Source organism: Pseudomonas sp. TUM25319, from assembly GCF_056388475.1.
Genome location: NZ_CM150751.1, coordinates 168,787 through 225,814, shown reverse-complemented (window position 1 = coordinate 225,814; position 57,028 = coordinate 168,787). Strand labels below are relative to the sequence as shown.

Genomic DNA, 57,028 nt, shown 5'->3' with positions numbered 1-57,028 from the left:
TGGATCTTGTCTTCGATCGACGGACAGTAGCGCGGACCGATGCCTTCGATCACGCCGGAGTACATGGGCGAGCGGTCAAGGTTCGAGGCGATGATCTCGTGGGTCCGGGCGTTGGTGTGGGTAATCCAGCAACTGACCTGGCGCGGGTGCATGTCTTTCGACCCCATGAACGACATCACCGGGATCGGCGTATCACCGGGTTGCTCGGTCATCACCGAGAAGTCCACCGACCGGCCATCGATACGGGGGGGCGTTCCGGTTTTCAGGCGACCCACACGCAGCGGCAATTCACGCAGGCGATGAGCCAGCGCGATCGCGGGCGGATCACCGGCGCGGCCACCCGAATAGTTCTGCAAACCGATGTGGATAAGTCCGGCGAGGAAGGTGCCAGTGGTCAACACGACGGAATCGGCGAAGAAACGCAGACCCATTTGCGTGACCACACCGCGAACCTGGTCCTGCTCGACGATCAGGTCGTCACAGGACTGCTGGAATATCCACAGGTTGGGCTGGTTTTCCAGGATTTCGCGCACGACCGCCTTATAGATGGCGCGGTCGGCCTGTGCCCGAGTCGCCCGTACTGCCGGGCCTTTGCGGTTGTTCAAAACCCGGAACTGGATGCCGCTCTTGTCGGTAGCCACTGCCATGGCACCACCGAGCGCATCGATTTCCTTGACCAGGTGGCTCTTGCCGATGCCACCGATGGCCGGGTTGCAGCTCATGTGCCCGAGGGTTTCCACGTTATGGGTCAGCAGCAGGGTTTTCACGCCCATGCGTGCTGATGCAAGCGCAGCCTCGGTACCGGCATGGCCGCCGCCGATGACGATCACTTCAAAACGGGAAGGGAAATCCACCACGCACCTCGTGCCTGTTTCGGGAATAGATAAGGGATAGCTGCCAAGTATAGGGACTTCCCCCCTCCTAAAGGAACCTTTTGCACAAAATTTAACCAGCCTGTGGATGAATGGCCGGCAATAGAAATAACGAGAGAAAGTTTTATAAAAGCTTTGTTTTTATGTTTATTCTTAGTGAGCCCTCTACCTGTGGATAAACATTTACAGCCCTTTAATACCGGTATGTACAGCGATTCATAACTCTGTGGTTCACAGGCCATGAGGGTTATGGATAAGCGGTGTAAGCCTGTGGATTAAATCGATGGTTACCCACAGCGCGATTTATCTCCAGCTCCGAAGGGTAGTTATCAACGGACCTGAAGCCGGGTTTTCCACAGGGCTTATTGTCTGCAAGACGAACGGACAGGCAGGCGAACGCCTAGGGGCAGACCAGGCATTTTTCGTCTGTGGAAGAAAAGAAGGAGGGGAAAAAGCCGACAGCCGGTGCCCGAGATCAGGCCCGGCTGTGGATAAAAGCGCTTACTTGCCGATGCAGAAGCTGGAGAAGATCCGACCCAGCAGGTCGTCGGAGCTGAATGCGCCGGTAATTTCGCCCAAGGCCTGCTGCGCCTGGCGCAGATCCTCGGCCAGCAGCTCGCCGGCTCCAGCCAGGGTCAACTGTTCACGGCCATGTTCGAGGCTGGCGCTGGCCTGCCGCAGCGCTTCCAGATGGCGGCGGCGGGCGCTGAAGCCACTTTCGGCCGTCTGTTCATAACCCATGCAGGCCTTCAGGTGTTCACGCAGCAGATCCAGGCCCATGTCCGGCGCCTTGGCACTGAGCGTGATGGTGACGTGGCCATCATCGCTTTCTTCCATCGCGATCGCCTCGCCACTCAAGTCGGCCTTGTTACGGATCAGCGTGACCTTGCCGGCTTGCGGCCGCTGATCGAGAAACTCCGGCCACAGGGCGAACGGATCGCTGGCCTCCGGAGCCGTGGCATCCACCACCAGCAGTACCCGATCAGCTTCACCGATCGCCTTGAGCGCGCGCTCCACGCCGATCTTTTCCACATGGTCATCGGTATCGCGCAAGCCTGCGGTATCGACAACGTGCAACGGCATGCCGTCGATGTGGATATGTTCACGAAGAATATCCCGGGTGGTGCCGGCGATATCCGTCACGATGGCCGCCTCGCGGCCCGCGAGCCTGTTGAGCAGGCTGGATTTGCCGGCATTCGGCCGACCGGCGATCACGACCGTCATGCCGTCGCGCAACAACGCGCCCTGCCCGGCTTCGCGCAGTACAGAAGCGAGGTCCTGGCGAACCTGGTCCAGCATGTTCAGCACGTGGCCATCAGCGAGGAAGTCGATTTCTTCCTCAGGAAAATCGATGGCCGCTTCCACGTAGATCCGCAGGCTGATCAGACGCTCGGTCAAGTTATCCACACGGCGTGAGAATTCACCCTGCAGCGAGCGCAAGGCATTGCGTGCAGCCTGGGCGGAACTGGCCTCGATCAGGTCGGCGATCGCTTCGGCCTGGGCAAGATCGAGCTTGTCATTGAGAAACGCACGCTCACTGAATTCGCCTGGACGTGCCAAGCGGCAGCCAAGTTGTACACAGCGCTGCAGAAGCATATCCAGCACCACGGGGCCACCGTGGCCCTGAAGTTCCAAAACGTCTTCCCCTGTGAATGAATTTGGCCCGGGGAAGAACAGGGCAATGCCTTCGTCGAGCACCAGGCCGTCATCGCTGCGAAACGCTCCGTAATGGGCATGCCGCGGCATCAGATCACGGCCGGTGATGGCCTGTCCGGCCTGGCGCGCCAGAGGTCCGGAGATACGCACAATGCCAACCCCGCCACGGCCCTGGGCAGTAGCGATGGCGGCGATGGTTTCGCGGCGGGAATTCATGTTCGGTAGCCTCGGAACAAAAACGTCAGATAGCAAAACGCCCCACGAGTGGGGCGTTTATCCACAGATTAGCTGGCTAATCCGTCAGGCAGCAGCCTTCTTGGAGGCGGCTTCGATGCTGCGAGTGATGTACCACTGCTGTGCGATCGACAGGCAGTTGTTCACAACCCAGTACAGCACCAGACCTGCCGGGAACCACAGGAAGAAGAAGGTGAAGATGATCGGCATCAGCTTCATGACCTTGGCTTGCATCGGATCCGGTGGCGTCGGGTTCAGCTGCTGCTGGATGAACATGGTCGCGCCCATGATGATCGGCAGGATGAAGAACGGATCCTTGATCGACAGGTCGGTGATCCAGAACATCCACGGCGCCTGGCGCATTTCAACGCTTTCCAGCAGTACCCAGTACAGCGAAAGGAAGACAGGCATCTGCACCAGGATCGGCAGGCAGCCACCCAGCGGGTTGATCTTCTCTTTCTTGTACAGCTCCATCATCGCCTGGGACATTTTCTGGCGATCGTCGCCGAACTGTTCCTTGAGCGAGGCCAGTTTCGGCGCAACGGCACGCATGCGGGCCATCGACTTGTAGCTGGCGGCGGACAGCGGGAAGAACAGGCCCTTGATCAGCATGGTCAGGACAATGATCGACCAGCCCCAGTTGCCGAGCAGGCTGTGGATATGTTGCAGCAGCCAGAAGATCGGCTGGGCGATGAACCACAGGATGCCGTAGTCGACGGTCAGCTCCAGGCCTGGGGACAACTCTTTCAGCTTGTTCTGGATCTTCGGACCGGCATACAGGGTACTGCTGGTCTGGCCTTGGGCACCGGCAGCAACGTTCAGCGCAGGACCGTTGTAACCAATGATGTAATTACCTTGGCTGTCCTTGCGGGTCTGAACGAAGTTGTTCTCGGATTTTTCAGGAATCCAGGCCGTCACGAAGTAGTGCTGCAGCCAGGCAACCCAACCGCCGTTCACATTTTCTTTCAAATTCCCCTTGTCCATGTCCTTCATGGACACTTTCTTGTAGGGCTCTGAACTTGTCCACAGGGCGGCACCCAGATAGGTGGCAGTGCCGGTGGCGGTGGACGACGACGGATCGGAGCTGGCATCACGCTTCAGTTGGCCGAACATGTTGCCGGTCCAGGCCTGGCCACTCTGGTTGTCGATCAGGTAGCTGACCACCAGGTCGTACTCGCCGCGTTTCAGGGTGAAACGCTTGATGTAGTTGACGCCGGCGTCGCTGAACTTCAGGTCGACGACCAGTTGATCCTGACCATCGGCCAGTTGATAACTTTTCTGCTCGGCGGCATACAGCGGACGGCCCGCAGGGCGGGAGTCAGGACCGTTCGCCCCAATCAGACCGCTCTGGGCCAGATAGACACGCTCGCTACCATTGTCGAACAACTGGAATGGAATTTCCGGGTGATCCTGGCGACGAGGATACTTCGGCAGGGTCAGCTGGACGATGTCACCACCGGTTGGATCGATAGCCAGATCGAGAACATCGGTCTTGACCCGGATCAGGTCCTTGCTGACAACGACCGGTGCCAGTTCAGCCGGATTGCCTTCGGCATTGACGCTAGGAACATCCGCGCTGCTGGTGTTGCCAGTGTTCGTGGTGTCCGGCAAGGACGCAGCGGTATTGCTGGCGGCAACATTCTGAGTCGGCAGGGCAGCCTGGCCATAGTCCTGGTTCCACTTGAGGACCATGACATAGGACACGATTGCCAGGGCGGCGATCAGGATCGTGCGTTTAATATCCATGATTACTCGGCTATCGAAGAAGTACGGGAAGAAGGAACTGGCGGAACCGGGTCGAAACCACCGTCGTTCCAGGGATGACAGCGACCTAGCCGACGAACGGTAAGCCACCCGCCACGCAGGAGACCATGATTTTCAATGGCTTCATACGCATAGCAGGAGCAACTTGGGTAGAAACGGCAATGACTGGCCATCAATGGGCTGATGGCGTAACGGTAAAACTGGATCGGGACGAGTGCCAGTTTACGCATCGGGACGGTCCACCCCTACAGATTCGGTCTTGACCTCTGGAGCGGGCCGACTACGCGCAAGGCGCTTCCAGAGCTTGCCAAAGTGCTGGTGCAATTCCGGGTTTTCTATCTCGCCAAGGCCTTTGCGCGCGACGATGACTATGTCCCAGCCGGCCAGGATTTCCTGGTGGCGGCGAAACGAATCGCGCATCAAACGCTTCAGACGATTGCGCTGAACGGAAAGCTTGACGCTTTTCTTGCCGATCACCAGTCCCAGGCGGGGGTGATCCAGTCCGTTCTCGCGGGCAAGGAGCAAGAGACTCTTGCCGGGCACCTTGCCTGATGGAGAGTCGAAGACCGCTTTGAAATGTCGGGGAGTAAGCAGACGCTTTTCCCGACTGAAGTCCTGACTCACCACCTGTGCCGAAAAATCAAACTGCCAGGCGCTTACGGCCTTTGGCACGACGGCGGGACAGTACGGCACGGCCGTTCTTGGTGGCCATACGAGCACGGAAACCGTGAGTGCGAGCGCGCTTGATGGTGCTTGGTTGGAAAGTACGTTTCATGGCGTGTTACCTGGTTCGTGACAACGGGCCGGAATGGCCCCCGTTTTAAGAGACCGGCGATTCTAGAGAAAGCAAGGCCATAGGTCAATTTCCAACCAGCGTTTCCTTATAGGGAGCAACAGGGCGCTTCTCTCCCTTCTTTACCCCGGAGACGGTCCTGGCAACGTGATCGTGGTTAAACATAGAAAAAAAGAGGAGAGGTATTTAAAGCTTTTCTGAAGAACTTATGAATCTTAGCTCGACGTTTTCTGTGGATAGATCTCTACAGGCCTTGTTTTTAGCCATGTACAGAGAATCGTAACCCTGTCGGAAAACGGTGCTTTGATTGTGCCGGGCCTTCGGAAAAGCAGTGGATAAAAAGCCATGTTATCAACAGGCGAGTTATCAACAGGCTTGAGCCCAGGGTTGTGCATAGCCCTCAAGGGCAGTTATGCACAGGGCTTATTCACATGGGCTAAGCAGCATTCTGGCCAGTAAATGACTGATTTATCACTGCTCTGGAGGCAGACGCATGTGGATAAGTGTGCTGCCGCCCGGTACAATGGCCGCTTGTTTTTGCCTCGCCGGCCTTCAACGGCTTTCATATTCAGGGGATATCCGTGTCAGTGGAACTTTGGCAGCAGTGCGTGGAGCTTCTGCGCGATGAGCTGCCTACCCAGCAATTCAATACCTGGATCCGTCCGCTACAAGTCGAAGCCGAAGGCGACGAGTTGCGCGTCTATGCGCCCAACCGTTTCGTGCTCGACTGGGTCAACGAGAAATACCTGAGCCGCTTGCTCGAGCTGTTGGGGGAGCACGGCAACGGCGCCGTGCCCGCCCTTTCTCTATTAATAGGTAGCCGGCGCAGTTCCGCGCCTCGTGCAGCGCCGAATGCGCCTTTGGCTGCCGCAGTGGCGGCGTCCCAGGCGCAGGCCGCTGCCCAGGCGGCACAAGCCAAGGCGGCAGTGGTCAGCGAGCCAGTCAGTCAGGCGGCGCCGGTGGCACCACCTGCCGAACCTCAGGTGGAAGAATCGCCTTCGCGCGAAAGCTTCGATGCCATGGGTGGCGATACGCCGGCTGTAGCACCGGTTGCTGCCAATGGCCGCACCGAGCAGCGCACGGTCCAGGTCGAAGGCGCGCTGAAGCACACCAGCTACCTCAATCGCACCTTTACCTTCGAGAACTTCGTCGAAGGTAAATCCAACCAGTTGGCACGTGCTGCGGCCTGGCAGGTCGCCGACAATCCCAAGCATGGCTACAACCCCCTCTTCCTTTATGGAGGCGTTGGCCTGGGTAAGACTCACTTGATGCACGCTGTGGGTAACCACCTGCTCAAGAAGAACCCCAACGCCAAGGTGGTGTACCTGCACTCCGAGCGTTTCGTGGCGGACATGGTCAAGGCGCTGCAGTTGAACGCGATCAACGAGTTCAAGCGTTTCTACCGTTCGGTGGACGCGCTGCTGATCGACGACATCCAGTTCTTCGCTCGCAAGGAACGCTCGCAGGAAGAGTTTTTCCACACCTTCAACGCCTTGCTTGAAGGTGGCCAGCAGGTGATTCTCACCAGCGACCGCTATCCAAAGGAAATTGAAGGCCTGGAAGAACGCCTGAAATCGCGTTTCGGTTGGGGCCTGACCGTTGCGGTCGAGCCGCCGGAGCTGGAAACCCGCGTCGCGATCCTCATGAAGAAAGCCGATCAGGCCAAGGTCGACCTGCCCCATGACGCGGCCTTCTTCATCGCCCAGCGCATTCGCTCCAACGTGCGCGAGCTCGAAGGCGCGCTCAAGCGGGTCATCGCTCACTCGCACTTCATGGGACGCGATATCACCATCGAGCTGATCCGCGAATCCCTCAAGGACCTGCTGGCGCTTCAGGACAAGCTGGTGAGTGTGGATAACATCCAGCGCACCGTCGCCGAGTACTACAAGATCAAGATTTCCGATCTGCTGTCCAAGCGACGTTCCCGCTCGGTGGCTCGTCCTCGTCAGGTTGCCATGGCACTGTCGAAGGAACTCACCAACCACAGCCTGCCGGAAATCGGCGACGTTTTTGGCGGTCGCGATCACACAACCGTGTTGCACGCCTGCCGCAAGATCAACGAACTCAAGGAATCCGACGCGGATATCCGCGAGGACTACAAGAACCTGCTGCGGACCCTGACGACCTGATGTCAGCGCAGCTTTTCAAGGCAAGGGACTAGACCATGCATTTCACCATTCAACGCGAAGCCCTGTTGAAACCCCTGCAACTGGTCGCAGGCGTCGTCGAGCGCCGCCAGACCTTGCCAGTACTGTCCAACGTACTGCTGGTGGTTCAGGGTCAACAGCTTTCGCTGACCGGTACCGATCTGGAAGTCGAACTGGTTGGCCGCGTCCAACTGGAAGAGCCGGCCGAACCGGGCGAGATCACCGTTCCTGCGCGCAAGCTGATGGATATCTGCAAAAGCCTGCCTAACGACGCCCTGATCGACATCAAGGTGGACGAGCAGAAACTGCTGGTGAAGGCCGGTCGCAGCCGCTTTACCCTGTCGACTCTGCCAGCCAATGACTTCCCGACTGTGGAAGAAGGCCCGGGCTCGCTGACCTGCACCCTGGAGCAAAGCCGCCTGCGCCGCCTGATCGAGCGCACCAGCTTTGCCATGGCGCAGCAAGACGTTCGTTATTACCTCAACGGCATGCTGCTGGAAGTATCCACAGGCACCCTGCGTGCCGTGGCCACCGACGGTCACCGTCTGGCCATGTGCTCGATGAGCGCGGACATCGGCCAGGCTGATCGTCACCAGGTCATCGTTCCACGCAAAGGTATCCTCGAGCTGGCGCGTCTGCTCACTGAGCCGGACGGCACCGTCAGCATCGTGCTGGGTCAGCATCACATTCGTGCGACCACTGGCGAATTCACTTTCACCTCGAAGCTGGTGGATGGCAAGTTCCCGGATTACGAGCGCGTCCTGCCAAAAGGCGGCGACAAGCTGGTGCTGGGCGACCGTCAGGCATTGCGTGAAGCCTTCAGCCGTACCGCGATTCTGTCCAACGAGAAGTACCGTGGTATTCGTCTGCAACTGGCTGCCGGTCAGCTGAAGATCCAGGCAAACAACCCGGAGCAGGAAGAGGCGGAAGAGGAAATCAGCGTCGACTACAACGGTGGTTCGCTGGAAATCGGCTTTAACGTCAGCTATCTGCTGGACGTGCTGGGCGTAATGACTACGGAGCAAGTTCGTCTGATCCTGTCCGACTCCAACAGCAGTGCCCTGCTGCAGGAAGCCGGCAACGACGATTCTTCTTATGTCGTCATGCCGATGCGTCTGTGACCGACTGCCCTAGATGTCCTTAAGTCGTGTTTCGGTCACCGCGGTGCGCAACCTGCACCCGGTGACCTTCTCTCCCTCTCCGCGAATCAACATCCTCTACGGCGCCAACGGCAGCGGCAAAACCAGCGTGCTGGAAGCCATTCATCTGCTCGGCTTGGCCCGATCCTTCCGCAGTACTCGACTCAATCCGGTCATTCAATACGAAGAGGCCACTTGCACAGTATTCGGCCAGGTTGCATTGGAAGATGGTGCGTCGAGCAACCTGGGTGTTTCGAGGGAACGGCAGGGAGACTTCACTATTCGCATCGACGGGCAGAACGCCCGAAGCACTGCCCAGTTGGCGGAAATATTGCCGCTGCAACTCATCAACCCTGACAGTTTTCGCCTGCTGGAAGGTGCCCCTAAAATCCGTCGTCAGTTTCTCGATTGGGGTGTGTTCCACGTGGAACCACGTTTTATGGGAACCTGGCAGCGCTTGCAGAAGGCACTTCGGCAGCGAAACTCGTGGTTGCGACATGGTACACTTGACGCTATTTCCCAAGCGGCCTGGGACCGAGAATTGTGCTTGGCCAGTGCGGAAATCGACGAATTTCGCCGTAATTACATCAAAGCGTTGAAGCCTGTTTTCGAGCAGATCCTGAGCGAGCTGCTGCAGCTTGATGGGCTCACCCTGAGTTACTACCGCGGTTGGGACAAGGATCGAGAGCTGAGCGATGTGCTCGCCGCCTCCCTTCAGCGGGACCAGCAAATGGGGCATACCCAGGCAGGTCCACAACGTGCAGATCTGCGCCTCAGATTGGGCGCCAACAACGCTGCGGATATTTTGTCCCGCGGCCAGCAAAAGTTGGTGGTTTGTGCGCTGCGTATCGCCCAGGGGCACCTGGTCAGCCAGGCACGTCGCGGTCAATGTATTTACCTGGTGGATGACCTGCCGTCCGAGCTGGACGAGCAACACCGTCGTGCACTTTGCCGCTTGTTGGAAGACTTACGCTGCCAGGTATTTATCACCTGTGTAGATCACGAATTACTGAGGGAAGGCTGGCAGATGGATACGCCAGTTGCTCTGTTCCACGTGGAACAGGGCCGTATCACCCAGACCCACGACCATCGGGAGTGAAGGCATGAGCGAAAATCAAACGTACGACTCCTCCAGCATCAAGGTGCTGAAAGGGCTGGATGCCGTGCGCAAGCGTCCCGGTATGTACATTGGCGATACCGACGACGGTAGCGGCCTGCACCACATGGTGTTCGAGGTGGTCGACAACTCGATCGACGAAGCCCTCGCCGGTCACTGCGACGACATCACCGTCATCATTCATCCGGATGAATCCATCACTGTTCGCGACAACGGTCGCGGCATTCCGGTTGATGTGCACAAAGAAGAAGGTGTGTCCGCGGCTGAGGTCATCATGACCGTCCTGCACGCCGGTGGTAAGTTCGACGACAACTCCTACAAAGTTTCCGGCGGTCTGCACGGTGTGGGTGTTTCGGTAGTGAATGCCCTTTCTGAAGAACTGACCCTTACCGTTCGCCGTAGCGGCAAGATCTGGGAGCAGGTATACGTCCACGGTGTTCCACAAGCCCCGATGAAAATCGTTGGCGAGAGCGAAACCACGGGTACCCAGATCCACTTCAAACCTTCCGCCGAGACGTTCAAGAATATCCATTTCAGCTGGGACATCCTGGCCAAGCGGATTCGTGAATTGTCCTTCCTCAATTCCGGCGTCGGCATCATGCTGAAGGACGAGCGCACCGCCAAGGAAGAATTCTTCCGTTACGAAGGTGGTCTGCGTGCGTTCGTTGAATACCTCAACACCAATAAAACAGCGGTGAATCAGGTCTTCCACTTCAACGTCCAGCGTGAAGACGGTGTGGGCGTCGAAATCGCCCTGCAGTGGAACGACAGCTTCAACGAAAACCTGCTGTGCTTCACCAACAACATTCCTCAGCGCGACGGCGGTACTCACCTGGTGGGCTTCCGTTCCGCGCTGACGCGTAACCTGAACAACTACATCGAGCAGGAAGGTCTGGCCAAGAAAAACAAGGTCGCGACCACCGGCGACGATGCCCGTGAAGGTCTGACTGCGATTATTTCGGTGAAGGTGCCGGATCCGAAGTTCAGTTCGCAGACCAAGGACAAGCTGGTTTCTTCCGAAGTGAAGACCGCTGTCGAGCAGGAGATGGGCAAGTACTTCTCCGACTTCCTGCTGGAGAACCCGAACGAAGCCAAGGCGGTTGTCGGCAAGATGATCGATGCTGCCCGTGCCCGTGAAGCGGCACGCAAAGCGCGTGAAATGACTCGCCGCAAAGGTGCACTGGATATCGCCGGTTTGCCGGGCAAACTGGCGGACTGCCAGGAGAAGGACCCTGCCCTTTCCGAACTGTACCTGGTAGAGGGTGACTCCGCAGGTGGCTCGGCCAAGCAAGGTCGTAACCGCAAGACCCAGGCGATCCTCCCGCTGAAAGGCAAGATCCTCAACGTGGAGAAAGCCCGTTTCGACAAGATGATCTCGTCCCAGGAAGTAGGCACGCTGATCACTGCACTGGGCTGCGGTATCGGTCGGGAAGAGTACAACATCGACAAGCTGCGCTATCACAACATCATCATCATGACCGATGCTGACGTCGACGGTTCGCACATCCGCACCCTGCTGCTGACCTTCTTCTTCCGTCAGTTGCCGGAGCTGGTCGAGCGCGGCTACATCTATATCGCCCAGCCGCCGCTGTACAAGGTCAAGAAAGGCAAGCAAGAGCAGTACATCAAAGACGACGACGCCATGGAAGAATACATGACGCAGTCGGCCCTTGAAGATGCTGCGCTGTACCTTAGCGAGTCGTCTCCAGCGATTTCCGGCCCGGCGCTGGAAACGCTGGTCAATGAATTCCGTTCGGTCATGAAGACCCTCAAGCGCCTGTCGCGTCTGTACCCGCAGGAGCTGACCGAGCACTTCCTGTACCTGCCAGCGGTTTCGCTGGAACAGCTTTCCGACCACGGCAAGATGCAAGAATGGCTGGGCAAGTTCCAGGAACGCCTGAGCACCAGCGAGAAGTCCGGCCTGTTGTACAAGGCCAGTCTGCGTGAGGACCGCGAGCGCAATGTCTGGCTGCCGGAAGTGGAAATCACCTCCCATGGCCTGGCGAGCTACGTCACCTTCAACCGCGACTTCTTCGGCAGTAACGACTACCGCACCGTCACTGCACTGGGCGCTCAGCTCAGTTCGCTGCTGGAAGACGGCGCCTATGTTCAGCGTGGTGAGCGCAAGAAAGCCATCAGTGAGTTCAAGGAAGGTCTGGACTGGCTGATGACCGAAAGCACCAAGCGTCACACCATCCAGCGATACAAAGGTCTCGGCGAAATGAACCCGGACCAGCTGTGGGAAACCACCATGGACCCGAGCGTTCGTCGCATGCTCAAGGTGACCATCGAAGACGCGATCGCTGCTGATCAGATCTTCAACACCCTGATGGGCGATGCGGTGGAACCACGTCGTGAGTTCATCGAAAGCAACGCGCTGTCTGTGGCCAACCTCGATTTCTGAGTGTTTGTAGGTTCACAGAAAAGCTGCACGCTTTCACAAATAGATGACCGGCCGGGCTTCAACCATGGCCCCTGTCGGTCACCATCAAGCCCGCCTTCGCGGGCTTTTTTTTGCCTGGAATTCCTGCCGGGGCGCCCTACTCCGCTCATTGGAAAATGATGCAGATGGGGGGATTTGAGGAAGTGATTTGATGGGGCGCTGGAAGTGCTGAGAGGGTCGGCGGGCGGATCTGAGCAGCAGAGAGATTGAGAGGACTTTAAAACTAATATTTGAACACCTTAATAGTTAATTAAGCGTACGTGTTAAGTATTAATTTGAACAATTTAGTATGGAAATGGAATTTGGTGGAAGTTGCCATTTTGGATTTTTTGTAGATTTCGAAGGGATGTTGGAATAAGATCTATGACCAACTTTTCCGCTTTGCACTGAAGATTTTCAGCCAAATCAGCTGTTTGAAGCGAGAGCTTCAGACCTGATCCAAATTGCTCCAGCGATCACGAAGTGGCCGTTTAGAAATAAAGAGAGCAAGCCGATTGCTTTAGATTCTGATCAGTCATGAGAGTCATGACCAATGAGAGAAAAGGAGACCTGAAAATGTAGAAAAACGCGATCAATCCCGAGAGGACTGACCGCGCTTAGCGAAGCAGACTTGCGTCCTCAGAACCCGCAATGTCTGCTTTTTCGAAGCGACTGTCAATCCTCTCCCATTTTTTCGACCTTAGCGAGGTTACTCGACGGCACAGTGTTGCCTGTCGAAAGGCCTCACTTCGCCCGCCCTGCGCCTTGATTTTTTGGCGCAGCGTCGGCGCTCGTTTCGAGATTTTCGGAGGTGTTTCATGACAGTACGAAAGGTGGTCACGCGGCGGTCCAACCATTACCGCGGCTACTTCCCATCGCTCAAAAATAAAAAGCCTGTGCCCTGGGAGTCCCAGCTCGAAGGCGCTCTTTTTCGGCTTCTTGAGCTGTCTCCTGCGGTCATCGGCTACGTCCCGCAGCCCAGTGAGGAACGTGTTCCATCGCTCCAGGGCTACTTCAAATATTACCCAGACGTACAGGTTTTCCTCGCGGATGGGCGCGAGTGGTGGTTTGAAGTGAAGCCTCACGACCGACTGAAGATTGCCAGCGTCAGGCAGCGACTGGATGCCGCTGAGCGCTACTTCAACGCCACTGCCCGTAACTTTTCGGTGATCACTGAAAAGTTAATTGAAGCTGAACCCCTGGCTACCAATCTTAGAAGGCTGATGTATCACCGGCGCGGTCCAGAGCTTTCGCATCAGGCGTTGGAGGAGGTAATGGCGACCTTCAACGAATGGCCGCCTATGACCGTTGCAGATCTGCTCTACGTGGTTGGTGAGGGGAAAGCCTGGCGCTTGTTAGGCCTTGGGGTGGTGGGCATTGACCTTGATAGGTCAATTGACACTGACTCCCCGGTCTTCCTGCAAGGGGGGCACCGTCATGCAAACCTTTTCCCTTAGGGTGAAATTGGTCGTCATCGTTCGTGGCGTACTGATGGTGCTTGAGAAGAGGCTTATTGACCGGAAGCTGCTCTTTTTCGATGAGCTTGGTGAGCCCACGAAGCTATCCGAGAAGGAGTTCTATGAGGCCTACGAGAAGCGCGAGATCGAGATCTCCGCTGATCAGCCATACCTTGGGAGGGTTCCGTATGTGCGGAACGTCCCTCCAGATATTTCATGCTTCCCCAAAAAACATGGAGATGAGGCATTGCGTCGACGCAAGTATCTGGACGACCTAACTAAGCGCGGTAAATACAAGCTACCGGGTGACGAAGACATGATCAAGAAGCTTAGAGATATCGCCAAAAAGATTGGGGATGCGTGCGCACCCTCGGTTTCCACTATTCGACGTTGGGCAGCCAAATACATTGGCCAGAACGTAGTAAAGCTTATCCCTCAGCATGCCAAAAAGGGTCGGGCTGCCGCGATACAGGGAGAGCTCGAAGTTATTCTTGAAGGGGTGATTAATAAAACCTACCTGCAGGATACGATTCCAGCGGTCAGCGTGGTCGTTTCAGAATTCGAGGATCAGATAAAAGAGAGGAACAAAAGTCGTTTGCCTTCGGATCAGCTCAAGATCCCAAGCGGAATGACTGTCCGAAGGTACATCGCCAAGCTGGATCCGTACCTTGTGGATAAGGAGAGGCTCGGAAAACACGCAGCAGACAAGAAGCACCGTGTTGCGGCGGGTGTCCTACGTGTCCATGAGATTTTGGAACGTTGGGAAATTGATCACACCTTGTTGGACGTCCAGCTTGTGGATGAAACCTCGGGGCTGTGCATTGGGCGCCCCTATCTGACGATCGTCCTCGACCGCTTCTCTCGAATGGTGATGGGATATTTGCTCCACCTGTCGGCGCCAAATACGGAAACCGTGCTTCGTGTGATCGAACGCTCAATCCGTCCAAAAGCCGAATTGCTGAAGCGCTTTCCGAAAGTGAGAAATGAATGGTGGGCACGTGGGCTGCCGGCTCGAATAGTCCCAGACAACGCAGCGGAATTTCACGCGGGCGATCTCATCATGGGATTCAACGAGTTGGGTATCGAGATCATGTATCCCGCTTCAAGGGCCCCTCAAAGGAAAGGTGCCGTCGAACGCTTTTTCAGCACACAGAACCTGGGGCTTATCCACAACCTCCCGGGTACCACCTTCTCGAATATCCAGCAGCGTGGCGATTACGACTCGGAGAAGAATGCATGTTTCACGCTCCCTCAATTGGAGGCGGTGGTAGTGAAATGGATCGTCGATGGTTACCACCAGACTCCTCATCGGGGGCTGGACAACAGAACACCGGCTCAAGTCTGGGGGACTAGCGAGGCGAACCATGTCATCAGCCTTCCCGTCGACCTGGACTCGTTGGAGTGCATTCTGGCCAAGCGGGCCTCGGTGAAGGTTCACCATTACGGCATCGAGGTTGCCAAAGTGGGCTACCACTCTACGGAACTTGCTGAGCTCCGTATGCGTTTGGCAGACGGAGAAAAGGTAAACGTCCGCTATCGAGACGAAGCCGGGCACGTTTGGGTTCACGACCGCTTCAGAAACTTGTTCTTCAAAGTGCCCGCCAAAGATGAGCGAATGGCCGGTAAGAGCAGGGAGGTGTGGAAGGCTGCCGAGAAAGCGCTGCGAGAAAAATATAATGAGCAGCCTAGCTTCGAGGCTACGCACAGGTGCTACCAGGAAATTATGGAAGATGCAGACGAGGCCCGCCGTTCGCAGACGCTCAGAAAACGACGCGCAGCTGCCATAGCGAAAATCGACAAGGAGGGTCGAGTGACCGAAAGCACGCCTCCACCCAAGGTACTCGCTGAAGTGGAATGGACCGGTGACTCTATTCCTAACATTCCGCCAGCAGCCTTCAAGGTCTCGGTTCGTCGCCCTGCTGGGAGTTCTAAGCCATGAACGCCATCAATCTGTACGAATGCTACGAGCATGGTGAATACAGCTTTACGCTCCGCGATCGTTTTATTCACAGCCCTCAAGTCGAGCGAGCGTTGACGCGACTAGGCGATATCCACGGCGATAGTCGGCGTACCAGAGCAAGTAAAGGGTTGCTGATCCAAGGTCCAAGCGGAGTGGGCAAGAGCACATTGGTCAAGGAGTACATTCGGTCATTGGAGGAATTGGAGAGCCATGACCCACAGAAGCGGACAGTTCTGTTCGTCGAGATGCCTTCGTCTCCAACCAAAAAGAACCTGGCAGCAGCCATTTTGGCAGAGCTGAAGGATCCCTTCGCAGAGGCACGAGGACATTCGGCAGAGGTTAAATTTGCGCGAGTAGTCCTGCTGCTGAAGAACCTTGGCGTGGAGATGTTGGTCCTCGATGAGGCGCAGCACCTGGTCGATTATCGTCGTAATGGTGCGTATGAGGCAGCAGACTGGATCAAGAGTCTGATGAATGAAACCAGTATCGCGTTTGTTCTGATTGGGCTGAAGCGCACCGAAAATCTCCTGCTAGCAAACGAGCAACTGCGACGCAGGTTTTCGGCCACGGTGGCATACGATCGCTTCACCTTCTCCGCTAATACGTCTCTTCATTTCGTGATGTTGTTGCAGGCAATCGAGGGCGAACTGCCTGTTCAAACCATCAGTTTTGTAGAGCCAGCGATGATTAAACGCTTCTACCTGGCTTCCTATGGATTGATCGACTACCTCATCAAGATTGTGGACAGGGCTGTTTGGCTGGTTCAAGTCCAGGACCTTGTCGGGATTGAACTTCCTGTGCTGGCCCAGGCTTTTGAAGACGAGGTTTGGAGCTACGCCACCGAGGATCGAAACCCCTTCAGTGCGAGCTTCAATTTCCAGCCTCTGTTCGGGAAGCGGGAGCCGTTTGAGACGTTCGAAGAGAGCAGTACCTGACGGCCAAGGGCCGGGCTTATCGGCCCGGCTCTACTCCCCTGATTTTTATGTCTTCGATTTCATGGATGTGTAGGAATGTTTGGTCTTTTAATCAACCCACGACCACACCAAGACGAAAGTCTTTTGGGGTACCTGCAGCGCCTGGCGAAAGCCAACGGATTACCCAGAAAGGAACTGCTCACCGCCTTTGCACGAGCCGACGAGACCGATGTTGCGGACTGGCTGCAGATGATGGAAGGACCACTGAGCTGGCCTGCGGTATCTGCTGAGTTTCGTGATCCAAGGCCCAAGGGGGTCAAGTTATGGACGACTCATCACGCTCGTTACTGTCCGATCTGTTTGGGCGAAGCCGGTTATTGGAGAGAAAGCTGGGGCTTGACCCTGGTTACGACGTGTTCTGTCCACGGCACTGAACTCCACGGGCGGTGCCCCAACTGTCTGAAGGAAACCGATCCAAGCGCAATGAGTGCGAATAGTTGCCAAGCGTGTGGCACCTCATTGAGTGGGACCAATTTTGAGATCGCGCCGGCGAGTGATACGGCCGCCTGGCTCACCTCTGGCTTTGAAGATAGGTTTTACGCCGACTCGTTGCCAGCTGACGCGGGATTGGCGGCCCTCACCTACGAACAGTTTCACGAGTTGTCATCGCGTCTCGCTGTCAGAAGTTTGCCTACGGAAAGAACCCAGCCGCTGAAGGTTGCTGATTCGGGTTCGCTAGAGATATCGCGGCTTATGGCAAACGCGGCGGGCGTGGTTCTCATGAACTGGCCTCTCGCATTCAGAGAACTGCTGAGTGGCCTCAAGGCAGTCCATTCCGATAACGAACATTGGACGCTCAGCAGATCGTTCGGCCCGATATACCACGACATCCACCGTGATCTGGATGACTCTTGTTTTGACTTTCTTCGTCGAGAGTTCGAATCATTTCTGCAGCATGCGTGGGAAGCACCGTTAGCGAAGCGAAATCGCAATTTGAGTGAGGAGACGATTGAGAGACATCGTTGGGTGTCGTTCGATTCTGCTGCTGAAGCTTGTGGTCTCGGGGTATCAGTCATAAAACGCCTTCATCAGGAGGGACAAATCGCCTATCGGGAGAAGGTCCATGAAGATCGAGTCTTTACGGTCGTGGACCTGGATCATTTGAAGGCAATCTCGCAGCATCTCCAGGGCGTGGCTGATATGAAAGAAACCTCGACTTTGCTAAGCCTCTGTCGCAATCGGGTTAGGCAGCTGCTAGCTGGTGGTACCCTCCAGTTCTTTGGTGGAGAACCGCGCCCAGGCGAAAGGTGGCTGATTGACTGCCGCTCGATCAACGAATTGATTGATGAGAAGCTGCCTACCAGCTCTGACCAGAGCCTGGTGTCGATCAACTACTTGGCCAAGCATTCTCTGCCCAAGGGGGGTGGGTTGGTCGAGTTGGTTCAGGCAATACGTGCAGGTGAACTTCGCGCTTACGGCCCAGCTGAGAATGGCTCGGTTGCGGTAGGGGCGTGGTTACTCAAGCCGCAAGATTTTGCAGCGTGGCAACAAGCCCGAGCTGAGAACAAGAGTCCGGTCTTTCCCGGCCTGTCGGTAGTCAAGGCTGCTGCGCTGTTAGGCGTCAAAGAACAATGCGCATACGCGTTCGTTCGACTGGGTCTGCTATGGAGCACTGCTGTCGAACGAGGCCGGCGTACGCAATTGATGGTTAAGCCTCAAGCCATCGACAGATTCAGGCGTGGCTATATCTTGGGACCGGAGATTGCGGTGTATTTGGGGAAGTCGACCAGGGAGGCGTTCAAGCACCTTTGGGAGGCCAGGTTTCGCCCCGTTGCGGGGCCATCCATTCCAAACGCGGCTTGCCGGCAGTACGTTTGGGTAAGAAGCAAAAAGCTGATCGATTACCTCGCAAGTGAAGCCGCCCAGATCGACGATCCTGAAGCCATCACGTTTTTATCCACACCGATCGCTCAGCCTCGTGATTGCCGATTCAGGCATGTGGGATCAAGATAGTTAGCACGCTTTCTTTCTTGATTGCTAAAATCATCGAACCCATTTTGGAGAATCTTATGTCCCGTCTCGCTGAATTCCGCCTGCTCGAACAACAGCTCGCAGCCCAACTGGCGGAGCTGGAAGCGCTGAAAAATGACTCTGCCCTGAAGCAGGAAATGGAATTTGAAACGAAGCTGCGCAGTTTGCTCAACGAGTATGGCTACGGCCTGCGCCAAGTGGTGCTGATCCTCGATCCGCAAGCGGTGGCTTCCACTGATATGGCCCCAAAAACCTCTCGGAAACCACGCGAAGTGAAGGTCTACAAGAATCCACACAGCGGAGAGGTTGTTGAGACCAAGGGTGGTAATCAGCGTACGCTTAAGGCCTGGAAAAACGAGTATGGCGCTGAGGTAGTCGAGTCTTGGCTCGCCAATTGATTGCACTGCAGGCGGCTTCTGGCACGAGATGAATCGTGGTGCGCCCCGAATGCAAATTCCCATTCTGGGGCGTGACGAAATTTTCTGCGGGTGGTGGATTTAGAGAATTAAAACTGTCGCTAGAGGGTCCCGTCTTTCGCGGCCTGCAGCCATTTGGAGAGGAAACGCAAAACTGTCGCAATCACCCAAAACGCCGGTTCAGACTGATTCGCTAGAGAATTAAAACTGTCGCAGCCTGAAACGACGCGGCTTTCACGTGTATTCAGAGCCATCATTATCGATAGCCTGCTTACAAACATGTAATTCCTGGATCACGTGGATGACAGCTCCCAGTCGGTAAGCTTCACTCATGTCTTCATGGAGTAACAGAAATGAACACCGCTAAAAGCATTGCCGCCCTCATGCTCGTAATCGCCTCCTCATCCGCTTTAGCTGAAGGAGGATCTGATCGCTTACACGGAAAGATGATTCAGGCAAATGAGCAAGCAATGCGTGCCTACGCCGCTGCCAATGGAAAAAAACCACCTGAAGTGATCCATTATCGCTACGGAATGAAACTGGATGTGGCGAGAGTTATCAGTATGACTTCGCTCAAAGGTAGCTGCGACGTGATGCCGACACAGATGAATTACGAGGACTCAACAGGTGAGTTGAAAATCCTCGAATATCGCTCTGCTGGAATTAACTGTAGAGGTCAAAACTGACCGAAGGGACAGGGTAAGTCTTGGAGTAAGCTGACCACGACCAGCGCTGCAGCTGGTCGGCTGGCCGGCAGAAGCCCTTCCCCCGGGGCATCTTGCATTACGTGTCAGGATAACTGGCAACTACTTGATCGTCCCCACTCTTGGTGAGGCCGATGACTTGATAGGCGTGTTTCATGCCATCAACCTCCATACCTGGTGAGCCAGCGGGCATGCCAGGTACCGCGACGCCTGCCAGGTCGTTGCGCTTTATGAGCTCCTGCACCTGGGCTGCGGGGACGTGACCTTCCACAAACTTGCCATCGATAACCGCGGTGTGACACGAAGCCAGCCTCGGAGCTACTCCTAGCTCTTGCTTCACCGCCCTCATGTCCGTTTCAACGTGGTCGACGACCTTGAAGCCGTTTGCCTCCAAGTGCGCTATCCATTTCTTACAGCAACCGCAATTAGCGTCCCGGTGCACATCGATAGTCAGGGGCTCCGCAGCAAAGGCGGCTGAGGCGATTAGAAGTGACGCTGCGGTACTTAAACCGAGGAAGCGGCGCTTACTTGTCATGAGTGTGCTCCTTCCCGTCTTTGTGCACATGGGTTTTGGGAGTAGAACCTGTGTGGTGGTCCGAGTGCGCCTCGCCGGACTCGTGTTCACCGTGGTGCTCCGCTACTGATGAAGACTCCGAATGCGAACTGCCATGATCATGACTTTCCTCAGCCACGCCGTTTGCTGCGGAATCATCATGATTTCCATGACCTGATTTCGCACCACCGTGTTGGCCTTCATGGTTATGCATATCGCTTTCGCCACCGCCATGTTGGTGACCACCACTGGAAGCGACCATCATCTGGTACTGCTCAGCATTGAGTTGCGGTAGCTGGTCCAGGAACGCGACGATTCCCCAGATGTACTGGTCGTCCATGCTCTTACCCCAGGCTGGCATGCCTGTCGCTTTGATACCGTGCTTGATGGTCCAAAACGCAGCAGCAGGGTCACCGCTTACACCTATCTCGGTGAGGTTTGGTGGGGATGGGTATAGGGCTTGGCTGAGTTCAGTTTTCTCCACCCCTGGCGCGAGGTGGCAACCGATACACATGGCGTTGTAGTTGCCTGCCCCTGCTTGGATGAGAGCAGGATCTTTAAGGTTTGGCACCTCAATGTCGCTTGCTCGGACTTCAATCGAGCGATCCCGCGCCATGGCCAAAAACGCATGCACAGCGGGGAAGTGTGGGTCGTCCGCACCAACGTTCACGAGACCGAAGTAAGCAGCACCTAGCACTGCTGCGCTAGTAACAGCACCTGCCGCCACCAGCGTTGTAATTGTTTTTTTCATGTTGAGTTCTCAAAACCACATCCGAATACCGGCCACAAAACGAGCTTCGTCCACGTCCCCGCCTTCATCCCGAATGAAATCGGCGGTTTTGCCGTAGGAACGGCTCCAGGTGACACCTATGTATGGCGCGAACTGGCGAACAATCTCGTACCGTAACCGCAGCCCGACTTCGGTGTTTGCCAGGCCAGAGCCGACGCCGCGTTCCGGGTCGTTCTTGCCATAAAAGTTGGCCTCAGCGGTTGGCTGAAGAATTAAACGATTGGTTAGCAAGATGTCGTACTCGCCCTCCAGACGGGCAGCGGTTTGACCGTTCTCGCCGATAAAGGCGGTGGCTTCAGCTTCGAAGTCATACAGGGCCAGGCCCTGAATACCGAACGCAGCCCAGGTCTGCGGATCCTCCGGTTTGAAATCCTGCCGGACGCCGGCGACAACATCCCACCACGGGCTTACCGAGCGGCCATAGAGGAGCTGCAGCTCAGCATCTTCAGTCACACCATTGGTTCGTTCACCTTCCGAGCGAATCCAGAGCCTATTGATATCGCCGCCCACCCAGCCGGATGCATCCCAAGCAAGCGTGCTACCTTCATCGGCATCTTGGTATTCCAGTTGGTCTAGCAAGAAAAAGCTGTTGAACCCGCTGTCATCCATTTTGTGCCCGTCAAGCGGGGGGAAGGCAGCCTGCCGGTCGGCATCAGTCAGCACCGGGATTGGCGTACGGCTGGTCGGGGTCGGCGAATCAGCGTTCCCGTTTCCCATCGTGGAATGACCCATCGCGCCATGATCCATGCCTTCCATGGACCCGTGATCCATGCCTTTCATGCTTCCATGGTCCATCTTGCTGTGGTCCATCGAGGCGGGTTTCGCTTTGGGCTGGCCATGGCCCATTTTGCTGTGATCAACGGGTGCAGGTTGCGTGGGTTGCTTGCTCGCGCCCATCTGGCTGTGGTCCATGCCCGGCATCGCAGCCTGTGATGAGGCGTGGTCCATCTGCATGGCACCGTGGCCCATTGCCGAGTGGTCCATTCCGGAATGATCCATTTCAGCGGCGAAGCTGGGCGAAACGCCCAGCACACCTAAAGAAACGGCGAATGCCAGCAGCGATGGTCGTGCAACGCTATTGGCCATTTTTCCCTGCCTTAGCTTTGTCGCTGCCATGCGATTCCATCATTTTGCTGTGATCCATTCCTTCCATGGAACCATGATCCATGCCCTCCATAGAGCCATGATCCATGCCTTTCATGGAGCCGTGATCCATGCCTTCATGGTTCATGCCCTGGGCTTGCTTGCTCTTCGAGCCGTTCGATTGCGCCGCGTTGGACGACTTTTGAGAGTGCTGATCATGGTTGTCACTGGACCAGGAAGACGGGGCGTACACCGCGAGCAGGCCAACCATCGCGGCAGAGAGGAAAAAGGCGCTTCGTTTCATTGGTTTGCTCATCTCGTATCTCCAGTTCATTCGTCCACGCGGACTTCTCGGAACATGCCCATCTCCATGTGGTACATGAGGTGACAGTGATAGGCCCAGCGCCCGAGTGCATCTGCGGTTACGCGATAGCTTCGTTTCGAGCCAGGCGGCATATCGATCGTGTGTTTTCGCACCATGAAATTGCCGTCCTCATCCTCCAGGTCACTCCACATGCCGTGCAGATGGATGGGGTGAGTCATCATGGTGTCGTTGACCAAGGTAATACGCAGGCGCTCGCCGTACTTGAGCCGCAGCGGCTCTGCGTCAGAAAACTTGATCCCATCGAAGGACCAAGCGAACTTTTCCATATGCCCGGTAAGGTGCAGTTCGATTGTCCGGCCAGGTTCCCGGCCGTCAGGGTCGATGAAGGTGCTACGCAAATCCGAATACGTGAGAACCCGACGCCCGTTATCGCGAAGCCCGATCCCCGGATCGCTCAGCTTTGGCGTAGGGGTCATGGTCTGCATATCGACCAGAGGGTTGTTTGTTTCGGAGGCGGGATGGTTCTGCATGGCACCGCTGGCGGCCATATTGCTTTGGTCCATACCGGTCATGTTGCCGTGGTCCATGCCAGCCATCTTGCTATGGTCCATACCGGCCATGCTGCCGTGGTCCATGCCAGCCATCTTGCTATGGTCCATACCGGCCATGCTGCCGTGGTCCATGCCAGCCATCTTGCTATGGTCCATACCGGCCATGCTGCCGTGGTCCATGCCAGCCATCTTGCTATGGTCCATACCGGCCATGCTGCCGTGGTCCATGCCAGCCATCTTGCTGTGGTCCATACCGGCCATGCTGCCGTGATCCATGCCACCCATGCTGCCGTGGTCCATCCCCATATCACTCATGGAGATGAGAGGCCTTGGATCTACAGCCGGCACCGGTGCCTGCAGGCCCTCACGGACAGCCAAGGTACCCCTTGAATAGCCGGTGCGATCCATGGATTGAGCAAAGATGGTGTAAGCCTGCTCGTTTTCAGGCTCGACAATGACATCGTAGGTTTCAGCAACGGCAATCCGGAATTCATCGATCGACACTGGCTTAACGTACTGACCGTCGGCTGCGACAACCGTCATTTTCAAGCCGGGGATCCGCACGTCGAAATAGGTCATCGCCGAGCCATTGATAAAGCGAAGCCGGATTTTCTCCCCTGGCTTGAAGATTCCCGTCCAGTTCCCATTTGGCGCCTGGCCGTTCATGAGGTAGGTGTAGGTGTGCCCGCTCACGTCAGCGAGATCGGTTGGGCTCATCTTCATCTCGGCCCACATCTTTCGATCGGCCACAGCAGCAGACCAACCTTTCTCGCTCACGTCGTCGACGAAGTCGCCAACGGTGCGCTTGTGGAAGTTGTAATAGTCCGACTGTTTTTTGAGCTTGGACATAACCCGCGCCGGGTCTTCGTCGGTCCAATCACTCAGCATGACGACATAGTCACGATCGTAGGTGAAAGGCTCTGGATCCTTGGCATCAATCACCAGCGCACCGTAAACACCGACCTGCTCCTGGAAGCCCGAATGGCTGTGGTACCAGTAGGTGCCGTTCTGGTGGACCTTGAACTTGTACTCGTACATGCCGTCGGGAGCGATGCCATGGAAGCTTAGACCCGGCACGCCGTCCATATTCGCCGGCAGGATGATGCCGTGCCAGTGGATGGACGTGTCCTGCTTCAAGCGGTTGCGAACCCGTAGCGTGACCGTGTCGCCTTCGCGCCAACGGAGTATTGGTCCTGGCAGCGAACCGTTGATGGCCATCGCCGTTCGAGCTGCCCCGGTAATGTTCACCGGGAGCTCCCCGATGTACAGGTCAAAATCGGTGCCGGTCAGTACGTTAGGCTGGCCAGGGCTGGTTACGGCCCAGACCGGCGCGCGCCACATGCCCAGCCCACCCAGTAGTCCGGTAGCAGCCAGGCCTTTGACGAATGAACGTCTCGTGGTTTTGCTTTGCATGCCGTTGCGTCCAATCAGGTAGATCGCTGATATCCAGACTGCGGGATCCGCAGCCATCTGGTTTCAATTGAGCTCCCCCAAGCCTCGTAGACTTTCGCCAAAGCACAAGGATTGCGGGAGGCAATACCCCGAAAGCTGACATAGTTCAGATTCCGGGGTGATTACATTTCTGTAAGCTAAGCTCAGCAGCTCTCGTGGCCGGGGTGCTTTTGGCTTTGGGCGGTAACAGGAGCCTCTGCTTTTTTCTCCTGAGCAACCTGGTAAGCCTGCATGGAAGATGCACGTGCAGCTTCCATCCTGGCGAAGGTGCGATCCGCGCCGCCTTCAGCCAGGGCGAGGCTCGCCATGCCGAAGGTGACTACCATCACAATCGCTTTGATCATGTTCATTTGCGTTTCCTCTAAGGGTCAGTTTCGCCTGATTGGCGCCGTTCACAGTGCTCAAGCTAGCTACCCGGCACTGTCAGCAAGCTGAGCCCGACATTACTTTTCCGTCAGCTTCTGGTTGGGTGCCTTTTTTGCTGCACACTGAAGGGCATCCAAGGGGGCGCAGCAGATGAAATTACTCGTAGCCGAAGATGAGCCAAAAATCGGGGCCTACCTGCAGCAAGGGCTGACGGAGGCAGGCTTTACCGTCGATCGTGTGGTCACAGGGACCGACGCGCTGCAATACGCTTTGAGCGAGGCGTATGACCTGCTGATTCTTGATGTAATGATGCCGGGGCTAGACGGCTGGGAGGTGCTGCGGATGGTACGTGCGGCAGGGAAAGAGGTCCCAGTCTTGTTTTTGACGGCCCGTGATGGCGTGGACGATCGCGTGAAAGGGTTAGAACTCGGGGCTGACGATTACCTGGTCAAACCCTTTGCATTCTCGGAACTGCTAGCGCGTGTGCGCACTTTGCTGCGAAGAGGCAGCAGTGGCTATGCTCAGACCACTATGAAGATGGCTGACCTGGAGGTAGACCTGCTTAAGCGCCGGGCCACCCGAAATGGCAAGCGGATCGACCTCACAGCCAAGGAGTTCTCCTTACTGGAACTACTCATGCGCCGACGCGGCGAGGTACTGCCGAAGTCCCTGATCGCATCGCAGGTGTGGGATATGAACTTCGACAGCGACACTAACGTGATCGAGGTTGCTGTTCGTAGGTTGCGGGCCAAGATTGATGACGATTTCGCCCCCAAGCTCATACATACAGTTCGTGGCATGGGCTATCTGATGGATGTTCCCGAGTAATGCGCGCCCAATCGTCGCTCGTTAAACGCCTTACCCTCATGTTCATGTTCGCGGTCATCGCCGTATTGGTCGTTGCCGGCGTGAGCTTCTACATGCTCAGTCAGCACCATTTCCAGATGCTGGATGAGCAAGCCCTGGCCGAGAAACTCGAATCCACCCGGCACATCCTTTCACTTTCAGCAGCACGTGATGAACTTGAGGATCAGGAGCCTCAACTGCGTGCTTTGTTGGGGGCTCATCAGGACCTTTCTGCGGAGATTCTTGATGCTGACGGTACTGTCCTGTTCTCGGACTCCAAGGCATCCCGCATCCCTGAGCGCTTTAAGCAGGCCTCTTCTGGCGCCGTTTGGGACTGGCAAATCGACTCGCGGAACTTCCGGGGGATTACCTCTCAACTGGCTATAGCGCAGGCGCAGGCGCCGGTAACAGTCATGTTGATGCTGGATGTCACCAGCCATGCCCACTTTTTCAAGACGCTGCAATGGTGGTTCGGCATTGGCTTGGTCATCAGCGCTCTGGTTAGTGCAGGATTGGGGTGGATCGTGGCCAAGAGCGGTCTTCGGCCGGTTGGGCAGATCACCAAGGTGGCGACATCCATGTCTGCCCGGTCCCTTCGCGAGCGAATTCCATTGGAGCCCGTGCCGCTTGAATTGCAGGAGCTGATCCTCTCCTTCAACGGAATGCTTGCACGCCTGGAAGACGCGTTCGTCCGGCTATCAAACTTCTCAGCCGACATCGCACATGAGCTGCGGACTCCGGTAAGTAATCTTCTGACGCATACCGAAGTCGTTCTGACCAAAAAACGCGACCTCGATGCCTACGAAGACAACCTCTACTCCAATCTTGAAGACCTCAAGCGCATGTCGCGCATGATCGATGACATGCTGTTCCTGGCAAAAGCTGATAACGGCTTGATCATCCCCGAGCAGGTTGATATCGATCTGGTCGGGCTAGTGTCCAGACTGATTGAGTACTACCAGCTTGCAGCCGAAGACCGAAGCATTCGGCTTGCCCTTCAAGGCGAAGGTACGATCCGTGGTGACCGGCTAATGATTGACCGGGCGGTTTCCAACATTCTATCCAACGCTTTGCGCTATACCCCCGAAGGCCACGATATCGCCGTCCGGATTGTCGAGGCGGCTGATCAAGTGAACCTGTCCGTCCAGAACAATGGGGCCACGATTGATCCGGAACATATCAACAAAATCTTCGACCGGTTCTATCGCGCTGACCCTGCAAGGCGGGAAGGAAGCCCAAGCAACGCCGGCTTGGGTCTGGCCATAACGCGTTCGATCATCGAGGCTCATGGTGGGCGAATTTGGTGTACCTCCGCTGACGGCGTGACGAGTTTTCACATCGCTCTGCCGCACGCCAAACAATCCACTTCCAAGCCTCAAACGGCTTAATGCTCATTTCATGCGTGTAACCTATACTCGGCCATCATGAACCGGCTCCTACGACTGTTCACCATCCTGCTTCTAATCGCATCGCTTCCTCTCAACGGCATGGCGGGAGTCGACTCAGCCATTGAACCATGCCCCATGCAAACCATGGGGATGGAGATGATGGCGGGGATGGATCACGATTGTTGCCAGGATACTGATCCAGGATCAGCTGCCGACCACTCCAAAGCCTGCAAAGTGGGCCAGGAGTGTAGAACCGCGAGCACAGTTCAGGTCGAAATAATTAACCCCACGCTCACCTATTCTGCGCCTAGGCCAGTAGATACCTATGCGGTGAGCCTCGTAAACAGGGCGCCTCCTGACCCTTGGCGGCCACCCCGCGCCTGATTACCTCTTAAATTCACCCCATCGTCCTGTTTTGCAGCCGGATGATGGCATGCGCTTGCGCGCTGATTTTTTGAGGAATCATTTCCATGACTCCCCCACGTTACCGATTAGGGATGGCATGTCTGGCCGCTCTGATCAGCCTGTTGTCGACGTTACCGGCTCAGGCTACACCGTTGTCTCTGGAGGAAGCGCTTCAACTTGCCGAACGCAATGCCCCCATCCTCCAGGCCAGGCAAGAGCAAATGACGGCCGCTCGACACGCTGTGATCCCAGCAGGCGAGCTGCCTGATCCACGTCTCAACCTAGGAGTGCAGAACCTTCCTGTTGACGGCAGTGATCGTTGGAGCATGAACCGCGATTTCATGACGATGCAGGTTGTCGGCCTCTCCCAGGAAGTACCAAACCGGGACAAGCGGGAGGCACGAGTTGAGACGGCACGAGCGAGCGTTGAGCGAGCCGATGCAGAGGCGGTGTTCGAGCGCTTAAAAGTGCGTGCTGCCACAGCCCAAGCTTGGGTCGCGGCGTACACCGTTCAACGGAAACTGCAGCAGTTTGAGGACTTCTACAAAGAAAACCGTCTGTTGGCCGCAGCAATCCGCGCACGCCTGGCCGGCGGTACCGGCGCGACGGCCGACGCACTTGCTCCTGACCAGGAAGCTGCGCAACTCGATGAGCAAAAAGATGTTCTGCTCACACAGGCCGCTCAGGCACGGGCTGCACTCAAGCGATGGATTGGAGAGGATGCTGATCCGCAAGCTCAAGCATTTCCGCGCTGGCCAGTGAGCGCGCCGGACTATCTACACGCTATACATGCACATCCAGAATTGGCGACCTACAACGCCCTTACGCGGGAAGCACAAGCTCAAGTGCACCAAGCCTTGGCAGAAAAGAAGTCGGACTGGGGGTGGCAGGTGGATTACCAGCGGCGCGGGCCTGAATTCAGCAATATGGTGAGCCTGCAGGTAAGTTTCCAACTGCCCTTGTTCGCTGGCTCACGGCAGGACCCGATGATCGCGGCACGTCGCGCACAAGTCCGGCAACTGGAGGACGAACAGGAAGCGGCATTGCGTGAGCATAAAGCGCAGCTGGAGACAGATCTTGCGGATTACCAGCGATTGCAGCGAGCAGTGCAGCGCAGCCGTGAAACATTGTTACCGCTAGCGGAGGATCGAGTCCGCCTCGCCCTTGCTGACTATCGAGCCGGTAAATCACCCTTAAGTGAGGTTCTCACCGCTCGACGTCAGCGGGTTGAAACACGACTGCAAGACATCGATCTGCAAGGACAGTTGGCCGCGACAGCTGCACGGCTGCACTTCGCGTATGGAGAGGTGCGCGCATGAGAAATTCAACTATCAGCCTTGTGGTATTGGCCGCGTTGGCTATCGGCGGTGGCGTTGGCTATCAGCTAGCAAAGCGTGGGCAGGTGTCCACTGCCTCCCCTGAAACGCTACAGAAGGTGCTGTATTGGTATGACCCGATGTACCCCCAGCAGCACTTTCCAGCACCGGGCAAGTCGCCCTTCATGGACATGCCACTGGTGCCGAAGTACCAGGAAAGCACCGCTGCTGAGGTGAGCCCCGCAGTTCAAGTTTCACAGGGGCTCCAACAAAACCTGGGGGTCCGTCTGGCTACCGTAGCGAAAGGGCAGCTTGCTCGAACCCTCCAGGTGAGCGGCGTGCTTACCTTCGATGAGCGGGATTTTAGCGTTCTGCAGGCTCGTACCGGTGGCTACGTCGAACGCACCTATGGCCGCGCTACAGGCGACGTGGTTGCCAAGGGCGCCCCATTGGCAGATGTGTTGACGCCTGAATGGGCGGGCTTGCAGGAAGAGTACCTGGCGCTTCAGCGATCTGGGGACAATGAATTGCGCGCTGCAGCTCGGCAACGACTACTGCTGGCGGGTATGCCTGCCGATCTTATCAACCGGATTGACCGTACGGGAAGGGTCCAGAATTCGGTAACGCTCTTGGCCCCAACAGCAGGCGTCCTTCAGGCTCTGGAATTGCGGCCAGGCATGACAATGACACCGGGTGCAACGTTGGCGAAGATCAATGGTATCGCGAACGTCTGGCTTGAGGCCGCAGTACCTGAAGCGCAAGCCCAAGGCCTACAGGAAGGACAGGCAGTGCAGGCGAATCTGGCAGCGTTCCCAGGCGAACCTGTTCCCGGCAAGCTGACCGCATTGCTGGCTGATGCGGATCTGCAAAGCCGCACCTTGCGGCTTCGTATAGAACTGCCCAACCCCGGCGGCCGGTTGCGCCCAGGCATGACCGCGCAGGTTTCCCTCCATCCGTCCGGGCAACAGGATGACAGCCTACTGGTGCCAGCCGAGGCGATCATTCGGACGGGGAAACGCGATCTCGTAATGGTGTCAGAAGACGGAGGTCGATTCCGGCCGGTGGAAGTAGTGCTCGGCCAGGAAAGTGCTGGCCAGGTGGTCGTGCTGCGAGGCCTTCAGGCGGGCCAGCGCGTTGTGGCGTCCGGGCAGTTTCTGCTGGACTCCGAAGCGAGCTTGAAAGGTATCGAGGCCGTTACTGCTGGCGATGCTCCACTTGCGCAACCTGTACAGCCGGCTCTACATCAGGCCAATGGGCGCATCGTTCAAATAGAAGGTAATCAGCTGACCATCGCTCATGGACCGTTCGTGACGCTGGGCATGCCTGGTATGACGATGACTTTCCCTGTGGCAGATCCCCGCTTGATTGCCGGACTCAAGGTTGGCGAACGCATCCGGTTTGGAGTGCGCGAGCGCGATGAAGGCATGGTCATCGAGCAAATAACCCAGCAGGAGAACCAGCCATGATCGCGAACCTGATTCGTTGGTCGGTTGGCAACCGCGTCCTGGTCCTGCTGGCAACACTGTTTGCCGTAGCTTGGGGCGTTTTCTCTCTGCGCAGTTTGCCGATCGACGCGTTGCCTGACCTGTCAGATGTGCAGGTGATTATCCGCACCTCCTACCCAGGGCAGGCACCGCAGATCGTGGAAAATCAGGTGACATATCCCCTGACCACCACAATGCTTTCCGTACCCGGAGCCAAGACAGTGCGGGGCTTTTCAGCATTTGGAGACAGCTTCGTATATGTGTTGTTTGAGGACGGCACAGATCTCTATTGGGCGCGGTCCAGGGTGCTCGAATACCTAAGCCAGGTTCAGTCTCGATTACCGGCGTCCGCTAAGCCAGTGCTCGGACCCGATGCCACTGGTGTAGGCTGGATCTACCAGTATGCGCTGGTGGACCGCAGTGGTACCCATGACCTGGCACAGCTGCGCAGCCTTCAGGACTGGTTCCTGCGCTTCGAGTTGAAAACTCTTCCGGACGTTGCCGAAGTGGCGACGATAGGCGGGATGGTCAAGCAGTACCAGGTAGTGCTCGATCCGCTGCGCATGGCCAGCTTGGGAATCACTCAAGTTGAGGTTTCGGACGCCATCGCCAAGGCCAATCAGGAAACCGGTGGCGGCGTGCTCGAACAAGGCGAAGCTGAGTTCATGGTAAGGGCTTCCGGCTATCTGAAGTCACTCGATGATTTCCGAGCCATTCCCCTGCGCCTGGCTGCGAAGGGTATACCCGTAACACTGGGCGATGTAGCCACTGTACAGCTGGGCCCTGAGGCACGTCGCGGCATCGGCGAGCTTGATGGACAGGGCGAAGCGGTGGGCGGCGTAGTAATTCTGCGCAGTGGCAAGAATGCGAAAGATGCCATCGCTCACGTCAAATCCAAGCTTGAATCGCTGGAAAAAAGCCTGCCTGCCGGGGTCGAGCTGGTCACTACCTACGACCGTAGCCAGTTGATCGATCGTGCTGTGGAAAATCTGAGCCAGAAGCTGATTGAAGAGTTCATCGTGGTCGCACTGGTGTGCGCTGCATTTCTTTGGCATCTGCGCTCATCGTTGGTCGCCATCGTCTCGCTTCCGGTTGGTGTCCTCATTGCCCTGATCGTCATGCGCCACCAGGGCATCAACGCCAACATCATGTCGCTTGGGGGCATAGCCATTGCAATCGGTGCGATGGTGGACGCCGCTGTGGTGATGATTGAGAACGCGCACAAACGGGTTGAGGCTTGGCATACGTGGCACCCTGGAAAGTCGTTGCGTGGCGAAGATCATTGGAAAGTGATGACTGAGGCAGCAGTCGAGGTCGGGCCTGCGCTGTTCTTCAGCCTCATGATCATTACGCTGTCCTTCATACCGGTATTCACCTTGCAGGCTCAGGAGGGAAGGCTGTTTGCGCCCCTCGCATTCACCAAGACTTATGCAATGGCAGCAGCAGCGGGCCTTTCGGTTACCCTGGTACCCGTGCTGATGGGGTACTGGATTCGGGGTCGTTTACCGGCAGAAGAGCGCAACCCACTCAATCGAACCCTGATACGGCTCTATCGCCCAGCATTGGAGATCGTTCTACGCCGGCCAAAGCTCACGTTGGCGGGTGCACTGTTGATTTTGCTCAGCAGTGTCTGGCCCCTGAGCCAGCTCGGCGGCGAATTCTTGCCGCCACTGGATGAAGGCGATTTGCTGTACATGCCGACTGCCCTGCCAGGTCTTTCGGCGCAGAAAGCCTCTGAGCTTTTGCAACGTACGGACCGGCTGATCCGAACGGTACCGGAGGTCGCCAGTGTCTTCGGTAAAGCGGGCCGGGCTGAATCAGCGACCGACCCGGCCCCGCTGGAGATGTTCGAGACGACTGTCCGACTTAAACCGAAGGATCAGTGGCGAGCAGGGATGACCACTGAGAAGCTGATCGAAGAGCTGGACCGTACCGTGCAGGTACCTGGGCTAACCAATATCTGGATCCCACCGATTCGAAACCGTATCGACATGCTCGCAACCGGTATCAAAAGCCCGATCGGCGTAAAGGTTGCCGGCAGCAATTTGAATGAGATCGACCGGGTGACTCTGGCTATCGAGAAGGTGGCCAAAACGGTTCCAGGGGTGACTTCCGCCCTCGCCGAGCGATTAACCGGTGGACGCTACATCGATCTGGATATCGACCGCCAATTCGCAGCGCGTTACGGCCTGAACATTGCTGATGTCCAAGCGATTGTTGCCGGCGCCGTTGGGGGCGAAAACATCGGCGAAACCGTAGAAGGCCTGGCGCGATATCCCATCAGTGTTCGGTACCCACGGGAGTGGCGTGACTCTGTTGATGCCCTGCGGCAGCTACCGATTTACACCAGCCAAGGGGGGCGAATCACACTGGGAACCGTGGCACGGGTGCGTATTGCGGACGGTCCACCCATGCTCAAGAGTGAAAACGCGCGCCCCTCGGGCTGGGTGTATATCGACGTGCGGAGACGGGACCTGTCCTCCGTCGTTGCCGACCTGCGCCGGCTAGTCGATCAGCAGGTGAAGCTCGATCCTGGCATAAGCTTGAGCTATTCCGGGCAGTTCGAATACCTGGAGCGCGCCAATGCGCGCTTAGCATGGGTAGTACCGGCGACGCTGGCCATTATTTTCGTCCTTCTCTACCTCACGTTTGGCCGCCTCGGTGAAGCGCTGCTGATCATGGCTACCTTGCCATTTGCGCTAACCGGCGGCGTATGGCTGCTGTACATGATGGGCTACAACCTGTCGGTGGCCACGGGTGTCGGTTTTATCGCCTTGGCTGGGGTCGCAGCAGAGTTTGGAGTCATCATGCTGATCTACCTCAACAATGCCTGGACTGAACGAAACGGCAACGGTACGCAGGGGCAACCTGCGCTTCTGGATGCTATCCGCGAAGGGGCCGTGCAGCGCATCCGCCCCAAAGCCATGACCGTAGCAGTGATCGTCGCAGGCTTGATGCCAATCCTCTGGAGTAGCGGTACCGGCAGCGAAGTCATGAGCCGGATCGCTGTACCCATGGTCGGCGGCATGCTCACCGCGCCTTTGCTCTCACTATTTGTAATCCCTGCGGCTTACTGGCTCGTCAGGCGCCGCGGACTCGCTGTACACGATAACCCCCAAACAGGAGTAACCCGATGAAGAAGCTACTGATCAGCGCTGGCCTGGTGTTCGCCGTTGCGGCGGCGGTGCAGGCCCAAGACATGTATGGCACGGATATGAAGAATATGCCCATGGAAGGCAACGAGACCCAAGGCAGCCAGGCGGCTCCGACTGCATCGGCTGAGGGAACCATCAAAGCTTTGGAACCAGGTAAAGTTACCTTGGCGCATGGACCAGTATCAGCCCTGAAATGGCCGGCAATGACCATGGGCTTCAGCGCTACCGAGCAGCAACTCAAGGGACTCAAGGTAGGCGACAAGGTCAGCTTCGATTTCCGAATGAATGGGGGCACAGCGACGATCGTAGGCATTCGCAAGCAGTGACGGATTGACTTCTAACCCTGCCTATTAGAGCTGATAGGCAGGGTCATTTAGCCAAACTTTGGAAAAAGTGCTGCCGCAATTCCTGACCGCGCCGCCTTCAGCTCTGTGCCTCGGGACGCTAGTTGGTCTTTGCGCTCTGTAGCCGGGATGCATTCAGATCAGAGTAGTAGCTGACGTTTGAGCAGAGATCTTCGTGCATCACGATCTATATGGGTCGAAAGCGGACAGGGCATCGCAAAGTCATCCAACTGCCTGAGTTATCCGAACGCCAACAAGGATTCCACCGAGCTTGTCGACAAGAAAACCCGCGACAACTCAGAGTGTTATCCGAGCAAACAGACTTTGGATACCCTATTCCCGCTAGAAACACTGCCGCTGAAACCCTCCTGGCATGTAGCTCCTTCGTCCTACGCTTCAGCCTCTATGACCCCCACCCAACCTTTCGCGCAGGTGCGGAACGAACCTAGGCGTAACGCGGGTATAAGCTTCGTAGGCAGCGCCAAACTGCTTGTGCATTTCCCGCTCTTCGGAAACCGCCAAACGCCCGTACATCACCAGCAACACCGGGAACATTGCCAGCGTCAGCAGCGTCGGCCACTGAAGGAGAAAGCCCAGAAGAATCAGCACAAATGCCACGTACTGCGGATGTCTGATCCAGCCATAGGGCCCGACCGTTGCAAGTGAACGGCGGCGTTGCGCGTGATATAGCACGTTCCAGGCGGCAGAAAGCAAATAGAAGCCGAAACCCAGGAATAGGTAACTGGCAATGTGCAAAACACTGAAGTGTGGGTTGCCCTGGTCACCGAGCAACGTCGACCACAGATGGCCGGATTCGTGGGAAAGCAGATCGAGGTTGGGGAACCTGGCCTGCAACCAGCCTGACAACAGATAGATCGTCAGGGGGAAGCCATACATTTCCACAAACAGGGCAACGATGAAGGCCGAGAATGCACCGAAGCTCCTCCAGTCTCTCGCCGTTGCCGGCTTGAAGAAACTGAAGGCAAACATGATGAAGATCGCGGAGTTGATGAAAACCAGCGACCAGAGGCCATACGCGCTTTCACCATGATTCATGATGGATCTCCCGGCTTATGGATATCAGCCTTATCGGAGGGGGCCGGTTTGCTCTGGCCCTGGTGATGGTGTCCCCCATGTCCTCGATGCATGAAGACATGCATCAGCGGACAGGCGAGCAACAACAGATAAGGCAGGGCTCCAACGACATGGGCAAGGTGCTCGGTGAGCAGGAAGTAGACGGCGATCCCACCGATTACCACCAGGCCGATTGCATAGCGTGAACGCCAGAAACTGTGTGGTGAGCCGTTTTCATCGAAGTGAGGGTTCATAGCGACTCCTGGGAAAGGAGATGGGTTACTTCGATGCAGCAGATGGCATGCGGTCCATCATCATCTGCATCATCGACTCCATCATGTCCATGCGCTTTTCCATCATCTGGTGGCGGGCGGCCATATCCCCGCCCATGCCGCCATGCATGCCCCCCATTTCAGGCATGCCACCCTCCATGGACTTCATCATGGCCATGCCATTTTTCATCAGCGCCATATGCTCGGCCATCAACGCCTGACGGGCTTCCGGCGTTTTGGCTGCAGCCATCTTTTCGTGCATGGCTTGCATGGCCTTCATTTGCTGGTCCATCGCCGCCATTTGCCCTTTGTCCATTGGCTGAGAAGGCGTCTTCTCGGTAGCCGCCGCGCTTGGCGCATCGGCCGGGTGATGTGTCGAGTGTTCATCGGTGTTTTGCGCCATGGCGCCCACGGACGCTGCGGCCAAACAAAGTCCGATCAGTAAATTTCGAACGTTGTTCATCATCATCTCCTTAGCACTGTTTTAAAGCCGGATGCCTTGGTCTGGGCGCTAGGCCTCACCTGGCACGACAAGCAAATTACTGCGCCGGCGTGAATGCTCATTTTTCGCGTCGTGCTCGGGTTGTACACCGACGGGCTATTATTGGGCACTCGGCGGCTCGAAGCTGATCCCGTTTGGCCCGGCGCCAACCTTATGGGTAGCAACGACCTTTCGGCTGCTCGTATCGATGACAGATACGGTGCCCGCTTCAATATTGCTGACAAACACATAAGCGCCGTCGCTGCTGATGGCCACACCATGGGCACCCTTGCCGGTGGTCACGGTGCCCAGGCTGCTACGCGTCTGGAGATCTACGATGGAGACTCGGTCGTCCGGATTCTGGCCACTGCCCTGATTCGCGACATAGACCTGGCGACCGTCAACGGTGGCCATCATCTGGATTGGCGTGCGGCCGACATCAACCTTGCTGATCACCTTGCGTCTGGCCGTGTCGATGATGCCAAGCTGATTTGTCGCACTGAGCGAGACGAATGCCAGGCGACCGTCAGGGGCAAAGCCGACCTGGACAGGGCCTTTGCCCACGGGAATCTGCGCGGTTTCTTTGAGTGTGACGACATCGATAAGCGATACGCTGTCGCTCTTCATGTTCGCGATATAGAGTGTCCGGCCATCAGGGCTCAAGCGCAGCCCATGGGGATAACGCCCAGTTGGAATACCGGGCAACTCGATTCGCTGCTCAAGGTCAAATACTCGCACCTGGTTGGCAGCGGAATCGGTCACAAAAGCTCGCAGCCCGGTGACGTCGGTGACCACATGAGCCGGGTGATCGCCTGCCGGGAAGCTGAACGGTGGCCTGTCCAGCGCGCTGGTACTGAACACCAGCAACTGCCCACCGGGCTTTTCACCGCTCGAATGCCCCGCATGTCCAGCCACTCCAACAACCAGAAGCAAGCTGCCGTCGGGCGAAACCTGTAGGTTGTGGGGTGCGATCGGCAAGGCGACCGTGCTCACATCACCTGTCGCAAGATTTACCTGGCTAATGGAAGCGGACCGTTCATTGGCCGTGTAGACGTTACCCGTAGGGTTTGCCATGACCAGCCCCAGAGGGATGAGCAGGAATATCCCCAAGGCCATAGAACTAAACCGCTTGGCAGTCATCATTGTGAATGAGCTCCAACGAGGGGCCGGGGTATGTGAGCCAGGCTGGCCTATACATTTACTCAAGATAAACACCAATCGCGAAGCATTTTCTTGATCAGCGTCAACGTCCACAGCTTGACTCGGCACTGGGTGATCGAAGGCCGTCCATTTCTTGGGGAGTATTGCTGGCTATCCCGACCCGGAGTCAGTCGACATCAGGCTGTATATGAAGAAACCGCGCCATGAAACATGGCACGGCGGCTTGCCATCTGAGCGGTAACGAGACTTAGCGACTGACTTTGGTTGGGTAACCAAGCGCCTGGACCAGTGCACCGACGCGTTCCGCCTCGATGTTGCTTTGGACACTCACTGTACCGGCAGCACGATCAACGATCACCTTCGCGTCGCCATCGGCAGCCTGGATGGCCTTGGTGATCTTGTTGACACAACTGCCACATCCCATACCGGAAACTTCCAAAACGAACATAGCGGGCCTCTCATGCTGGTACGGCTTTTCTCGCCGCATTTACAGCTTCAACCTTGACACGATGACAAGGTCAAGGCCCGGTCAAAGGATTTATCTTCGCCCTGAAATCTTGTCCAACTCCTCTGGCGGCGGCCCCTGCTGCATCACAATTGTCCCTTACGATCTTGGCAGAAGATGGCGGACGTCGCAGTTGCCCGATGTCCTCCATCAGGACCAGATTGGCGCCGAACTCGCGGACATACCCGCTAAGGCCAAAGCCCTAGACAGTCAGTCATATGGATCAGGCGTTGAAACGCTGATGGCGGAACTTCCTCTCATAGGTTGCGGTGTGCCCATTTCAGTCTGTGACTACGCGCTTCAGCCGCAGTGCGTTGAATACCACGGAAGCCGAACTTACGCTCATGGCCAATGCCGCAATCATCGGTGACAATAGATGGCCGGTAAGCGGGTAGAACAAACCTGCCGCCAGCGGTATGCCCATAGCGTTGTAGAAGAATGCGAAGCCCAAGTTTTGACGCATGTTCTTCACCGTGGCCACGGATAGTGTTCTGGCCCGCAGGATGCCCATCAGGTCGCCCTTGACCAGCGTCAACTGGGAGCTGTTCATGGCAACATCGGTGCCAGTTCCCATGGCGATCCCGACATCAGCCCGGGCCAGCGCAGGGGCATCGTTGATCCCATCTCCTGCCATGGCAACCCGGCGCTTATCGCCCTGCAGGAGCGCCACCAGTTGCTCCTTGTCCTCGGGTTTCACTTCTCCGTGGACTTCCTCGATGCCGAGTTGTTTCGCGACCGCACGTGCCGTAGTCAGGCCGTCGCCGGTGGCCATGATGACCTTCACATCTTCTGCCTGTAGCCGGGTTACCGCCTCCTTGGAGGTGGGTTTGACCGGATCGGACACCGCTAGCAGGCCAGCGAGCACGCCATCGACGGCCAAGTACATGATACTCATGCCTTCCAGACGCAGCTGCTCGGCGCGGTCTCGCAACGGACTGGTGTCGAGGCCAGCCTCTTCCATCAAGGTCGTGTTGCCAAGCTGCAGCCGTTTGCCGTTCACCTGGCCACGTACACCGATCCCAGAGCCCGACTCAAACGCCTCTGGCTTGGACAAGCTGTGTCCATGCGCTCGCGCATGATCGACAATCGCATGTGCCAGCGGATGCTCGCTGCCTTGGTCCAGGCTGGCGGCAAGGCGCAAGACTTCGGGTGGCATGAACTGCCCGGTACCGACCACGCTATGAAACACTGGCCGGCCCTCGGTGAGGGTCCCGGTCTTGTCGACGATCAGCGTGTCGATCTTGCAGAGGTTCTCGATAGCACTGGCGTCTCGGAAGAGCACGCCACTGCTGGCAGCCTTCCCGGTAGCGACCATGATCGACATGGGAGTGGCTAGGCCGAGCGCGCAGGGGCAGGCAATGATCAGGACCGCGACCGCATTGATCAGGCCGAAGACCCAGCCAGGCTCCGGTCCGAAAAGCCCCCAGCCGAAGAGCGTGACCAGCGCGACCAGAATCACCCCCATGACGAAATAGCCGGCCACGGTGTCCGCCATCCGCTGCATCGGGGCTTTCGAGCGCTGAGCCCGCGCGACCATCTGCACGATTTGCGAGAGCACTGTCTCGGCGCCGACCTTCTGCGCCGCCATCACAAGGCTGCCGTGGGTATTCAGCGTGGCACCGATGAGTGCATCCCCAGCTTTCTTCATCACTGGCACGGGCTCGCCTGTCAGCATGGATTCATCGATAGCACTTTCGCCTTCCAGGACCACCCCGTCGACCGGCACCTTCTCGCCAGGGCGAACGCGCAGGTGGTCGCCCGTATGCACGTGGGTGAGCGGAATATCTTCCTCCTGACCATCGGCCCCGATGCGACGGGCCGTCTTGGGGGCAAGACCCAGGAGCGACTTGATGGCGGCGGAGGTTTGTGAGCGCGCCTTGAGCTCGAGCATTTGGCCGAGCAACGTTAATGAGATGATGACTGCAGCCGCTTCGAAGTAGACACCGATGCGGCCATCCTGCATGAAAGTCGTCGGGAAAACCTGCGGGAACACTGTGGCCGCAACGCTGTATAGGTACGCCGCAGCCGTTCCCAAACCTATCAGGGTCCACATATTCGGGCTGCGATTACGAATCGATGCGACCCCACGCACGAAAAACGGCCAGCCAGCCCATAGTGTCACGGGAGTGGCCAGAATCAACTCCACCCAATTCTGTGTGGCACCATGCAGCAATTGGAGTTGGTGGGCAGTCATGGCCAACACGGTCACGATGACCGTCAGGGGCAAGGTCCACCAGAAGCGGCGGGAGAAGTCCTTGAGTTCCGGGTTCTCGTCTTCCTCAAGCTCCGGTATTACCGGCTCTAGGGCCATGCCACAGATTGGGCAACTGCCCGGCCCACGCTGGCGGATTTGGGGATGCATCGGGCAAGTGTATTCGGCGTCCGCCGCGTTGCTTGGCTGCGGGGCAGCCGAGTGGAGATGGCCCGCGTGTTCTTGGTCCTGGGGAGGGCTAAGATAATGCACAGGCGCTGCGCGGAATTTCGTCAGGCACTTTTCACTGCAGAAGCGGTATGTCCTTCCCTCGTATAGCTCGAAGTAGCGACTATCCGGTGGCACCGTCATACCGCATACCAAATCGCGCTGACTACCATCCGGTTGCTCATACGGGTGCGAGTGGTCATGGTCATGGTCATGGTCATGCTGGCACGATTCGGTGTGCATGAAGTAGTTCCCTTTGTTGTCCGGTTTGGACGAGTTTTCACCCTTCTGGTGAGAATACCCGCCATGGTTGTGCCCGAAGAGTTGCGTCAGCGGACAGAGCAACAAAATTAAATAACTGTAGTGCCTGTGACAGGTGGCCATAGTGCACGAGCCACATAAAACAGGCCAAATATGGCCAGCATGATCAGTGCAATACCGCCTTTAGTCCGCCAAAAAGGTATTGCCAGATCTGTACCACGGCGATGGGCTCCATCATGATCAACTCCCAAGCTGGGTGGGAAATATCGGCCGCTGCCGTATTGTCCAGCCTAGACAACATCTCCTTGAACAGCTGTGACGCCAATCAATGCTCCTGTAAGCGTGTCGATTATTGTTGTGGTGTAGCGTCATGGCATAGATCATTTCTGGAGGTTGCTGATCCTGCTGCTGCACCAGTGGTTGCCCTTCGACAATGCGCTGGCTGCCTTGTACCCCGGCGAGGGAGTGCCCAAGCCGCTGGAGGAGTACGACGCCGGCTCCCGGTGGGGAACGCCGTCCATGCTTTCCTGCCTGGACGGCCTATACTTGCTCGACCCCTTCTACCAGGCCTGTCAGGAAGGCCTGCCCAGTGGGCTGTAACGCCTGGAGGAGATCGCTTCTGACCAGTTCCGTCAAAGCGAGTACTTCCTCAGTTACTTCCACGCCAACGCATTGGAAGACGAGGTGCAGTTCGTTCTCCAGTTGCCGGCCAAGGTAGCCTTATGCGATCTAACAGCTCAAGCCCCAGACCTGATACATGCGGTGCGGTACAGCGCTGATCGGGTCACTCTTCGCTGTTCCCCTTCCAGCTTTGCCTTTGCCCACAGCAGACGTCGGAGATGAAACTGCTCGGCGGACTCACAAACCTGCTCCAGTGCTCTCGCACAAGGCTTTGATCTGGCCATCTTTGCTTGAATGGCTGACCCGTGGCAGGGCGTTGGCCGTGTTTTCTTCGTGCGTGTTGAGCCCAAGGCGAGCGCGATCCACCATCCACAGGCCGCTACTGCCGCGCGCCAATTCTATGCCGGCACTACTCGTCAAAAAATAGGTGAGTGCTTACCCGGCAGGCAATGGGCTACTATCGAGCCCTATATCTATCCGAAAGGGTTAGCTCCGTTGCCAGGGAATTGCATGCAGGCCATCGATATTGAAAACGCGATCGTTCTTCCTTGGGGGCTTGGCTCAAGATCGCCCCATGACCTGTTTTCTGTGTGCGCAGAAATCATTAACTGCCCTGGTGACATCGTTTTAGACGCTAGCAACCTCTCGTATATCGATCCGTTAGGGATGGCCACGCTGCGAGCGTTGTTTGAAAACCAGTTGGTCCAGAAGCGAGTTTCGATGCAGTTTTTGAGCAGAGACCTGACCTCCTACCTGGCCAGGATGGATTTTTTCAAGGACATTGATGTAGAGGGTGTAGATCTATCGGGGGTAGGACGTCGAAACGACCGAAGCACCTCGTTGGTGGAAATCACCAAAATCAGCGAACACCATCAAGCAGAGGCTGCAGCCTCTCGCCTCGCTAGAGCTATTACGGGAAGGTTGACTCAATCGGACCCGGATGCCCCAGTCGACGAGCACACGGGACGGAATGAGTTTGACTCCTACCGGGGCCCTCTGGAGTATTCGCTCAAGGAGCTATTGGAAAACTCGCTTACTCACGCCCGCAGAGAGGGACGTGGTGACGCCGCCGTTTGGCTGACCTGTCAGTTTTATCCAAAATTGAACCTTGTACGCATGGCCATCGTCGATAATGGGTGTGGGTTTCTCGCGACACTGAGGAATCACCCTGAGCTTCATGACCGCACGCATTTGCACGCGATCGAGGCGGCACTCAAACCGCGAGTGAGCTGCAACCGGGGTGCGATGGCCCAGATCCTGGGTAGCGAGAACCAAGGTATCGGGTTAACAACTACCGCAAAAATTGCAGACGCGGCGGGCGGTGGTTTGATCATCGTGAGCGGCAATGGCATACATGACACAAAGCGTCGGCAGTCTCAGGAGCTGCATGATGCGCTGTGGAATGGTGTATCGATCGCGTTTAGCTGTACCCGTGAGCTGCTGCCCACCATTTCGATCAGTGACTTGCTGCCGAAGGACGATGCAGGACAGGTTGACGACGATCTCGACCTAGATCTGAATTTCCGCTAGCTCTGGCTTTTTGATAGCTCGAGGGCTAGAGTCGATCATGCAAGGAGCGGTAAATGGGAGATTCAGCGTCAACTGAAACTCTCGGGCTGCAAAAAAGGATTATGCAATACAAGGGGTTACGACATGCAAACTCAAATTCGATTAAGTAGGGATAGTTCTATCCGAACGTACGGAATGCGAGCTTCAGCGATCCCCTACCGTACCGAAATCGAACGCTCGCTCAGCAGTGGTGAGAGCGTTGTCATAGATTTCGCTGGGAACGATGTCACTCAGTCCTTCGTCGACGAGTTGATCGGGGCGCTGATTCTGAAGGAGGGTCGCCAGGTGGTATCGCGCCTTGCCTTTGAAAACTGCACCAACGATGTCAAAGGAATCATTAAATTTGTGGTCCATGATCGAGTTCGACAGCTGCAAAAAATGCCCGCGTGACGGATCCGCATTGAATTTAAGGCCCTCAATATTGAGGGCCTTTTCATTGGTGCCAGGCAAAAGATAGCCGTCTTGAGTGGCCCCCATAGCTCGCCCTGAAAAGCGAATGTCAGGGGACACACCGCAGAAAAGCGTTCTGTAGCGGAGGAATACGTGGAAAACGGAGCTTAGGTTTCCTCATTGAGATGTGTAGAAATCCATCGCGACTCACCTATGCAAAGGCTGCGAAAAGCCTGAATCTACTGGGGTATCGTGGCGTGAGATATGTGCAAAAAAATGTGCACAGCATCTGCGGATTGGAGAGCTGGCTTGGCTCCTTAAGTAAAACCATCAAGCTGCAACGGACCTGCAACTCCTGCGGCTTGAAGCAAAGCGGGTAATACCACCCCTGAGCCCTACGAGGTGGTGTTCCGGTTTTTGACCAAACGAGAGCACGCCAGGCGCGCAAATGAGCTGCACGACCAGCTGAATGAAGTGCTCGGGGTGGCCAGAAATCTCAACGATGGGCTGTACTTCGGTGGAGCAGACGTCACGGTGCTACAAGACTTTACCATGCTCGATGCGGAAGACTTCGTGCGGTACAACCTTCACGACTGGCTCAGTGTTGGGGATACCGATGAAGATGAAGAAGGTGCCGATGATGCTGACTGAGCTGCTATCGGCCTCCCCTTTAGGATCTGGGTTTGACCTTAGCTGACCGGCTGCTCTACAAACCAATTGATTTTCTCCGGAGCCGGTGTCACTGTCGCTCCAAGAATAGCCCCCACGCCTCGGGCAGGTCCCAGACCTGTACTGCGCATCAGGGGGTTAGTTGTTTCTAGGGCCCGCCCAGGTCGATCAGGCATGCTTTGGGCTGGCCTCAAACCAGTGGGTGACCACCAAAAGGGTCAGTTAGGCCTACTGCTGCCTATCCTCGCTCGTTACCATCCAGAAACCCTCTATTGATACGGTTTCAGCAAAGATGGATGTCTATAAGCTCCGCATCGAAGACACAGAAAGCAAGATCATCGACAAGGAAGGTTTCGAGGCCGAGACCTTCCGCAGAGATCCGTGGTACCAGCCTGGAAGTGCGGGCAAGCTAGCTCAGTTTGCTGTATGCCCGGCATGCGACAACCCTGTCCAGCTGGTTGGGCTGTATGAGCTACCGCCTAACGTGAAGAACCCATTCGGGAAACATGCTACTAAGAGCATTCGCGGCATCGCTCCATTTGATAGTGAGGCCCGTAACGATTGCCCGTACTTCAAGCCTCGCCAGCATAAGAAAACAGAACGAAAAACCAGGTTTGACGGCGTCCCGCGGAAGATTCTCAAGCTATTGATCGAACAGTTCGATCGCGTGGTTTACATCCTGGAGAAAGAGACCCAACTGGTCCTTTCCGAGAACGCGTTGAGAGGCATGCTGCAGCGTTACAAGGGAGAGCGTGGCTACCTCTATACCGGCGCGACGCTTCGCAATGTGCCATGGATCTTTGCTTACATGTCGGACGCCACCCGCCTGTTTGGCCAGAAGGTCAGTGGAAATGCTGAGCTGGTGAAAGCTATTGCCGCTGAGGTGCCGGGGGCGGAAATCAGCAGCACTGGTCGGCTGGAATCGAAGAAGGTGCCTGGTTCGAAGGCGGCATATTTTGATCTCAAAATGAGTTTCATCCGCCATCGAATCGTCAAAGACAGTGAAGCGTCTGGCTTGGTTGAAAGCATGGAGTTTGTAGTGTCACAGCCTCGCGGAGGTGAGCTTGAGCACATTCACAAGGAAGTCATCAAATTCGATTCGGCTTGGTTCGAATCTCTTATCCGGATGCCGGTTGATCATCCTTATCGCAGAATGGATAGAGTGAAGATGGCCCGGGAGGAACTGGGCGATCTGCTGGAGCTGACTCAGGCCTGAGGAGGCCTGCTGTAAACCACTTTTTTTCACTGTAAACCACAGTGGTTTACAGTGAAAAAAGTGGTTTACAACGTAGCTATGACACGCGCCCTGGCCACTCCCCAGGCCAGCGCGCTCCTCATTGGTTCGTTCAGCCGGACGTCGAACACCTGTGCTGCTCGGGGCCTTGCCACGCCGCGGTGTCCTATAATTCATCTTCAGCTGAGTGGAGCAAAATGTTGTGAAGCGCACATTCATTGGAATGGTCGAGGCTGGTGAGCCACTGATGAGGCAAGCGCTTGAAGCTATCCGACAGGCCCACGAAGCGGAGGCTGCTGGATTGCCAGACCTTGAGGTACAGCGTCTTCACCTATTGGCAGATTCGCTCTATCAGGCGGTCATTGATTTTCAGCTCCTCAAAGCAGGTAAACCACCGTCGACTATCCAGTGAGGACCTGCCGCTACATGACGAAAAAGATACCAGCTCTTCTCCCCGACCACCCCATGTATACCGACGCAGTGGATGCGATGAAGCAATACCACGAGGCGCAGGCTTCTGGCTCATCTGCCGAAGAGGTTGAGCGCCTGCGTCAAATCGCAGAATCACAATTTCGGGCTGTCAGCGAGTATCAGCTCAACGCTCTGGGATATCAGTCTCGTCGTCCGCACTGAAGGGATAACCGATCCGGAGGTAGCTTCAGAATCCATCAAGCCAAGCGGAAGACTCACGACGCGGTCCGATTGATCAGCGAGACGGTCGGGAGGGTTTGCACACAGCTGTCTAGTCCTGAAATAGGTTTACACCTGTTCAGGTAGGCCGATAGGCCTCAAAACGCCCGATGCACTGCATCGGGCGTTTTGTTTTTCAGGGCCATATGGGGCCGTTCTGTGTTGTAGATCTGCACTGCCTCGTCAACCATCTGTCTCGCCTGCTCAAGATCTTCAGGGCTGCTCAACAGCAGCTCCATTTTGAGGATTCCGTTGATTCGCTCGGCCAGCGCGTTCTGGTAGCAGTCATACCCATCAGTCATGGAGCACTGAACATCGTGCCGTTGGTGCAGTGACTGGTACAGCGCTGAGCAATATTGGATGCCTCGATCCGAATGGTGGACTAATGGCTGGCGACGACGTCGCGTTCGTAATGCCTGCTTGAAGGCTTGCGCCACTGACTCGGCATGCAGGCTTTCATGAACGTGGTGGCCAACAATTTTCCTGGAGTACGCATCCGTTACCAGGCTCAGGTACAGCGGGCCGTTACGTGCGGGCAGGTAAGTAATGTCGGCAACCCAGACGTGCTCCGGCCTTGTCGGAACGACTTGGCTTGGACCGGGCTTGAGTAAATTGGGATGGCGGTAGAAGCGATGAAAGCTCTGTGTTGTCTTGTGGTAGGCCCGCTTGGGCAGCACCAGCAAACGGCGCTCTCCCAAGACCTGGAACAGCCTATCTCGGCCGACTTGGAATCGTTTGTCAGGTTGGCAATGCAGCAGATAGTGCAGCTTGCGTGTACCCAAACGAGGCTGGCGCATCCGGACTTGCTGAACAAACTCAACCACCCGGTCTGCCTGATGCTCTTTGCCATCAGCCGCTCGGTTGCGCTTGTAGTAAGCCTGTCGACTGATGCCTAGAAACTGACAAGCCCTGGCAATGCTCAGTCCTGAGACTTGACCTTGCGAGAGGACTTGCCGGATCGCTTTTTTACGACCGAGACACCATAGTCATTTTTCAGAACATCAACGACCGTCTCAAAGAACTGGGCCTTCTGGCTCATCAGCTCAAGCTGTTGCTCAAGCTCTTTGATCCGCTGCTCGGGAGTGAGCGTTTTGGGGTCAGACATCGCGCAGCTCCTCTCGTCTCGGATCGAGGCCCCCTGGCTCCAATCCTGGCGACCGTGCTTACGCAACCATACCAGAACCGTTGACCGACCCTGGATGCCATACCGCACCTGGGCCTGCTTGTAGGTCAGCTCGCCTTTTTCAATCTGATCAACCACCGCCAATTTAAAAGACAGTGAGTAATCCCGCTGTGTGCGCTTTACACCTTGCTCCATCTGACTCTCCGGAAATTCGGGATGGGAGGTGTAAACCTTATTCAGGACGGGACAAGCCCCAAAAAAAAAGCAGCTCCCGAGAGCTGCTTTTTTCTTACTCCCCCTTTTTGTGCTTGTGGGGTTTCAGGTCCGGATGGTCCTTCTGCTTTTCAGGGGTGACTCGCTGCCTTTTGTCCGGAGTGCCATCTTCATTGGTGCGCTTTGGGCCTGGCTTGATGCTCATGCAAAACTTCCTTTTCCGCTTGGGTTGTTGAATGCAGCTATGTAATTAGTCCAGCTTCTCTCAGCTGTCAAAGCAGGCTGGTGCAGAACCGCCTGGCCGATGATCCGGTCCACATCGAACATTCAGAGGCCAGAATAAGAGCCTCCGACAAAGGGCTTACAAGGGGCAGTGAAATCCAGCGCTGAGCGATACGAAGACGTCTGGACGTTCATCATGCCGAGCACGGTGTGGAACAGGTTGTCGTGGCTCAGCGGTGACGTGGTTTGAGCTTTCAAACAACCCACGTTGACCTTTTCGCTCTTCGCGAGCGAGTCAGACATCCAAAGTACCAACGGCACCTTTGTTTGCTCGTCAGGAGCCATCGCGTAAGGCAGCCCGTGTAGATAGAGCCCACCCTCCCCCAGCGATTCGCCGTGGTCCGAAACGTACATCAGCGCAGTGTCGAACTTGGTGTTGGCCGCCAGGATATCGATGAGATTTGCAGTCACATAATCGGTGTAGAGGATTGAGTTGTCGTAGGCATTGACCACCTCCTCCTGCTTACATTTGTCGAGCTCGTTGGTCTCGCACACCGGTGCGAATTTCTTGAATTGCGAGGGGTAGCGCTTGTAGTAGGCCGGGCCGTGACTGCCTTTGTAGTGGAGCACCAGGACAGCATCGCCTTCCTGGCGCTTGATGAAGTCTTGCATCTCCGTGAGCAGCACCCCGTCCTTACACTCCTCGCTGGTGCACAGTTGGGAATCCGCGTGAGAGGCAGCCTTGTGGTTGGGAACCCTGTCGCAGACCCCTTTGCACCCCGAGTTGTTGTCAGTCCACATGACACTGATGCCAGCGCGTTGAAGCACGTCGAGCAGCCCTTCTCGGCTCTTGGCCAAGCCATCTTTGTACTGGGCCTTACCCACGTCCAGGAACATGCATGGCAGCGAGACCGCGGTAGCGGTACCGCAGGAGCTCACGTTCGTGAAGCTAATGACATTTCGCTTTTCTAGTTCCGGATTCGTTTCACGGGAGTAGCCGTTGAGGGAGAAGTTGGCGGAGCGAGCGGTCTCTCCTACTGCCAGTACCAGCAGCCTGGGTTTACGAGCCGCACCCTGTCGATTAACTACCGCATCAGTACCAATGGCCGTCAGCGTTTTAGGTGAGGCCAGCTGACGCTTCAGGTACCCATGGCCAGCCGCAAACAAGTTGGTAGGTACCAGAATCAGCCGGATCTCCCGATTGTTGCGCAGCAAGGAGGCATACGACTGGTACTGACTCAACGCGATGCCAGATAAGGTCAACAGAGCGAGCGACAGAGCAATGAACCTGCTGACCAAAGCTTTGGCCCAAGGCTTGCGCCGGAGGGGAACCCGGGCAATCAGGTAGACGGGCAACACCCCAACCATTGCGACCCAAAGACCGAGCTTCCAATTCAGCAGCTCGGTTGCCTCAGCGACGTCGGTCTCCACAACGTTGGTGAACATTGTGTAATCGATCACGATGCCGTAGGCATTCATGAAGTAACTCGCAAAAGACGCGCTGATCAGTACCAGGCACAGTATGGGTTTGGCCAGCCGCCCCCATGACAGCAAGCTCAGAACGGTAAACACCCATGCGAATACTATGACTGGGAGGCTAGCCGCTAGCTGCCAGTTCACTTCATCGGTTTTGAATACCAGCTTCCAGAGCACGTTCCAGAGCTCAGCGTTCGCGAATAGCAGTAACCAAAAAGTCACCAGGCCGATTAGCAAATTAGTACTGATGCCTTTCTGCCGCGCATTGCGAATAGCAAAGATCCATTTGCTTAACAGGGTGTGAACAATGGATTTGGAAGGTGTCATTATCAAACTCTGGAAGCTGCTTATCCATGGCGGTAGCTATGGAGTTAGCGGGAGCTACAAGGCAAACCGTCGACAGATGCTGAGCGATTGCGCAATGTGCGGAGCGTCAGAGGCCTTAGGCCCCTAGGCGTTGGGGACGCTTAGTATGTGTGAGGCATAGGGATAAAAAGAGAAATGAATCTCGCTGAGCGCATTATTTCCGGGACCTGATAACGACACGATGACCTCGGGATTACAATGCTGACAGAAATCCAATTACTGCTGTTTTGATTGTCATTGATCACGCTATGATCAAAATTAGGGGAATACTACCCACCAAAAGCAATGCTCCGCTCAGCTAGATAAATTTAATTTCACAAACAAAACGGTTTCGTTTTGTCGTAGGCTAATTTTGAACTTTCAATTCAACTTACAAGTCTTTCTCGCGAGCAGAACATAATTTTCAACTTTTGCTCGTTAATATGTCACCCATCAATGAGGGGCGAATACCATGAGCTTTTTCAAAAACATCCTGGGCGGGCACCATGGCCGTGGAAACCACGGTGGAGGCAAGCACCACAGCGGGGGACATGGGGCCGAGCAATATGATCGCCATGGCCGGCAGCAGGGCTGCGACGGCGGTAATCAGGTGTATGACGGCGGGCGCCCTCCCACTCCTGCCCCCATCAAAGATCTGCAGGGCTGCAGGCAGTGCCGGACGGCCAACGATCCGTCAGCACGCTTTTGTCTAAACTGCGGAACACCGCTATCGAGTGGTTGCACCGCCTGCGGCTCGCTGCTGAGTGCAGGAGCAAGATTTTGCAGTCAGTGTGGCCAAGCGACGCTCTAAGGCTAGGTAGACAGGAAGGCCAACGAGACCACAACCCTGCGCAAGGAGAAATACGTGGGTTCAAATCATGACCATGGCAGCGCTGCAGTACGCGAGGGGCATCAGAAGAAGCTAATCATGGCGCTCGGCTTGACTGGCAGCTTCATGATTGCAGAAGTGATCGGTGCGTGGATTACCGGCAGCCTGGCGCTGCTGTCGGACGCATCTCACATGTTCACAGATACTGCCGCCTTGGCGATCTCACTGATTGCACTTCAGATAGCCAAGCGGCCGGCGGATCAGAAAAGAACCTTCGGCTATGCGCGCCTGGAAATTCTGGCTTCGACGTTCAACGCCGTGCTGCTCTTCCTGGTGGCGATGTACATCTTGTATGAGGCCTACCAGCGCTTCTTCATGCCGGCGGAGATCGCTACCGGAGCGATGATGTGGATCGCAATCGCCGGCCTGATCATCAACCTAATTTCGATGCGCCTTCTGGCATCTGCGAGCAACGAAAGCCTCAACGTCAAAGGAGCCTACCTCGAAGTTTGGAGCGACATGCTCGGCTCGCTTGGCGTAATCATCGCGGCACTTATCATCCGCTTCACCGGCTGGACCTGGGTCGACACGATTGTCGCTGTGGCGATCGGCCTTTGGGTTCTGCCGCGGACGTGGCAGTTGCTTCGCGAAAGCCTGGGGATCCTCATGGAGGGTGTCCCGAGGGGGCTCGACGTTACGGCAATCGAGGCCACCATCCTCGGAGTAGATGGCGTGACGGACGTTCATGACTTGCACGTGTGGGCTGTCAGCAGTGGCAGTAACGTGATGACGTCGCACGTAGTGGTTCGGGATTCTGCAGATGGGGATGCTGTGTTGGCGGCCGTCGTGGATGCTGTCAGCGATGCATTCGAAATCCATCACTGCACCATCCAGATCGAGCGGGCAGCTTTCCACGAGAGCGTTCCCTCACCCTCGCACTGACCGATCGGTAAACACCATGCAAACACATCACCCTCCTGGCTGAGGGTGATGTTGCAAAAAAAATGCGGTGAGGGATGCCGTAAACGGCAGGAGCGCTTCAAGGGGGTTGGTGAATGGCTTCGCCTGCCCTCGTCAACAACCTCCAGAAGGCTCAGCGATGGCCTGGATCATCACGAAGTACCTACTCACTGCCGGTATAGTGATTCTCGTGTCAGAGCTGGCGAAACGCAGCGACAAGCTGGGCGGCTTGGTCGCCGCCCTACCCTTGGTCACGGTCGTGACGTTGGTCTGGCTCTATTTAGAGAACCAGAGCATGGAGAAGATCTCCAACCATGCTTGGTACACGTTCTGGTACGTGCTTCCGACCCTGCCGATGTTTATTGCTTTTCCATTGCTGCTACCTAAGCTCGGCTTTTGGCCGACACTGATCAGCAGCATCCTCATCACAATGGCCAGCTTCGGAGGCTTCGCCATACTGCTGCGCCGGTTCGGCATTGAGCTTCTATGATCCGGTGGCCGCAGGGATCATCTTGATGAGTCTTAACGGCTATTAACACACTCGCCCTTCACCAGGTAGCGAACCATGTGCAGTTCGCCTTTCGAGTCTTCGTAGGTCATCATGCTTCTTACATTACCGCAGTACCGCACATTGGGTGATACATACACCAACTTACCAACGTCCAGGTCCATGCCATAGGCGTAGTCTTCTAGTTGAGGCATGGGCTTTTTTACGCGTTGAGCATAATCCGCTGTAGCCTCTCTAGCAGTACGCTCGATGTGTTTATTGATCTCCATACCGCTTTGGGCATTGGCTGTTAGTGATGTAAAGAGCATAAACACGGCGATCGCTGATACAGTAGTGTTCATAAGAAGTCCCTTAATAAAAAAGCGCCCGTAGGGGGGCGCTAAAATTCACCTACCAAAGGAGCGTATGGTTTACAGGTGAATGCACTGGCGCGAACAACTGCTCGGTGCTCTTGCCAAGCTGCTTTGAAATGAGACAATTTCCAAAGCAGCGATGCCTCTTCCGCTGCCCTTAAACTAGCAAAGGAGGCTAACACCAAGATGATCGTGCAATTACAATTTGGACATGTAATAGATTGTAAGATAATTATTCGAGAGAATATCGAGCCGCCACGTGAACTAATTTGCAGAAAGGCGCTGCGGTTTGCGGCCGTGCATGGGGTCTGCCTGCGTGGCGCCCTCGATCCAAGGCCAGTACCAGTCCTTGCAAGCTAACGACCGAAATGCTGCCTGTCCTGGCCGATTCCACCTGCCAGGCGAATCTGTCATACACCGCCGCAGGCCCCAGAATCCGCTATGCTTAGGGGTGGAGCCTGCATGACTGTCAGAAATCTTGCGGCTACATTACAAATTTGTAGGATTTCGCCGCGGCCAGCTTCTTCGCGTTAAGATTCAAGCGTCCTCAGGTGACCCGGCGTATGGACAGAGGTAGCGACTACCACATGCCATACCCTCAGCCAAACTTTCGAACAGCCTGCAACCATAATCTTGGCGGATTAGGCCAACTCCTTCCTCACACCTTGAGATAAGTTATGCGCGTTCTAGTTGTGGAAGACGAAATTAAAACTGCCGAATATCTTCAGCAGGGCCTATCCGAAAGCGGGTATGTCGTAGATATCGTGCACAACGGTGTAGATGCTCTGCACTTGTTCAACACTAATGTCTATTCGTTGGTCCTCCTGGACGTGAACCTCCCGGGTATCGACGGCTGGGACCTGCTGGAAACCATCCGTAAGACCAGCCGGGTCCGCATCATCATGCTGACCGCCCGCGGACGCATCAATGACAAGCTCAAGGGCTTGGACGGCGGCGCGGATGACTACCTTGTGAAGCCATTCGAATTCCCTGAGCTGCTTGCTCGCATCCGTTCGCTGCAACGCCGTGGTGATGAGTTAGTCGAGAAGAGCTCGCTGAAAATTGCCGATCTGGAACTCGACTCCGTCCGCCATCGCGTCTTCCGCGGTGGCACACGCATCGATCTCACCACCAAGGAATTTGCGCTTCTGCACCTGCTCATGAGCCGAACGGGCGAAGCGCTGACTCGCTCTCAGATCATCTCGTTGGTCTGGGATATGAATTTCGATTGCGACACCAATGTCATCGATGTAGCCATCCGGCGCTTGCGCTCGAAGATCGATGACCCGTTTGAAACCAAGCTCATTCACACGCTTCGTGGCGTTGGGTACGTTTTTGAGGAACGCGCATGAGGCCATTCAGCCTGGCTGCAAAGCTGGGGTTAAAAGTTGGGTTGATGAGCGCAGCGTTGCTGCTTCTGTTCGCCACCTTTGGCTATCTGATGGTAGGCAAGGCTCTGGAAAGAAATGCCAGAGCAGACCTGGAAGTAAAGATGGCGGGGATGGCTCACAACCTGTCCACCATCCCGGACATCTCCGGCGTCAACGCGGATGCGCATCAGCTTGTCGATTTGGTCATGGGCCACAACAACCTGTATGTGAGCATATTCGATACCTCACAGAATCAGACTCCCCTGCTCTCGATTGGCTCGAAACAGGTCAATCTGGAGGTGCACAAGTTTCAGCCGGCGGCCCAGCCCAAAGAGCACGAATGGCGTGATACGCAGGACCGTCCTCTGCTGAGTGCTTCTCGAATCATGCGTTTGGGCGATGGAACAGAGGTCAGCGTCTATATGACCATGGACCAGTCATCCAGTGAGGCGCTGCTCGATGCGTTGCTGACCTGGGCCTTGATGATGTCCCCCGTCATCCTCGCACTGATCTTGGCCATTGGCTGGTGGACTGTGCGCAGAGGCCTGCTACCACTGACCAAGTTCCTCAAGATCGCCTCGAAAATCTCAACCGAGAGCCTCGACCATCGCCTTCCAACTGATGGGATGCCGGCAGAACTCAAAATGCTCGCCGACGGCATCAACATCATGCTGGCTCGCCTGGATGATGGGGTTCAGCAGCTCTCGCAGTTTTCTGACGACCTTGCTCACGAACTTCGAGCACCGCTTTCCAACCTGATGGGCAAGGCCCAGGTTGCCTTGACCAGAGAACGATCGCTTTCCGAGTACCGGGAGGTTCTGGAGTCGTGCACAGAAGAGCTGGACCGCATGAGCCGCATGGTTTCCGACATGCTGTTCTTGGCCCAGGTCAGTCATCCAGCATCAATGGTGGAGTTCGAATCCGTCTCCTTGGTCGACGAGGTTCAGCGAGTGTGCGATCTCTTCAGCATTTCAGCAGAAGAAGGCGAGATTCAGCTGCAGATCTCCGGCAGTGATGACGTGGTGCGCGGGAATCGCCTGATGGTTCAACGTGCCGTCTCGAATCTGGTCTCGAACGCGATCCGTTACTGCCCTCGCGGCCGCACGGTCTACGTTAAGGTGCAGCATAGTGCGAGCGGTACGACGTTGAGTGTCGGCAACCCCGGCCGTGGTATTGCCAAGGAACACCACGCGCACTTGTTTGAGCGGTTCTACCGTGTGGACAAGAGCCGAGCACGGAGCGAAGGCGGTACCGGTCTTGGCTTGGCCATTGTGCAGTCGATCATGAGTCTGCACCAGGGATCGGCGAGCGTGGAGGTGACCGAAGAAAACTTCACCTGGTTCCACCTTCACTTTCCGGAAGCCCAGCAAATGCAGCCGGCAATGACCGCCGCTTAAATTGCGCAGACACGATTAGGCCCGTCAATCGACGGGCCTTTTGTTTGCCTCAATGCATCAGTGCCGAAGGACCACAGGGTCCATGGGCGACCGCAGAATCACCGACTTAATAATCTTCTGTTCGTCAGGATTGGCGTTTTTCCACAGGTGTGAGAAGTACTGAGCATTCACTTTCTCTTGAGCACTTACGCTGCCGGCGGCATCGATCAGGCGCATGGTCGAGTAGACACAGATCAGCGCCAGAATGAAGAACGCCGTGGCGACCACCATCACATAACGCTTGGCCAGCACCGGTGCCCGCTTGAGCTCCTGGATAGAGGCGTCCGCCGCCTTTGTCGCTGCTGTAAGCTCCGAGATCAGTGGCTGGATGGCGGTGTCGACTCCGCGGCATGCAGCTGAATACGCTGATGCAGCGGCGCGCAAGGCAACCTCCTCCGCGTTCGACCAAGCCTTCTCCGCCTTTCGCACCTCCTCCTGAATCTGCCGGCCGACAGCGTCCACCTGCTCCACCAGTTCGTTCGACCTCTCCAAAACAGCGCTGGAGGTGCGCGTCTGCGAGGTCAGCTCATCGAGCTGGACAGTGAGTTTTTCAGTGCAGCGGCGAAAGTCACCGATAGCAACTGCCCAGGGCTCTATGTCATTCATGGCTATCTCCTAGGGCGGCCAACAACGCCGCGCTGAATTAACGCGCTAGATATCAAAATTGTAATTTAAGAGAAAATTCGAAGTCGCCCTCGACAGTGCCGAGATAGACATGATCCTTCCAGATTTGAAGATTTAACGCATCCTATCTGCAGCCAAAATTACGGAATTGTAATTATTGACTCACCTTGTCGTTAGCTTCGCGTTCCTAAACTACAAACCAACAAAGGCCGCTAATCAGGTTGGCCTAGTATGAGCCGAGGTTCACAATGAAATTTGTCAAATCTATCGCTATTGGCAGCCTGCTGCTGGGTCTCATGGGTACCGCTTACGCTGAAGGCGGCTTCGAGCGAACGAAACAGTTCAACGAGAACTTCCGAACCGAACAGGCTCGCCTATGGAGCGATGACTCTTCGGACCAGAACAAACAACAAGTCGCTCAAGAGCAAAAGAAAGAAAGCAAGGATGGTAAGGAACAAGCCGACAATTAATCGGCGGTTAAATAGGACTTCAAATGACGAAAGAAATCGACAAAAAAGCCAGGGTAAAACCTGGCTTTTTTGTGCTTGGAATTTAGCCTTCGTTCTTGCGAGGCGTTTCCGCATTGCTTTCTCCGGCCAGACCCTCGGCACCTTGTGCGGGGCGTTTCCAATGGCACAGCAGGAGCTGGCTGGCGTTCGCTTCGGTGATCGATGTGCAAGCTAGATCAGCGGGCAGACCATCCTTGCTGTCTCGCAAGCGCCTGGACAGATAGAACGAGCCATCCCGCGGCCACTTGGCAGGATCCTTGATGTTCTCGGACTTCCCGCTGCTGTAAAACTCCGACGAGTATGAGCGGCGGCCAGGATAGATCAGGGGAGCGGAATGAGCAGACTGCACATTGAGCCAGGCTTGAACCACATCCCGCTGATTCTGAGGGCGCTCCTCTAGTACCCCGGCGTAGATGATGCCCGCACCGATGATTGGCAACACCAATGCGCTCGCAGCGGCAGCCCAGGTGGTCTTCGGGCCAACTTCGCTGACCCGTGCAGACAGCAGCAATGCCCACGCTGGCAGCGCGGGTAGCAGGTAGGTCCACAGAATGTTGCCTGCAAATGTGAAGAAGACCGGTGTCGCCAAGGCCCACAGCCAGAGGTAGGCTTTGAAGCGCTGCATCGATCCACGCTTGCGGATCAACAGTGGTAGAAACAAGGCCCATGGCAGTAGCGACAATCCGAGCTGGATCCAGATGCTGCCGTACGGCTTGGCATGAGCACTACCATAGAGGTCCCCTGCCCAGTTACTGACGACGTAGCGGCTCCAGTGCTCACCAACGAAGAAGTACTCCATGAAGCCGGGCGTTTTCATCTCGGCCGCGACATACCATGGCACGGATATACCGAACATAAGTACAAGGCCGCTAATCCAGGGAAGCCTCAGTACCCGTCCCCATTCCTTGTAGATAACGAACCAGGCGAATGCCGGCGCCCCCATAAGCACCAGGGTCAGCGGCCCTTTGGCAAGCAAGCCCAGCCCGAGACCTGCGAACATCAGGTAGGCATCCGCCTTGCTGGCGCACTTCATCCAACGCCAGAAACCGTAGCTGGCCAGCAGAATCGAGAACGACAAAACAGGGTCAGTCAGCACAACACCGCTGGAGACCAGGCCAAGTGTGGTGCTGGAAAAAATAATGGCAGCCCAGATGCCGGCGTTACGAGAAATCTGCTGCGTGCCGAGTTTGATGATGATGAAACAGCTTGCCAGGTGGAGTAGCCACGCTGGGAAGCGCGCAGCGAACTCGTTAACGCCGAAGACCGTCATGCTCGCGGCCTGGGTCCAGAAGGACAACGGAGGCTTGCCCCAGAACGGTACCCCGTAGTCGAACATGGGCGTGATCCAGTCATTCAACTCGACCATCTTGCGAGCCATTTCAGCGTAACGGGCCTCAGATGTGTCCATCAGCGGGTAGATGCCCAGCCCCACCAAACGCAATAGCAAAATCGAACCCAGGACCCACCACAGCGTCCTCTCGTTCTTCAGGTTCAGCATTTCTTACCCTCGATCGAAGCCATCGAAGGGTGGAGTGACACGGGATCTGCCTTGTTGCTGTGCTTCAGGAAATAGAGAGGCCGGCGCTTCACTTCCGCGAGTGTCACGCCCAGGTACTCCCCCACCATGGCGACACCGACGCACATGAATGAAGCCATTCCGACGATCAGGTGATGGATGTCGAAACTGCCTGCCACAAGCGACGCAAGCATGTAGCAGATGCTGGAGACGAAAAGACCGAAACTGATGAGGCTGAAAATGCGCAGTGGTTTGCGAGAGAAGCTGACGATGCTCTCGATGGCCAGATTGAACAGGCCAGCTGCATTCCATTTGGTGCTCCCGGCATGGCGAACAGTGCGATTGTAGGGCAGTTCGATGGTACGAAAGCCTACCCAGCCGATCATGCCTTTGAGAATCCTGGAGCGTTCATCCAGGGCCCGCAGGGCTGCCAGCGGCGCAGGCCCAATCAATCGGAAATCGCTGACATCGGCCGGCATGTCCACCTTCTCCACCAGGCGCTGCATGACCCAGT

The 57,028-nt window shown here is 56.2% G+C and carries 54 protein-coding genes and 1 pseudogene (2 of these 55 running past the window's edge); 29 read left to right on the top strand and 26 right to left on the bottom strand.

Annotated features, from left to right (window positions below):
• The 6 genes from mnmG to rpmH all read right to left on the bottom strand — a co-directional run.
• A protein-coding gene (mnmG, locus tag AC05QJ_RS01020; protein WP_476745160.1) for a tRNA uridine-5-carboxymethylaminomethyl(34) synthesis enzyme MnmG crosses the window boundary here: on the bottom strand, positions 1-854 show its start. It extends 1,039 nt beyond the left edge of the window; only the first 854 of its 1,893 coding nucleotides appear in the window; the start codon lies at positions 852-854; its stop codon lies off the left edge, out of view.
• Positions 855-1,373: 519 nt separating this feature from the next.
• On the bottom strand, positions 1,374-2,744 hold the full coding sequence (gene mnmE / locus AC05QJ_RS01015) for a tRNA uridine-5-carboxymethylaminomethyl(34) synthesis GTPase MnmE (RefSeq protein WP_476745159.1): 1,371 nt from the start codon (positions 2,742-2,744) through the stop codon (positions 1,374-1,376).
• An 84-nt stretch (positions 2,745-2,828) separates the two neighbouring features.
• The gene (yidC, locus tag AC05QJ_RS01010) at positions 2,829-4,508 is read right to left on the bottom strand and encodes a membrane protein insertase YidC (RefSeq protein WP_476745158.1); all 1,680 of its coding nucleotides are present in this window, start codon (positions 4,506-4,508) and stop codon (positions 2,829-2,831) included.
• Between the two features lie 2 nt (positions 4,509-4,510).
• Positions 4,511-4,756, bottom strand: a complete 246-nt coding sequence (gene yidD, locus AC05QJ_RS01005) for a membrane protein insertion efficiency factor YidD (RefSeq protein ID WP_476745157.1) — start codon at positions 4,754-4,756, stop codon at positions 4,511-4,513.
• Positions 4,749-5,153, bottom strand: a complete 405-nt coding sequence (rnpA, locus tag AC05QJ_RS01000; protein ID WP_476747843.1) for a ribonuclease P protein component — start codon at positions 5,151-5,153, stop codon at positions 4,749-4,751. The genes yidD and rnpA overlap by 8 nt, the downstream gene beginning before the upstream one ends.
• A 13-nt stretch (positions 5,154-5,166) precedes the next feature.
• Positions 5,167-5,301, bottom strand: a complete 135-nt coding sequence (gene rpmH / locus AC05QJ_RS00995) for a 50S ribosomal protein L34 (RefSeq protein WP_002551315.1) — start codon at positions 5,299-5,301, stop codon at positions 5,167-5,169.
• Positions 5,302-5,900: 599 nt separating this feature from the next.
• Here rpmH and dnaA point away from each other — a divergent pair.
• The 10 genes from dnaA (at position 5,901) to AC05QJ_RS00945 (ending at position 19,608) form a co-directional block, all read left to right on the top strand.
• On the top strand, positions 5,901-7,448 hold the full coding sequence (dnaA, locus tag AC05QJ_RS00990; protein WP_476745156.1) for a chromosomal replication initiator protein DnaA: 1,548 nt from the start codon (positions 5,901-5,903) through the stop codon (positions 7,446-7,448).
• Between the two features lie 35 nt (positions 7,449-7,483).
• The gene (gene dnaN / locus AC05QJ_RS00985; protein WP_042121660.1) at positions 7,484-8,587 is read left to right on the top strand and encodes a DNA polymerase III subunit beta; all 1,104 of its coding nucleotides are present in this window, start codon (positions 7,484-7,486) and stop codon (positions 8,585-8,587) included.
• 13 nt (positions 8,588-8,600) lie between these two features.
• Positions 8,601-9,704 carry a DNA replication/repair protein RecF gene (gene recF, locus AC05QJ_RS00980; RefSeq protein WP_476745155.1) on the top strand — a complete coding sequence of 368 codons (1,104 nt, stop codon included), beginning with the start codon at positions 8,601-8,603 and terminating at the stop codon, positions 9,702-9,704.
• A 4-nt stretch (positions 9,705-9,708) separates the two neighbouring features.
• A complete protein-coding gene (gyrB, locus tag AC05QJ_RS00975) occupies positions 9,709-12,126 on the top strand; it encodes a DNA topoisomerase (ATP-hydrolyzing) subunit B (RefSeq protein ID WP_476745154.1) in 2,418 nt (805 codons plus the stop codon).
• Positions 12,127-12,962: 836 nt separating this feature from the next.
• On the top strand, positions 12,963-13,601 hold the full coding sequence (locus AC05QJ_RS00970) for a TnsA endonuclease N-terminal domain-containing protein (protein WP_011953077.1): 639 nt from the start codon (positions 12,963-12,965) through the stop codon (positions 13,599-13,601).
• The gene (locus tag AC05QJ_RS00965; RefSeq protein ID WP_011953078.1) at positions 13,582-15,540 is read left to right on the top strand and encodes a DDE-type integrase/transposase/recombinase; all 1,959 of its coding nucleotides are present in this window, start codon (positions 13,582-13,584) and stop codon (positions 15,538-15,540) included. The genes AC05QJ_RS00970 and AC05QJ_RS00965 overlap by 20 nt, the downstream gene beginning before the upstream one ends.
• Positions 15,537-16,496, top strand: coding sequence for a TniB family NTP-binding protein (locus AC05QJ_RS00960; protein ID WP_010951429.1), 960 nt, complete (start codon positions 15,537-15,539; stop codon positions 16,494-16,496). Before AC05QJ_RS00965 ends, AC05QJ_RS00960 begins: the two co-directional genes overlap by 4 nt.
• A 75-nt stretch (positions 16,497-16,571) precedes the next feature.
• Positions 16,572-18,488: a TniQ family protein gene (locus tag AC05QJ_RS00955; protein WP_010951430.1), complete on the top strand. Its 1,917-nt coding sequence runs from the start codon at positions 16,572-16,574 to the stop codon at positions 18,486-18,488.
• A 56-nt stretch (positions 18,489-18,544) separates the two neighbouring features.
• Positions 18,545-18,904: a histone-like nucleoid-structuring protein, MvaT/MvaU family gene (locus AC05QJ_RS00950; protein WP_010951431.1), complete on the top strand. Its 360-nt coding sequence runs from the start codon at positions 18,545-18,547 to the stop codon at positions 18,902-18,904.
• A 371-nt stretch (positions 18,905-19,275) separates the two neighbouring features.
• A complete protein-coding gene (locus AC05QJ_RS00945) occupies positions 19,276-19,608 on the top strand; it encodes a DUF2790 domain-containing protein (protein ID WP_011953079.1) in 333 nt (110 codons plus the stop codon).
• A 97-nt stretch (positions 19,609-19,705) separates the two neighbouring features.
• Here AC05QJ_RS00945 and AC05QJ_RS00940 read toward each other — a convergent pair whose 3' ends face one another.
• From AC05QJ_RS00940 to AC05QJ_RS00915, 6 genes are all read right to left on the bottom strand, one after another.
• On the bottom strand, positions 19,706-20,161 hold the full coding sequence (locus tag AC05QJ_RS00940) for a DUF411 domain-containing protein (RefSeq protein WP_011953080.1): 456 nt from the start codon (positions 20,159-20,161) through the stop codon (positions 19,706-19,708).
• Entirely contained in the window at positions 20,151-20,930 is a 780-nt protein-coding gene (locus AC05QJ_RS00935) for a c-type cytochrome (protein WP_011953081.1), read from the bottom strand. Before AC05QJ_RS00935 ends, AC05QJ_RS00940 begins: the two co-directional genes overlap by 11 nt.
• Positions 20,931-20,939: 9 nt before the next feature.
• Positions 20,940-22,055: a copper resistance protein B gene (locus tag AC05QJ_RS00930; RefSeq protein ID WP_011953082.1), complete on the bottom strand. Its 1,116-nt coding sequence runs from the start codon at positions 22,053-22,055 to the stop codon at positions 20,940-20,942.
• Positions 22,045-22,368: a hypothetical protein gene (locus tag AC05QJ_RS00925; RefSeq protein WP_012269845.1), complete on the bottom strand. Its 324-nt coding sequence runs from the start codon at positions 22,366-22,368 to the stop codon at positions 22,045-22,047. Before AC05QJ_RS00925 ends, AC05QJ_RS00930 begins: the two co-directional genes overlap by 11 nt.
• Before the next feature lie 14 nt (positions 22,369-22,382).
• Positions 22,383-24,341 carry a copper resistance system multicopper oxidase gene (locus tag AC05QJ_RS00920; protein WP_012269846.1) on the bottom strand — a complete coding sequence of 653 codons (1,959 nt, stop codon included), beginning with the start codon at positions 24,339-24,341 and terminating at the stop codon, positions 22,383-22,385.
• Between the two features lie 182 nt (positions 24,342-24,523).
• The gene (locus AC05QJ_RS00915) at positions 24,524-24,730 is read right to left on the bottom strand and encodes a co-regulatory protein PtrA N-terminal domain-containing protein (RefSeq protein ID WP_011953085.1); all 207 of its coding nucleotides are present in this window, start codon (positions 24,728-24,730) and stop codon (positions 24,524-24,526) included.
• A gap of 166 nt (positions 24,731-24,896) precedes the next feature.
• On the opposite strand from AC05QJ_RS00915, the gene AC05QJ_RS00910 reads away from it, so the two are divergent.
• The 6 genes from AC05QJ_RS00910 (at position 24,897) to AC05QJ_RS00885 (ending at position 33,666) form a co-directional block, all read left to right on the top strand.
• Complete coding sequence (locus tag AC05QJ_RS00910; RefSeq protein WP_011953086.1) at positions 24,897-25,574, top strand: heavy metal response regulator transcription factor; 678 nt, start codon at positions 24,897-24,899, stop codon at positions 25,572-25,574.
• On the top strand, positions 25,574-26,980 hold the full coding sequence (locus AC05QJ_RS00905; RefSeq protein WP_011953087.1) for a heavy metal sensor histidine kinase: 1,407 nt from the start codon (positions 25,574-25,576) through the stop codon (positions 26,978-26,980). The genes AC05QJ_RS00910 and AC05QJ_RS00905 overlap by 1 nt, the downstream gene beginning before the upstream one ends.
• Positions 26,981-27,450: 470 nt before the next feature.
• Positions 27,451-28,704 carry a TolC family protein gene (locus tag AC05QJ_RS00900; RefSeq protein ID WP_011953089.1) on the top strand — a complete coding sequence of 418 codons (1,254 nt, stop codon included), beginning with the start codon at positions 27,451-27,453 and terminating at the stop codon, positions 28,702-28,704.
• Entirely contained in the window at positions 28,701-30,167 is a 1,467-nt protein-coding gene (locus AC05QJ_RS00895) for an efflux RND transporter periplasmic adaptor subunit (protein ID WP_011953090.1), read from the top strand. The genes AC05QJ_RS00900 and AC05QJ_RS00895 overlap by 4 nt, the downstream gene beginning before the upstream one ends.
• A complete protein-coding gene (locus tag AC05QJ_RS00890) occupies positions 30,164-33,322 on the top strand; it encodes an efflux RND transporter permease subunit (protein ID WP_011953091.1) in 3,159 nt (1,052 codons plus the stop codon). The genes AC05QJ_RS00895 and AC05QJ_RS00890 overlap by 4 nt, the downstream gene beginning before the upstream one ends.
• A complete protein-coding gene (locus tag AC05QJ_RS00885) occupies positions 33,319-33,666 on the top strand; it encodes a copper-binding protein (RefSeq protein ID WP_011953092.1) in 348 nt (115 codons plus the stop codon). Before AC05QJ_RS00890 ends, AC05QJ_RS00885 begins: the two co-directional genes overlap by 4 nt.
• Before the next feature lie 414 nt (positions 33,667-34,080).
• Here the strand turns inward: AC05QJ_RS00885 and AC05QJ_RS00880 are convergent, their stop codons facing one another.
• From AC05QJ_RS00880 to AC05QJ_RS00850, 7 genes are all read right to left on the bottom strand, one after another.
• The gene (locus tag AC05QJ_RS00880) at positions 34,081-34,740 is read right to left on the bottom strand and encodes a methyltransferase family protein (RefSeq protein ID WP_011953093.1); all 660 of its coding nucleotides are present in this window, start codon (positions 34,738-34,740) and stop codon (positions 34,081-34,083) included.
• Positions 34,737-35,012: a DUF2933 domain-containing protein gene (locus AC05QJ_RS00875; RefSeq protein ID WP_011953094.1), complete on the bottom strand. Its 276-nt coding sequence runs from the start codon at positions 35,010-35,012 to the stop codon at positions 34,737-34,739. Before AC05QJ_RS00875 ends, AC05QJ_RS00880 begins: the two co-directional genes overlap by 4 nt.
• 25 nt (positions 35,013-35,037) lie before the next feature.
• Entirely contained in the window at positions 35,038-35,493 is a 456-nt protein-coding gene (locus tag AC05QJ_RS00870; RefSeq protein ID WP_011953095.1) for a hypothetical protein, read from the bottom strand.
• Positions 35,494-35,631: 138 nt separating this feature from the next.
• Positions 35,632-36,654 carry a YncE family protein gene (locus AC05QJ_RS00865; protein ID WP_047932759.1) on the bottom strand — a complete coding sequence of 341 codons (1,023 nt, stop codon included), beginning with the start codon at positions 36,652-36,654 and terminating at the stop codon, positions 35,632-35,634.
• Positions 36,655-36,919: 265 nt separating this feature from the next.
• On the bottom strand, positions 36,920-37,120 hold the full coding sequence (locus AC05QJ_RS00860) for a heavy-metal-associated domain-containing protein (protein ID WP_004575963.1): 201 nt from the start codon (positions 37,118-37,120) through the stop codon (positions 36,920-36,922).
• Positions 37,121-37,457: 337 nt separating this feature from the next.
• Entirely contained in the window at positions 37,458-39,980 is a 2,523-nt protein-coding gene (locus AC05QJ_RS00855; protein WP_137108948.1) for a heavy metal translocating P-type ATPase, read from the bottom strand.
• A 43-nt stretch (positions 39,981-40,023) separates the two neighbouring features.
• Positions 40,024-40,182 carry a hypothetical protein gene (locus AC05QJ_RS00850; RefSeq protein ID WP_011953098.1) on the bottom strand — a complete coding sequence of 53 codons (159 nt, stop codon included), beginning with the start codon at positions 40,180-40,182 and terminating at the stop codon, positions 40,024-40,026.
• 47 nt (positions 40,183-40,229) lie between these two features.
• Between AC05QJ_RS00850 and AC05QJ_RS00845 the strand changes: the two are divergent.
• The 7 genes and pseudogenes from AC05QJ_RS00845 to AC05QJ_RS00815 all read left to right on the top strand — a co-directional run.
• Positions 40,230-40,565 (top strand): annotated as a pseudogene (locus AC05QJ_RS00845) (helix-turn-helix transcriptional regulator); the annotation flags it as partial.
• 423 nt (positions 40,566-40,988) lie between these two features.
• On the top strand, positions 40,989-42,008 hold the full coding sequence (locus AC05QJ_RS00840; protein ID WP_015268415.1) for an ATP-binding protein: 1,020 nt from the start codon (positions 40,989-40,991) through the stop codon (positions 42,006-42,008).
• 123 nt (positions 42,009-42,131) lie between these two features.
• Complete coding sequence (locus tag AC05QJ_RS00835; RefSeq protein ID WP_080516231.1) at positions 42,132-42,437, top strand: STAS-like domain-containing protein; 306 nt, start codon at positions 42,132-42,134, stop codon at positions 42,435-42,437.
• Between the two features lie 417 nt (positions 42,438-42,854).
• Positions 42,855-43,088 carry a hypothetical protein gene (locus tag AC05QJ_RS00830; protein WP_156867445.1) on the top strand — a complete coding sequence of 78 codons (234 nt, stop codon included), beginning with the start codon at positions 42,855-42,857 and terminating at the stop codon, positions 43,086-43,088.
• A 310-nt stretch (positions 43,089-43,398) separates the two neighbouring features.
• On the top strand, positions 43,399-44,322 hold the full coding sequence (locus tag AC05QJ_RS00825) for a hypothetical protein (RefSeq protein WP_011953102.1): 924 nt from the start codon (positions 43,399-43,401) through the stop codon (positions 44,320-44,322).
• Between the two features lie 220 nt (positions 44,323-44,542).
• On the top strand, positions 44,543-44,752 hold the full coding sequence (locus AC05QJ_RS00820) for a hypothetical protein (protein ID WP_015268418.1): 210 nt from the start codon (positions 44,543-44,545) through the stop codon (positions 44,750-44,752).
• A gap of 14 nt (positions 44,753-44,766) precedes the next feature.
• Positions 44,767-44,973: a hypothetical protein gene (locus AC05QJ_RS00815; protein ID WP_011953104.1), complete on the top strand. Its 207-nt coding sequence runs from the start codon at positions 44,767-44,769 to the stop codon at positions 44,971-44,973.
• Positions 44,974-45,128: 155 nt separating this feature from the next.
• On the opposite strand, the gene AC05QJ_RS00810 is transcribed toward AC05QJ_RS00815, so the two are convergent.
• The 3 genes from AC05QJ_RS00810 to AC05QJ_RS00800 form a co-directional block, all read right to left on the bottom strand.
• Positions 45,129-46,348, bottom strand: a protein-coding gene (locus AC05QJ_RS00810) for an IS3 family transposase (RefSeq protein ID WP_476745068.1) whose coding sequence is annotated in 2 segments (ribosomal slippage) — positions 45,129-46,000 and positions 46,000-46,348 — 1,221 coding nt in all. Because the reading frame shifts where the segments join, the coding sequence is not laid out codon by codon here.
• A 94-nt stretch (positions 46,349-46,442) separates the two neighbouring features.
• Positions 46,443-46,571: a hypothetical protein gene (locus AC05QJ_RS00805; protein ID WP_003253468.1), complete on the bottom strand. Its 129-nt coding sequence runs from the start codon at positions 46,569-46,571 to the stop codon at positions 46,443-46,445.
• A gap of 122 nt (positions 46,572-46,693) precedes the next feature.
• Positions 46,694-48,391 (bottom strand): phosphoethanolamine transferase, encoded by a 1,698-nt coding sequence (locus AC05QJ_RS00800; RefSeq protein WP_003298414.1) that lies wholly within the window; start codon positions 48,389-48,391, stop codon positions 46,694-46,696.
• 490 nt (positions 48,392-48,881) lie between these two features.
• Here AC05QJ_RS00800 and AC05QJ_RS00795 point away from each other — a divergent pair, with 490 nt between their 5' ends.
• The 3 genes from AC05QJ_RS00795 (at position 48,882) to AC05QJ_RS00785 (ending at position 50,688) form a co-directional block, all read left to right on the top strand.
• Complete coding sequence (locus AC05QJ_RS00795; protein WP_079732563.1) at positions 48,882-49,220, top strand: zinc ribbon domain-containing protein; 339 nt, start codon at positions 48,882-48,884, stop codon at positions 49,218-49,220.
• A 54-nt stretch (positions 49,221-49,274) separates the two neighbouring features.
• Positions 49,275-50,180: a cation diffusion facilitator family transporter gene (locus AC05QJ_RS00790; protein WP_010951438.1), complete on the top strand. Its 906-nt coding sequence runs from the start codon at positions 49,275-49,277 to the stop codon at positions 50,178-50,180.
• A gap of 157 nt (positions 50,181-50,337) precedes the next feature.
• Positions 50,338-50,688: a DUF3147 family protein gene (locus AC05QJ_RS00785; RefSeq protein ID WP_011953105.1), complete on the top strand. Its 351-nt coding sequence runs from the start codon at positions 50,338-50,340 to the stop codon at positions 50,686-50,688.
• A 32-nt stretch (positions 50,689-50,720) separates the two neighbouring features.
• Here AC05QJ_RS00785 and AC05QJ_RS00780 read toward each other — a convergent pair whose 3' ends face one another.
• Positions 50,721-51,047, bottom strand: coding sequence for a DUF2790 domain-containing protein (locus tag AC05QJ_RS00780; protein ID WP_010951440.1), 327 nt, complete (start codon positions 51,045-51,047; stop codon positions 50,721-50,723).
• A 689-nt stretch (positions 51,048-51,736) separates the two neighbouring features.
• Between AC05QJ_RS00780 and AC05QJ_RS00775 the strand changes: the two genes are divergently transcribed.
• Both AC05QJ_RS00775 and AC05QJ_RS00770 read left to right on the top strand, forming a co-directional pair.
• Positions 51,737-52,411, top strand: coding sequence for a heavy metal response regulator transcription factor (locus tag AC05QJ_RS00775; protein ID WP_003253457.1), 675 nt, complete (start codon positions 51,737-51,739; stop codon positions 52,409-52,411).
• A complete protein-coding gene (locus tag AC05QJ_RS00770; protein ID WP_010951441.1) occupies positions 52,408-53,826 on the top strand; it encodes a heavy metal sensor histidine kinase in 1,419 nt (472 codons plus the stop codon). Before AC05QJ_RS00775 ends, AC05QJ_RS00770 begins: the two co-directional genes overlap by 4 nt.
• Before the next feature lie 57 nt (positions 53,827-53,883).
• Here the strand turns inward: AC05QJ_RS00770 and AC05QJ_RS00765 are convergent, their stop codons facing one another.
• Complete coding sequence (locus AC05QJ_RS00765; protein ID WP_010951442.1) at positions 53,884-54,471, bottom strand: hypothetical protein; 588 nt, start codon at positions 54,469-54,471, stop codon at positions 53,884-53,886.
• A 266-nt stretch (positions 54,472-54,737) separates the two neighbouring features.
• On the opposite strand from AC05QJ_RS00765, the gene AC05QJ_RS00760 reads away from it, so the two are divergent.
• Entirely contained in the window at positions 54,738-54,959 is a 222-nt protein-coding gene (locus AC05QJ_RS00760) for a hypothetical protein (RefSeq protein ID WP_010951443.1), read from the top strand.
• Between the two features lie 82 nt (positions 54,960-55,041).
• On the opposite strand, the gene AC05QJ_RS00755 is transcribed toward AC05QJ_RS00760, so the two are convergent.
• Both AC05QJ_RS00755 and AC05QJ_RS00750 read right to left on the bottom strand, forming a co-directional pair.
• On the bottom strand, positions 55,042-56,496 hold the full coding sequence (locus AC05QJ_RS00755; protein ID WP_010951444.1) for a phospholipid carrier-dependent glycosyltransferase: 1,455 nt from the start codon (positions 56,494-56,496) through the stop codon (positions 55,042-55,044).
• Positions 56,490-57,028: the 3' portion of a glycosyltransferase family 2 protein gene (locus tag AC05QJ_RS00750; protein WP_010951445.1), read on the bottom strand. 445 nt of this gene lie beyond the right edge of the window; 539 of the gene's 984 nt are visible here — the last part of the coding sequence; its start codon lies off the right edge, out of view — the gene reads right to left on this strand; the stop codon is at positions 56,490-56,492. The genes AC05QJ_RS00755 and AC05QJ_RS00750 overlap by 7 nt, the downstream gene beginning before the upstream one ends.

Bases quoted from the DNA above. Each gene is read 5' to 3' on its own strand.
- mnmE (WP_476745159.1), bottom strand. From the start codon at position 2,744: ATGAATTCCCGCCGCGAAACCATCGCCGCCATCGCTACTGCCCAGGGC.
- yidC (WP_476745158.1), bottom strand. From the start codon at position 4,508: ATGGATATTAAACGCACGATCCTGATCGCCGCCCTGGCAATCGTGTCC.
- yidD (WP_476745157.1), bottom strand. From the start codon at position 4,756: ATGCGTAAACTGGCACTCGTCCCGATCCAGTTTTACCGTTACGCCATC.
- rpmH (WP_002551315.1), bottom strand. From the start codon at position 5,301: ATGAAACGTACTTTCCAACCAAGCACCATCAAGCGCGCTCGCACTCAC.
- dnaN (WP_042121660.1), top strand. From the start codon at position 7,484: ATGCATTTCACCATTCAACGCGAAGCCCTGTTGAAACCCCTGCAACTG.
- recF (WP_476745155.1), top strand. From the start codon at position 8,601: ATGTCCTTAAGTCGTGTTTCGGTCACCGCGGTGCGCAACCTGCACCCG.
- gyrB (WP_476745154.1), top strand. From the start codon at position 9,709: ATGAGCGAAAATCAAACGTACGACTCCTCCAGCATCAAGGTGCTGAAA.
- AC05QJ_RS00970 (WP_011953077.1), top strand. From the start codon at position 12,963: ATGACAGTACGAAAGGTGGTCACGCGGCGGTCCAACCATTACCGCGGC.
- AC05QJ_RS00965 (WP_011953078.1), top strand. From the start codon at position 13,582: ATGCAAACCTTTTCCCTTAGGGTGAAATTGGTCGTCATCGTTCGTGGC.
- AC05QJ_RS00960 (WP_010951429.1), top strand. From the start codon at position 15,537: ATGAACGCCATCAATCTGTACGAATGCTACGAGCATGGTGAATACAGC.
- AC05QJ_RS00955 (WP_010951430.1), top strand. From the start codon at position 16,572: ATGTTTGGTCTTTTAATCAACCCACGACCACACCAAGACGAAAGTCTT.
- AC05QJ_RS00950 (WP_010951431.1), top strand. From the start codon at position 18,545: ATGTCCCGTCTCGCTGAATTCCGCCTGCTCGAACAACAGCTCGCAGCC.
- AC05QJ_RS00945 (WP_011953079.1), top strand. From the start codon at position 19,276: ATGAACACCGCTAAAAGCATTGCCGCCCTCATGCTCGTAATCGCCTCC.
- AC05QJ_RS00940 (WP_011953080.1), bottom strand. From the start codon at position 20,161: ATGACAAGTAAGCGCCGCTTCCTCGGTTTAAGTACCGCAGCGTCACTT.
- AC05QJ_RS00935 (WP_011953081.1), bottom strand. From the start codon at position 20,930: ATGAAAAAAACAATTACAACGCTGGTGGCGGCAGGTGCTGTTACTAGC.
- AC05QJ_RS00930 (WP_011953082.1), bottom strand. From the start codon at position 22,055: ATGGCCAATAGCGTTGCACGACCATCGCTGCTGGCATTCGCCGTTTCT.
- AC05QJ_RS00925 (WP_012269845.1), bottom strand. From the start codon at position 22,368: ATGAGCAAACCAATGAAACGAAGCGCCTTTTTCCTCTCTGCCGCGATG.
- AC05QJ_RS00920 (WP_012269846.1), bottom strand. From the start codon at position 24,341: ATGCAAAGCAAAACCACGAGACGTTCATTCGTCAAAGGCCTGGCTGCT.
- AC05QJ_RS00915 (WP_011953085.1), bottom strand. From the start codon at position 24,730: ATGAACATGATCAAAGCGATTGTGATGGTAGTCACCTTCGGCATGGCG.
- AC05QJ_RS00910 (WP_011953086.1), top strand. From the start codon at position 24,897: ATGAAATTACTCGTAGCCGAAGATGAGCCAAAAATCGGGGCCTACCTG.
- AC05QJ_RS00905 (WP_011953087.1), top strand. From the start codon at position 25,574: ATGCGCGCCCAATCGTCGCTCGTTAAACGCCTTACCCTCATGTTCATG.
- AC05QJ_RS00900 (WP_011953089.1), top strand. From the start codon at position 27,451: ATGACTCCCCCACGTTACCGATTAGGGATGGCATGTCTGGCCGCTCTG.
- AC05QJ_RS00895 (WP_011953090.1), top strand. From the start codon at position 28,701: ATGAGAAATTCAACTATCAGCCTTGTGGTATTGGCCGCGTTGGCTATC.
- AC05QJ_RS00890 (WP_011953091.1), top strand. From the start codon at position 30,164: ATGATCGCGAACCTGATTCGTTGGTCGGTTGGCAACCGCGTCCTGGTC.
- AC05QJ_RS00885 (WP_011953092.1), top strand. From the start codon at position 33,319: ATGAAGAAGCTACTGATCAGCGCTGGCCTGGTGTTCGCCGTTGCGGCG.
- AC05QJ_RS00880 (WP_011953093.1), bottom strand. From the start codon at position 34,740: ATGAATCATGGTGAAAGCGCGTATGGCCTCTGGTCGCTGGTTTTCATC.
- AC05QJ_RS00875 (WP_011953094.1), bottom strand. From the start codon at position 35,012: ATGAACCCTCACTTCGATGAAAACGGCTCACCACACAGTTTCTGGCGT.
- AC05QJ_RS00870 (WP_011953095.1), bottom strand. From the start codon at position 35,493: ATGAACAACGTTCGAAATTTACTGATCGGACTTTGTTTGGCCGCAGCG.
- AC05QJ_RS00865 (WP_047932759.1), bottom strand. From the start codon at position 36,654: ATGATGACTGCCAAGCGGTTTAGTTCTATGGCCTTGGGGATATTCCTG.
- AC05QJ_RS00860 (WP_004575963.1), bottom strand. From the start codon at position 37,120: ATGTTCGTTTTGGAAGTTTCCGGTATGGGATGTGGCAGTTGTGTCAAC.
- AC05QJ_RS00855 (WP_137108948.1), bottom strand. From the start codon at position 39,980: ATGGCCACCTGTCACAGGCACTACAGTTATTTAATTTTGTTGCTCTGT.
- AC05QJ_RS00840 (WP_015268415.1), top strand. From the start codon at position 40,989: ATGCAGGCCATCGATATTGAAAACGCGATCGTTCTTCCTTGGGGGCTT.
- AC05QJ_RS00835 (WP_080516231.1), top strand. From the start codon at position 42,132: ATGCAAACTCAAATTCGATTAAGTAGGGATAGTTCTATCCGAACGTAC.
- AC05QJ_RS00825 (WP_011953102.1), top strand. From the start codon at position 43,399: ATGGATGTCTATAAGCTCCGCATCGAAGACACAGAAAGCAAGATCATC.
- AC05QJ_RS00815 (WP_011953104.1), top strand. From the start codon at position 44,767: ATGACGAAAAAGATACCAGCTCTTCTCCCCGACCACCCCATGTATACC.
- AC05QJ_RS00805 (WP_003253468.1), bottom strand. From the start codon at position 46,571: ATGAGCATCAAGCCAGGCCCAAAGCGCACCAATGAAGATGGCACTCCG.
- AC05QJ_RS00800 (WP_003298414.1), bottom strand. From the start codon at position 48,391: ATGACACCTTCCAAATCCATTGTTCACACCCTGTTAAGCAAATGGATC.
- AC05QJ_RS00795 (WP_079732563.1), top strand. From the start codon at position 48,882: ATGAGCTTTTTCAAAAACATCCTGGGCGGGCACCATGGCCGTGGAAAC.
- AC05QJ_RS00785 (WP_011953105.1), top strand. From the start codon at position 50,338: ATGGCCTGGATCATCACGAAGTACCTACTCACTGCCGGTATAGTGATT.
- AC05QJ_RS00780 (WP_010951440.1), bottom strand. From the start codon at position 51,047: ATGAACACTACTGTATCAGCGATCGCCGTGTTTATGCTCTTTACATCA.
- AC05QJ_RS00775 (WP_003253457.1), top strand. From the start codon at position 51,737: ATGCGCGTTCTAGTTGTGGAAGACGAAATTAAAACTGCCGAATATCTT.
- AC05QJ_RS00770 (WP_010951441.1), top strand. From the start codon at position 52,408: ATGAGGCCATTCAGCCTGGCTGCAAAGCTGGGGTTAAAAGTTGGGTTG.
- AC05QJ_RS00765 (WP_010951442.1), bottom strand. From the start codon at position 54,471: ATGAATGACATAGAGCCCTGGGCAGTTGCTATCGGTGACTTTCGCCGC.
- AC05QJ_RS00760 (WP_010951443.1), top strand. From the start codon at position 54,738: ATGAAATTTGTCAAATCTATCGCTATTGGCAGCCTGCTGCTGGGTCTC.
- AC05QJ_RS00755 (WP_010951444.1), bottom strand. From the start codon at position 56,496: ATGCTGAACCTGAAGAACGAGAGGACGCTGTGGTGGGTCCTGGGTTCG.